At 62.6% G+C, this 55579-nt stretch carries 57 protein-coding genes (1 of these 57 only partly in view); 29 read left to right on the forward strand and 28 right to left on the reverse strand.

All coding sequences use genetic code 11. From position 1 onward, the window contains the following. Positions 1–73: 73 nt before the first annotated feature. Genes rplT through thrS form a run of 4 tightly spaced genes read right to left on the reverse strand, consistent with a single transcriptional unit; the run spans position 74 to position 3186 of the window. Positions 74–430, reverse strand: a complete 357-nt coding sequence (rplT, locus tag M5C71_RS23045; RefSeq protein ID WP_100940175.1) for a 50S ribosomal protein L20 — start codon at positions 428–430, stop codon at positions 74–76. 27 nt (positions 431–457) lie between these two features. Continuing rightward, on the reverse strand, positions 458–652 hold the full coding sequence (gene rpmI / locus M5C71_RS23050; protein ID WP_002553160.1) for a 50S ribosomal protein L35: 195 nt from the start codon (positions 650–652) through the stop codon (positions 458–460). Positions 653–712: 60 nt separating this feature from the next. Then, on the reverse strand, positions 713–1264 hold the full coding sequence (gene infC / locus M5C71_RS23055; RefSeq protein ID WP_177103717.1) for a translation initiation factor IF-3: 552 nt from the start codon (positions 1262–1264) through the stop codon (positions 713–715). Then, a complete protein-coding gene (gene thrS, locus M5C71_RS23060) occupies positions 1264–3186 on the reverse strand; it encodes a threonine--tRNA ligase (protein WP_103496465.1) in 1923 nt (640 codons plus the stop codon). The genes infC and thrS overlap by 1 nt, the downstream gene beginning before the upstream one ends. Before the next feature lie 375 nt (positions 3187–3561). On the opposite strand from thrS, the gene M5C71_RS23065 reads away from it, so the two are divergent. Next, positions 3562–3861, forward strand: a complete 300-nt coding sequence (locus M5C71_RS23065; protein ID WP_152739923.1) for a hypothetical protein — start codon at positions 3562–3564, stop codon at positions 3859–3861. 293 nt (positions 3862–4154) lie between these two features. After that, positions 4155–4367, forward strand: a complete 213-nt coding sequence (locus M5C71_RS23070) for a cold-shock protein (RefSeq protein ID WP_003179963.1) — start codon at positions 4155–4157, stop codon at positions 4365–4367. Between the two features lie 71 nt (positions 4368–4438). Here the strand turns inward: M5C71_RS23070 and M5C71_RS23075 are convergent, their stop codons facing one another. The 9 genes from M5C71_RS23075 to M5C71_RS23115 form a co-directional block, all read right to left on the reverse strand. After that, positions 4439–4765 carry an I78 family peptidase inhibitor gene (locus M5C71_RS23075; RefSeq protein ID WP_103496463.1) on the reverse strand — a complete coding sequence of 109 codons (327 nt, stop codon included), beginning with the start codon at positions 4763–4765 and terminating at the stop codon, positions 4439–4441. 171 nt (positions 4766–4936) lie between these two features. Further along, positions 4937–5242 carry a hypothetical protein gene (locus M5C71_RS23080; protein ID WP_103496462.1) on the reverse strand — a complete coding sequence of 102 codons (306 nt, stop codon included), beginning with the start codon at positions 5240–5242 and terminating at the stop codon, positions 4937–4939. Between the two features lie 4 nt (positions 5243–5246). Continuing rightward, on the reverse strand, positions 5247–6275 hold the full coding sequence (locus M5C71_RS23085) for a nucleoside hydrolase (RefSeq protein WP_103496461.1): 1029 nt from the start codon (positions 6273–6275) through the stop codon (positions 5247–5249). Positions 6276–6303: 28 nt separating this feature from the next. Then, the gene (gene rbsD / locus M5C71_RS23090; protein WP_103496460.1) at positions 6304–6708 is read right to left on the reverse strand and encodes a D-ribose pyranase; all 405 of its coding nucleotides are present in this window, start codon (positions 6706–6708) and stop codon (positions 6304–6306) included. Further along, the gene (rbsK, locus tag M5C71_RS23095) at positions 6705–7625 is read right to left on the reverse strand and encodes a ribokinase (RefSeq protein ID WP_248768799.1); all 921 of its coding nucleotides are present in this window, start codon (positions 7623–7625) and stop codon (positions 6705–6707) included. Before rbsK ends, rbsD begins: the two co-directional genes overlap by 4 nt. 23 nt (positions 7626–7648) lie before the next feature. Continuing rightward, complete coding sequence (locus tag M5C71_RS23100; RefSeq protein WP_248768800.1) at positions 7649–8668, reverse strand: LacI family DNA-binding transcriptional regulator; 1020 nt, start codon at positions 8666–8668, stop codon at positions 7649–7651. Positions 8669–8671: 3 nt separating this feature from the next. Further along, on the reverse strand, positions 8672–9649 hold the full coding sequence (locus M5C71_RS23105; protein WP_177103639.1) for an ABC transporter permease: 978 nt from the start codon (positions 9647–9649) through the stop codon (positions 8672–8674). Next, positions 9646–11199: a sugar ABC transporter ATP-binding protein gene (locus M5C71_RS23110; protein WP_248768801.1), complete on the reverse strand. Its 1554-nt coding sequence runs from the start codon at positions 11197–11199 to the stop codon at positions 9646–9648. Before M5C71_RS23110 ends, M5C71_RS23105 begins: the two co-directional genes overlap by 4 nt. Before the next feature lie 55 nt (positions 11200–11254). Beyond that, positions 11255–12214, reverse strand: a complete 960-nt coding sequence (locus M5C71_RS23115) for a sugar ABC transporter substrate-binding protein (RefSeq protein WP_103496455.1) — start codon at positions 12212–12214, stop codon at positions 11255–11257. Between the two features lie 358 nt (positions 12215–12572). Here M5C71_RS23115 and M5C71_RS23120 point away from each other — a divergent pair, with 358 nt between their 5' ends. Next, positions 12573–12851 (forward strand): DUF1654 domain-containing protein, encoded by a 279-nt coding sequence (locus tag M5C71_RS23120; protein WP_100940163.1) that lies wholly within the window; start codon positions 12573–12575, stop codon positions 12849–12851. Between the two features lie 4 nt (positions 12852–12855). After that, positions 12856–13545 carry an endonuclease I family protein gene (locus tag M5C71_RS23125; protein WP_103496454.1) on the forward strand — a complete coding sequence of 230 codons (690 nt, stop codon included), beginning with the start codon at positions 12856–12858 and terminating at the stop codon, positions 13543–13545. A 3-nt stretch (positions 13546–13548) separates the two neighbouring features. On the opposite strand, the gene M5C71_RS23130 is transcribed toward M5C71_RS23125, so the two are convergent. Next, entirely contained in the window at positions 13549–13932 is a 384-nt protein-coding gene (locus M5C71_RS23130; protein ID WP_247263383.1) for a hypothetical protein, read from the reverse strand. Positions 13933–14182: 250 nt separating this feature from the next. Between M5C71_RS23130 and csrA the strand changes: the two genes are divergently transcribed. Continuing rightward, the gene (csrA, locus tag M5C71_RS23135; protein WP_100940160.1) at positions 14183–14374 is read left to right on the forward strand and encodes a carbon storage regulator CsrA; all 192 of its coding nucleotides are present in this window, start codon (positions 14183–14185) and stop codon (positions 14372–14374) included. A gap of 90 nt (positions 14375–14464) precedes the next feature. On the opposite strand, the gene bkdR is transcribed toward csrA, so the two are convergent. After that, positions 14465–14953 carry a Bkd operon transcriptional regulator BkdR gene (bkdR, locus tag M5C71_RS23140; RefSeq protein ID WP_103496452.1) on the reverse strand — a complete coding sequence of 163 codons (489 nt, stop codon included), beginning with the start codon at positions 14951–14953 and terminating at the stop codon, positions 14465–14467. Positions 14954–15148: 195 nt separating this feature from the next. On the opposite strand from bkdR, the gene M5C71_RS23145 reads away from it, so the two are divergent. From M5C71_RS23145 to lpdA, 4 genes are read left to right on the forward strand one after another with little or no spacing between them, the layout of a single operon-like run. After that, the gene (locus M5C71_RS23145) at positions 15149–16384 is read left to right on the forward strand and encodes a 3-methyl-2-oxobutanoate dehydrogenase (2-methylpropanoyl-transferring) subunit alpha (RefSeq protein ID WP_103496451.1); all 1236 of its coding nucleotides are present in this window, start codon (positions 15149–15151) and stop codon (positions 16382–16384) included. Positions 16385–16387: 3 nt separating this feature from the next. Continuing rightward, the gene (locus M5C71_RS23150) at positions 16388–17443 is read left to right on the forward strand and encodes an alpha-ketoacid dehydrogenase subunit beta (RefSeq protein WP_100940157.1); all 1056 of its coding nucleotides are present in this window, start codon (positions 16388–16390) and stop codon (positions 17441–17443) included. Next, positions 17444–18724 carry a dihydrolipoamide acetyltransferase family protein gene (locus M5C71_RS23155; protein ID WP_248768802.1) on the forward strand — a complete coding sequence of 427 codons (1281 nt, stop codon included), beginning with the start codon at positions 17444–17446 and terminating at the stop codon, positions 18722–18724. It begins immediately after the preceding gene. Between the two features lie 2 nt (positions 18725–18726). Then, positions 18727–20115, forward strand: a complete 1389-nt coding sequence (gene lpdA, locus M5C71_RS23160) for a dihydrolipoyl dehydrogenase (protein ID WP_248768803.1) — start codon at positions 18727–18729, stop codon at positions 20113–20115. 219 nt (positions 20116–20334) lie between these two features. On the opposite strand, the gene M5C71_RS23165 is transcribed toward lpdA, so the two are convergent. Then, positions 20335–21120, reverse strand: a complete 786-nt coding sequence (locus tag M5C71_RS23165) for a class II aldolase/adducin family protein (protein ID WP_248768804.1) — start codon at positions 21118–21120, stop codon at positions 20335–20337. 72 nt (positions 21121–21192) lie between these two features. Then, positions 21193–22236 (reverse strand): ABC transporter substrate-binding protein, encoded by a 1044-nt coding sequence (locus M5C71_RS23170; RefSeq protein WP_248768805.1) that lies wholly within the window; start codon positions 22234–22236, stop codon positions 21193–21195. A gap of 208 nt (positions 22237–22444) precedes the next feature. Here M5C71_RS23170 and M5C71_RS23175 point away from each other — a divergent pair, with 208 nt between their 5' ends. The 5 genes from M5C71_RS23175 (at position 22445) to M5C71_RS23195 (ending at position 29189) form a co-directional block, all read left to right on the forward strand. Continuing rightward, on the forward strand, positions 22445–24406 hold the full coding sequence (locus M5C71_RS23175) for an FAD-dependent oxidoreductase (protein WP_248768806.1): 1962 nt from the start codon (positions 22445–22447) through the stop codon (positions 24404–24406). Between the two features lie 65 nt (positions 24407–24471). Next, the gene (locus M5C71_RS23180; protein WP_177103647.1) at positions 24472–25068 is read left to right on the forward strand and encodes a cupin domain-containing protein; all 597 of its coding nucleotides are present in this window, start codon (positions 24472–24474) and stop codon (positions 25066–25068) included. A 17-nt stretch (positions 25069–25085) separates the two neighbouring features. Further along, positions 25086–26186, forward strand: a complete 1101-nt coding sequence (locus M5C71_RS23185; RefSeq protein ID WP_248768807.1) for a DNA alkylation repair protein — start codon at positions 25086–25088, stop codon at positions 26184–26186. A 71-nt stretch (positions 26187–26257) separates the two neighbouring features. Further along, the gene (locus M5C71_RS23190) at positions 26258–27634 is read left to right on the forward strand and encodes a uracil-xanthine permease family protein (protein ID WP_248768808.1); all 1377 of its coding nucleotides are present in this window, start codon (positions 26258–26260) and stop codon (positions 27632–27634) included. A 202-nt stretch (positions 27635–27836) separates the two neighbouring features. Next, entirely contained in the window at positions 27837–29189 is a 1353-nt protein-coding gene (locus M5C71_RS23195; RefSeq protein ID WP_248768809.1) for an OprD family outer membrane porin, read from the forward strand. A gap of 142 nt (positions 29190–29331) precedes the next feature. Here the strand turns inward: M5C71_RS23195 and M5C71_RS23200 are convergent, their stop codons facing one another. Further along, on the reverse strand, positions 29332–29547 hold the full coding sequence (locus tag M5C71_RS23200; RefSeq protein WP_248768810.1) for a DUF2790 domain-containing protein: 216 nt from the start codon (positions 29545–29547) through the stop codon (positions 29332–29334). 643 nt (positions 29548–30190) lie between these two features. On the opposite strand from M5C71_RS23200, the gene M5C71_RS23205 reads away from it, so the two are divergent. The 14 genes from M5C71_RS23205 (at position 30191) to M5C71_RS23270 (ending at position 44244) form a co-directional block, all read left to right on the forward strand. Next, a complete protein-coding gene (locus tag M5C71_RS23205; RefSeq protein WP_248768811.1) occupies positions 30191–31471 on the forward strand; it encodes a hypothetical protein in 1281 nt (426 codons plus the stop codon). Between the two features lie 131 nt (positions 31472–31602). Continuing rightward, a complete protein-coding gene (gene gspE, locus M5C71_RS23210; RefSeq protein WP_248768860.1) occupies positions 31603–33294 on the forward strand; it encodes a type II secretion system ATPase GspE in 1692 nt (563 codons plus the stop codon). Positions 33295–33296: 2 nt separating this feature from the next. Next, positions 33297–34505, forward strand: coding sequence for a type II secretion system inner membrane protein GspF (gene gspF, locus M5C71_RS23215; RefSeq protein ID WP_248768812.1), 1209 nt, complete (start codon positions 33297–33299; stop codon positions 34503–34505). Positions 34506–34517: 12 nt separating this feature from the next. Then, positions 34518–34940, forward strand: a complete 423-nt coding sequence (gene gspG, locus M5C71_RS23220) for a type II secretion system major pseudopilin GspG (RefSeq protein ID WP_248768813.1) — start codon at positions 34518–34520, stop codon at positions 34938–34940. Between the two features lie 2 nt (positions 34941–34942). Beyond that, positions 34943–35398, forward strand: a complete 456-nt coding sequence (locus M5C71_RS23225) for a GspH/FimT family pseudopilin (RefSeq protein WP_248768814.1) — start codon at positions 34943–34945, stop codon at positions 35396–35398. After that, positions 35395–35793, forward strand: a complete 399-nt coding sequence (locus M5C71_RS23230) for a type II secretion system protein (RefSeq protein WP_248768815.1) — start codon at positions 35395–35397, stop codon at positions 35791–35793. Before M5C71_RS23225 ends, M5C71_RS23230 begins: the two co-directional genes overlap by 4 nt. Next, entirely contained in the window at positions 35790–36419 is a 630-nt protein-coding gene (locus tag M5C71_RS23235; protein ID WP_248768816.1) for a prepilin-type N-terminal cleavage/methylation domain-containing protein, read from the forward strand. The genes M5C71_RS23230 and M5C71_RS23235 overlap by 4 nt, the downstream gene beginning before the upstream one ends. Then, positions 36416–37126 carry a general secretion pathway protein GspK gene (locus tag M5C71_RS23240; RefSeq protein ID WP_248768817.1) on the forward strand — a complete coding sequence of 237 codons (711 nt, stop codon included), beginning with the start codon at positions 36416–36418 and terminating at the stop codon, positions 37124–37126. The genes M5C71_RS23235 and M5C71_RS23240 overlap by 4 nt, the downstream gene beginning before the upstream one ends. Further along, entirely contained in the window at positions 37123–38220 is a 1098-nt protein-coding gene (locus tag M5C71_RS23245) for a PilN domain-containing protein (protein ID WP_248768818.1), read from the forward strand. The genes M5C71_RS23240 and M5C71_RS23245 overlap by 4 nt, the downstream gene beginning before the upstream one ends. Beyond that, on the forward strand, positions 38195–38818 hold the full coding sequence (gene gspM, locus M5C71_RS23250) for a type II secretion system protein GspM (RefSeq protein WP_248768819.1): 624 nt from the start codon (positions 38195–38197) through the stop codon (positions 38816–38818). Before M5C71_RS23245 ends, gspM begins: the two co-directional genes overlap by 26 nt. Then, positions 38815–39306 (forward strand): general secretion pathway protein GspN, encoded by a 492-nt coding sequence (locus M5C71_RS23255; protein ID WP_248768820.1) that lies wholly within the window; start codon positions 38815–38817, stop codon positions 39304–39306. The genes gspM and M5C71_RS23255 overlap by 4 nt, the downstream gene beginning before the upstream one ends. A gap of 58 nt (positions 39307–39364) precedes the next feature. Beyond that, positions 39365–41647, forward strand: a complete 2283-nt coding sequence (gene gspD, locus M5C71_RS23260; RefSeq protein ID WP_248768821.1) for a type II secretion system secretin GspD — start codon at positions 39365–39367, stop codon at positions 41645–41647. A gap of 88 nt (positions 41648–41735) precedes the next feature. Next, positions 41736–43595, forward strand: coding sequence for a DAHL domain-containing protein (locus M5C71_RS23265; protein ID WP_103495572.1), 1860 nt, complete (start codon positions 41736–41738; stop codon positions 43593–43595). A 70-nt stretch (positions 43596–43665) separates the two neighbouring features. Beyond that, on the forward strand, positions 43666–44244 hold the full coding sequence (locus M5C71_RS23270; RefSeq protein WP_248768822.1) for a DUF4337 domain-containing protein: 579 nt from the start codon (positions 43666–43668) through the stop codon (positions 44242–44244). Positions 44245–44313: 69 nt separating this feature from the next. On the opposite strand, the gene M5C71_RS23275 is transcribed toward M5C71_RS23270, so the two are convergent. The 8 genes from M5C71_RS23275 to M5C71_RS23310 all read right to left on the reverse strand — a co-directional run bounded on the left by M5C71_RS23275 (position 44314) and on the right by M5C71_RS23310 (position 52849). Next, a complete protein-coding gene (locus tag M5C71_RS23275; protein ID WP_248768823.1) occupies positions 44314–44634 on the reverse strand; it encodes a hypothetical protein in 321 nt (106 codons plus the stop codon). A 334-nt stretch (positions 44635–44968) separates the two neighbouring features. Further along, the gene (locus M5C71_RS23280; RefSeq protein ID WP_248768824.1) at positions 44969–46291 is read right to left on the reverse strand and encodes a nitrate/sulfonate/bicarbonate ABC transporter ATP-binding protein; all 1323 of its coding nucleotides are present in this window, start codon (positions 46289–46291) and stop codon (positions 44969–44971) included. Between the two features lie 14 nt (positions 46292–46305). Next, complete coding sequence (locus M5C71_RS23285) at positions 46306–48048, reverse strand: ABC transporter permease subunit (RefSeq protein WP_248768825.1); 1743 nt, start codon at positions 48046–48048, stop codon at positions 46306–46308. 352 nt (positions 48049–48400) lie between these two features. Beyond that, positions 48401–49165: an ABC transporter permease gene (locus M5C71_RS23290; protein WP_100940315.1), complete on the reverse strand. Its 765-nt coding sequence runs from the start codon at positions 49163–49165 to the stop codon at positions 48401–48403. Next, complete coding sequence (locus M5C71_RS23295) at positions 49165–50364, reverse strand: ABC transporter substrate-binding protein (protein WP_177103661.1); 1200 nt, start codon at positions 50362–50364, stop codon at positions 49165–49167. Before M5C71_RS23295 ends, M5C71_RS23290 begins: the two co-directional genes overlap by 1 nt. Further along, positions 50351–51172: an ABC transporter ATP-binding protein gene (locus tag M5C71_RS23300; protein WP_248768826.1), complete on the reverse strand. Its 822-nt coding sequence runs from the start codon at positions 51170–51172 to the stop codon at positions 50351–50353. The genes M5C71_RS23295 and M5C71_RS23300 overlap by 14 nt, the downstream gene beginning before the upstream one ends. Continuing rightward, entirely contained in the window at positions 51169–52239 is a 1071-nt protein-coding gene (locus M5C71_RS23305; RefSeq protein ID WP_248768827.1) for an acyl-CoA dehydrogenase family protein, read from the reverse strand. The genes M5C71_RS23300 and M5C71_RS23305 overlap by 4 nt, the downstream gene beginning before the upstream one ends. Before the next feature lie 49 nt (positions 52240–52288). Then, complete coding sequence (locus tag M5C71_RS23310; RefSeq protein WP_248768828.1) at positions 52289–52849, reverse strand: carboxymuconolactone decarboxylase family protein; 561 nt, start codon at positions 52847–52849, stop codon at positions 52289–52291. A gap of 105 nt (positions 52850–52954) precedes the next feature. On the opposite strand from M5C71_RS23310, the gene M5C71_RS23315 reads away from it, so the two are divergent. Then, positions 52955–53866: an AraC family transcriptional regulator gene (locus M5C71_RS23315; protein WP_248768829.1), complete on the forward strand. Its 912-nt coding sequence runs from the start codon at positions 52955–52957 to the stop codon at positions 53864–53866. A 209-nt stretch (positions 53867–54075) separates the two neighbouring features. Here M5C71_RS23315 and M5C71_RS23320 read toward each other — a convergent pair whose 3' ends face one another. Continuing rightward, a complete protein-coding gene (locus tag M5C71_RS23320; protein ID WP_248768830.1) occupies positions 54076–54423 on the reverse strand; it encodes a hypothetical protein in 348 nt (115 codons plus the stop codon). 217 nt (positions 54424–54640) lie between these two features. Next, on the reverse strand, positions 54641–55579 hold the 3' portion of the coding sequence (locus M5C71_RS23325; RefSeq protein ID WP_248768831.1) for a hypothetical protein. It continues 549 nt past the right edge of the window; the window shows 939 of its 1488 coding nt (coding positions 550–1488); the start codon falls outside the window, past its right edge; the stop codon is at positions 54641–54643.

Below are 55579 nucleotides of genomic sequence, written 5' to 3' on the forward strand. Positions count from 1 at the left end.
AGGCTCTTCCCCTATTTATGACGTTTGACACCGAACCCCGCAAAAGCGAAGCCCGGTGATTGTCGGGGGGTACTTAAGCCAAGGTGGCTTTAGCTTTCTCGACAATCGCAGCAAACACCGCTTTTTCGTTCACAGCCAGATCAGCCAGAACCTTACGGTCGATTTCGATCGACGCTTTTTTCAGGCCAGCGATGAAACGGCTGTAGGACAGACCGTTGATACGCGCACCAGCGTTGATACGAGCGATCCACAGAGCGCGGAACTGACGTTTTTTCTGACGACGGTCGCGGTAGGCGTATTGGCCTGCCTTGATGACCGCTTGCTTGGCAACACGGAATACGCGCGAGCGAGCGCCGTAGTAGCCTTTTGCAAGTTTCAGAATCTTTTTGTGACGCTTACGGGCAATGACGCCACGCTTTACACGAGCCATGAGTTACTTCCTCTATTCAACCAAAAATTAACGAAGGCGCAGCATGCGCTCGACTTTTGCCACGTCAGACGGATGCAGCAAGCTGCTACCGCGCAGTTGACGCTTACGCTTGGTCGACATTTTGGTCAGGATGTGGCTCTTGAAAGCGTGCTTGTGCTTGATGCCGTTAGCAGTTTTCAGAAACCGCTTGGCAGCACCACTTTTAGTTTTCATCTTTGGCATGTTCGGATACTCCGCATTCAGTTGATAAACATAACCGCAAGGCCTGCCGTGCCCTGGTGGTTACTTCTTCTTTTTCGGGGCGATGACCATAATAAGCTGGCGTCCTTCCATCTTAGGATGCTGTTCGACCGAACCGTACTCGAGCAGGTCACCTTCAACCCGCTTGAGGAGTTCCATCCCCAGCTCCTGGTGGGCCATCTCACGACCGCGGAATCTCAAGGAAACCTTGGCCCTGTCCCCATCACTCAGGAAACGTACCAGGTTGCGCAGTTTTACCTGGTAATCCCCTTCCTCCGTCCCTGGACGAAACTTGATTTCTTTAACCTGCACTTGCTTCTGGTTTTTCTTCGCAGCAGCAATTTGCTTTTTCTTTTCGAAAATCGACTTGCCGTAGTCCATCACCCGGCAGACGGGTGGCACTGCATCGGCGGAAATCTCCACCAGATCCAGTTTGGCTTCTTCGGCAATCCGAAGCGCTTCATCAATCGAGACGATGCCAATCTGCTCGCCATCAGCGCCAATTAACCGAACCTCGCGTGCCGAGATATTCTCGTTGATCGGGGCCTTCGGTGCAGCTCGTTTATCTTGTCTCATTTCACGCTTAATAGTAATTACTCCGAATCTGGGCGACCACGCCGGGAAACCGCTTGCGCGAGGAACTCGGCGAACTGGGCGACGGGCATCGAGCCCAGGTCAGCACCTTCACGAGTACGCACAGCGACAGTCTGCATCTCGACTTCCCGATCTCCGATAACCAAAAGATAGGGAACCTTGAGCAAAGTATGCTCGCGGATTTTAAAGCCGATCTTTTCATTTCTCAAGTCGGACTTGGCACGAAATCCGCTTTCGGCCAGAGTTTTTTCGACTTCGAGGGCAAAATCAGCCTGCTTGTCCGTGATATTCATGATCACGGCCTGGGTTGGCGCCAGCCAAGCAGGGAACGCACCCTCGTAGTGTTCGATCAGAATCCCGACGAAACGCTCGAAGGAGCCGAGGATCGCCCGGTGCAGCATGACCGGGTGCTTACGGCTGTTGTCTTCGGACACGTATTCGGCGCCCAAACGGATCGGCAGGTTGAAATCGAGCTGCAGGGTACCACACTGCCACACACGACCGAGACAGTCCTTGAGCGAAAATTCGATTTTCGGACCGTAGAAGGCGCCTTCGCCCGGCTGCAGGTCGTACGGCAGGCCGGCGCTGTCGAGCGCGGCAGCCAGTGCGCTTTCGGCGCGATCCCACAATTCGTCGGAACCCACGCGCTTTTCAGGGCGGGTGGAGAGCTTCATTTCGATGTCTTTGAAGCCGAAGTCGGCGTAGACATCCATGGTCAGCTTGATAAACGCCGCGGATTCAGCCTGCATCTGCTCTTCGGTGCAGAAGATGTGGGCGTCGTCCTGGGTGAAAGCCCGCACGCGCATGATGCCGTGCAGCGCACCCGATGGCTCGTTGCGGTGGCAGGCACCGAACTCGGCCAGGCGCATCGGCAGCTCGCGGTAGCTCTTCAGGCCCTGGTTGAACACCTGCACGTGGCACGGGCAGTTCATCGGCTTGATGGCGTAGTCGCGGCTTTCCGACTGGGTGGTGAACATGTTTTCGGCGTAGTTGGCCCAGTGCCCGGATTTCTCCCACAGGGAGCGATCGACCACTTGCGGGGTCTTGATCTCCAGGTAGCCGTTGTCACGCTGCACCTTGCGCATGTACTGCTCGAGCACCTGGTACAGGGTCCAGCCGTTCGGGTGCCAGAACACCATGCCCGGCGCTTCTTCCTGGGTATGGAACAGGCCCAGGCGCTTGCCGATCTTGCGATGGTCGCGTTTTTCCGCTTCTTCGATGCGCAGGACGTAAGCAGCCAGTTGCTTCTTGTCGGCCCAGGCCGTGCCGTAGACGCGCTGCAGCTGCTCGTTCTTGGCATCACCGCGCCAGTAGGCGCCGGACAACTTGGTCAGCTTGAAGGATTTCAGGAAGCGGGTGTTCGGCACGTGCGGACCACGGCACATGTCGACGTATTCTTCGTGATAGTACAGACCCATGGCCTGTTCATTCGGCATGTCTTCGACCAGGCGCAGCTTGTAGTCTTCGCCGCGCTGGGTGAACACGTCGATGACTTCGGCGCGCGGCGTGACCTTCTTGATCACGTCGTAGTCTTTTTCGATCAGCAACTGCATGCGCTGCTCGATCGCGGCCAGGTCGTCCGGGGTGAACGGACGCTCGTAGGCGATATCGTAGTAAAAACCTTCATCGATGACCGGACCGATGACCATTTTCGCCGTCGGGTACAGCTGCTTGACCGCATGGCCAACCAGGTGCGCGCAAGAGTGGCGAATGATCTCCAGCCCCTCTTCGTCCTTGGGCGTGATGATTTGCAGGGTTGCGTCGCTGTCGATCAGGTCGCAGGCGTCGACCAGCTTGCCGTTGACCTTGCCGGCCACGGTGGCCTTGGCCAGGCCGGCGCCAATGGAAGCGGCGACCTCGGCTACGGAAACCGGATGATCGAACGAACGTTGACTGCCGTCGGGAAGAGTAATAGTGGGCATGGCGCCTCCTCTCCTAGTGGTGACCCCTACCAAAGGTCACGTGGGTTGGGATGAGCAGCCAGTACGCGATTCGTCCAGCCGTTTAATGAAAAACGCCTGCCGCACAGTGGCAGGAGCCGTAAGGCCAACCGGAAGCGAACCAGAGTGACTGGAGTTCAAAAAAAGGGTTGATGGCTCGGTATCGAGCGCGAGACACGACTGCAATACCAAAAATAACCAAGTCTGGGATGCTAGCACAGATGAACGGTCATCGCCTCGTTCACAAACTGCTAAAGTCGCGGGGTTTTGTGTCAGGGCTGAACTTGCTCCACGCTCTCACCCTCAAATACCTAGAATGCAGCACCGTATCCACCCGTCTCCAAGGAGTACCCGAACATGCGTCTGATCCACCTTTTCGCCTTTGCCGCCCCGCTCGCCCTGCTGTTGCCACTGAGCGCGCAGGCCGCCTGGCCGGCCGGCGCCAAAGCCAGCTACATGAAAGACTGTGTTGGCGCGGCCAGCCAGAGCGTCAACCCGACCGTGGCCAAGCAGCACTGCACCTGCGGCGCCGATGTCATCGAGAAAAAATTCACCTCCGAGGAAATCACTCAGTTGATGAACGCCAAGACCATGCCGCCGGAGGAGCTGCGCAACCGCGCCCTGAAAGAAATCGCCGTCTGCAAGGTGCAGAAGTAACCCGCAGCCACGGGGCTTTTGGGCCTCAAACCGGGTGAAAAACAGCGGAAAAAGTGATTTTCATCAATATTTACGCAGCTTTTATGGGTTTTTTTAGGGGCTGTCGTTTTCAGTGAAAGCCTTTAAAACCGGGGCCTCCAGCCAATAAAACGGCCAAACAAAGGGCAACGGATGGGCAATCCGTTGCTGGGGGGGGCTCCCAAGTCGAACATTTCGACTATGATAGCCCAGTGTGCCCAGTTGGCCTGAGCAGCACAGTACTACTGAAAATATATGTTTCTTGGAGATACACCATGTCTAATCGCCAAACCGGCACCGTAAAATGGTTCAACGATGAAAAAGGCTTCGGCTTCATCACTCCTCAAGGTGGCGGTGACGACCTGTTCGTACACTTCAAAGCTATCGAAAGCGACGGTTTCAAAAGCCTGAAAGAAGGCCAGACCGTTTCCTTCGTGGCTGAGAAAGGCCAAAAGGGTATGCAAGCTGCACAGGTTCGTCCGGAGTAAGTTTCCGCGAACTGAAAAAACCCCGTCCATGCGACGGGGTTTTTTATGGGCACTAGAAAAGCCCGGCAGCCTTAACCGCAGTTGGCGCGAATGATTTTGCCGCTGCTGTCGGTGTTGAGATTCAGACGGTCCGAACGGTACTCCAGGGTCACCATGTCGTTAGGGCCGAGGACCCGTGCGCTCTGCGCGCCGCTACGGGTACGAGCCTGTTGCAGCAGCGCGGCCGTGGCCGTCTGGCCGATGGTGAAATCGGCGCCTTTGGCTTCACAACGATCGTAAGTGATCTGGGCGCCCGAGTCCTTGGCAGACTCTTTAGCCGCGGATGACTCGGAGGTGGAGCAACCCGCCAGTACCGACAGGGCGAACAGCGTCCCCAGGGATGCAAGCTTCCAAGGCATGAAGCCTCCTTCAAATAAAATAAGTAGAGTGCGTGCGACCGCGATTTGCACCATTGGTTGCACGCAAGGTGTCAGATCATCCGATTCCGACAGCCGCCGCTGACAAGTCTGCCTGAGCTGTCGGACGACTTCTGTGGGGAATCGTGACTGAATATGAACGAGCGCTGCCGCTCAGTAGATATCGATGTAATCGAAGGGCGGGTTGGGCCAGTTCTGCTTCAAGGCATTGTACACCTGCATGACCCAGACCTCGTCGGCGGCCGCGACCTTGCCGACGTAGCCGGAGCCCGCCGCCCAGGTTTCCAGGCGGAACAGCAGGTCGTCGATCTGCGCACCGCCGACAACCCCCGAGGAGATATAGGCCATACCCGAGCGCGTTACGCGCAGCTGGGTATGCACCTCGTCACTGGCCGCCGCGAGCATCTGGCGCACGGCGTCCTGGGTCAGGTTGTCAGGGTTGTTCAGATCGATTTGCATGTAGTCACTTAAGGCGTGCCAGACGCTCTGTCAGCAAGTTGAAGAAGCCTTGGGCATCGCCATTCTCGACCCAGAACACGTTCTTGGGCTGTTTCAGGCCGTCGTACCAGTCGACGATGGTCTGGCCGAAGGTGGGGCCTTCACGGCTATCGATCACCAGGTTGACCTGACGTCCGCTGAACAGCTCGGGCTTGAGCAGATAGGCGATAACGGTGGCGTCGTGTACCGGGCCGCCAGGAATACCGTAGTGTTCCATGTCGCCCTTGACGTATTCGTTGAGGATATCACTGACCACCTTGCTGGCGTTGTTGTTCAGTGCCGCGATCTGCTTCAGGCGCTCGTCGCTGGTGAGGATCTTGTGGGTCACGTCCAGCGGCAGGTAGGTCAGCTTGACGCCACTCTTGAGCACCACTTCGGCGGCCTGGGGATCGGCGAACATATTGAATTCGGCGACCGGGGTGATATTGCCACCGTTGAAGTGCGCACCGCCCATGACCACCACTTCCTTGATGCCCTGGGTGATCTCAGGGTCCTGGATCAAGGCCAGGGCCAGGTTGGTTTCTGGCCCGAGCATGGCCAGGGTGATGCTGTGTGGCTTGGCCGCGCGCAGGGTCTCGATCAGGTAGTTGACCGCGTTGCCCTTGGCCAGGGGCGCCTTGGGCTCATGCACGGCAACTCCGGAGATGCCCTCCTTGCCGTGGATATTCTCGGCATAGATCGGCGTGCGCATCAGCGGCTTGGGCGCACCGGCGTAGACCGGCACGTCTTCGCGCCCCGCCCACTCGCGGGCCAGGCGGGCATTACGCGAGGTCTTGTCCAGGCGCACATTACCGGCCACGGTGGTCAGCGCACGGATATGCAGCTCTTCCGGCGAGGCCAGGGCGAACAGCAGTGCCACCACATCATCGGCCCCCGGGTCGGTGTCGATGATCAGGTCGATCTTTTCCGCCGCCTGGGCGCCTGTAGCCGTGAGAAAGGACAAAATCAGCAGACTCCGAAACCAGCGTTGCAAGATCTGAGCATAGCGTTGCATAGCGCACTCCTTGTGCGAGAAAGAACAGTTAGAACGTAACGCCGGCCACCAGCACGACATTGCAGTAAGGCTGGCATTCACCGGTGCGGATCACAGCCCTGGCCTTGCGGTTGAGCACTTTGAATTCTTCATGGCTGAGCAACCGGCGCTGCCCCATGGCGCCCTCGGCGTTCAGCGCGTCGAGGTGTTCCAGCGCCGGTGGGCGCTTGAGCAGGATTTCCTCGGCCAGCACATGGCTCTCCACCTGCATTTCGCTGAGTATCGTGCGCAGGGTGCTGACGAAATCGGGGATGCCGTGGGTCAGGGCCAGGTCGATCAGTTCCACACCCGGCGGGACCGGCAGGCCGGCGTCACCGATCACCACCATGTCGCCGTGGCCAAGGGAAGCGATCAGGCGCGACAGGGCAATATTGAGCAAAGGTGTTTTTTTCATGGCGATTTGAAACCTTGTACGTCGGACAAGTGGGGAATGGACGGCTGGGCGCCGGCACGGGTGACCGAGAGCGCCGCCGCGACCTGGCCGAAGCGAATGGCCTCGGCCTCGCTTTGCCCTTGGGCCAGTGCCGCCGCAAAGCCGCCGACAAAGGTGTCGCCGGCCGCCGTGGTATCGAGGGCCTTGACCTTCGGCGCCGGGAAATGCGCAAAGCCCTGGCCGTCGGCGAACAGCGAACCCTGGGCACCGAGGGTGACGATCACCTTCCCTGCCCCGGCGGCCATCAGTTGGGTCGCGGCCGCCTGGGCACTCGCCAGGGAATCCACCGGCAGGCCGCTCAGGGCCGAAGCCTCGCTTTCATTGGGAATCAGGTAGTCGATGGACGCGTACCAGTCGGCCGGCAGCGGCGCGCTGGCCGGCGCCGGATTGAGGATCACGATCTTGCCCAGTTCGCGCCCACGCTTGAGCGTGTAGCCGACGGTTTCCATCGGCACTTCCAGTTGGCAGATGATCACATCCGCCTCCTGCAACACCGCGTCAAAGCCCTTGAGCACCTCGTGGGAGAGACAACCGTTGCCCCCGGCGACAATCACAATAGCGTTCTGGCTGTTGTCATCGACCACGATCAGCGCGACGCCACTGGACACACCCGGCGCCACCGTAACGGCCTGGCAATCGATGCCCTCCGCCAACAACGCATCGCGCAGTTGCGGACCATAGGCATCGTCGCCCACACAGCCGATCATCGACACCGTGGCCCCCAGGCGCGCGGCCGCCACGGCCTGGTTCGCGCCCTTGCCGCCGGACACCGTGGCGAACGACTGGCCCACCAGGGTCTCCCCTGCCCGCGGCAAGCGCTCGGCACGGGTGACCAGGTCCATATTGAGGCTGCCCACCACCACTACTTTTGCTTGCATACATCAGTACCCATCAATTCGATTCAGCGGTATTGCGCAAACACGCCCGGCACCGCGGCCGTCGATTCGCGCAGGACAATACTTGGCTTGACAATCCGCCGGTCAACCGCCAGCAGCGGCGTGGCGATCCGGTTCAAGAGCATTTCGGCCGCCGTTTCCCCCAGTTGGAGAATCGACTGGCCGACCGTGGTCAGTGCCGGGTAGACATAACGGCTCATCTGGATATCGTCGAAACCGATCACCGACAGCTCGCTGGGCACGCGGATATTGCGTTCCGCCGCCGCGCGCAGCACGCCGATGCCGAGCATGTCGTTGCCGGCGAAGATCGCGCTGGGCCGGTCCTGCTCCAGCAGCACGGCCGCCGCCCGATAACCGCCGGTGCTGGTGAAATCGCTTTCCACCACCCAACGCTCGGGCACTGGCACGGACGCCTGTTCGAGGGCGCGCCGATAACCGGCCAGACGCATCTGCGCCACGCTGGTATCGGCCGGGCCACCGATAAAGGCAATCGCCCGATGACCCAGTTCCAGCAGGTGCCGGGTGGCGAGGTAGGCGCCCTCTTCGTGGTCGATGCGCACCAGATCGGCTTCGACCCCGGCAATGCCCCGGTCGACAATGACCATGGGCGTACGCACCGCCGCCAAGCCGCCGGCAAAGCTGTCATCGCCGCCGGTGGAGGTGACGATCAAACCGTCGACCCGCTTCTCCAGCAGCACCCGCAGGTAGCTGCGCTGCTTGTCCGGGTCGTCATCGGAGTTGCAGAGGATCACGCAGTAGTTGTTGCGCTCGCAGTAATCCTCGATGCCCCGCGCCAGCTCGGCGAAGTACGGGTTGAGACTGTTGGGCACCAGCAGGCCGATGGTCGCGGTGGTCTTGGCTTTCAACGAGCGCGCCACGGCGCTGGGCACATAGTCGAGCTGGGCAATCGCCGCTTCGACCTTGAGCCGCACCTGCTCGCTGACCGGCCGCGTCTTGTTCAGCACATGGGACACCGTGGTGTAGGAGATCCCGGCCAACGCGGCCACATCCTTGATGGTAGCCATGCCTCAGGTCCGCCGACGGGCGCGTTGGCTGCGGTAGGTATCGAGTACCACCGCGATCACGATCACCGCACCGGTGATGATGCGTTTGGTCGGCTCGGTGGCACCGATCTGCGCCAGCCCCGCCGCCAGCACCGAGATGATCAGCACGCCGAAGAAGGTGCTGATCACCGAACCACGGCCGCCCATCAGGCTGGTGCCGCCGATCACCACGGCGGCGATCACTTGCAGCTCCAGGCCGGAACCGGCATTCGGGTCCGCCGCTTCCAGGCGCGAGATCTGGAACAGCGCGGCGACACCGGCGAGCAGGCCCATCAGGCTGAACACCAGGATCTTGTAGGGCTTGGGATTGATCCCCGCCAGGCGCACGGCTTCCTCGTTGGTGCCGATGCCGATCAGGTAGCGGCCGAACACGGTCCGCGTCAGCACCAGTTGGGCAACGACAATCACCAGCAAGGCAATGATGAACGACGGCGAAATACCAAAGGCCACCGGATTCGACAGCCAGGCGAACGAGTCGCCGATATAGGCGGTGCGCGAGCCGGTCATCTGGTAAGCCAAACCACGGGCCATTTCCAGCACGCCGAGGGACACGATAAACGACGGAATGCGCCAGGCCACGGTGATCGAACCGGTCACGGTGCCGGCCAGCGCCGCGCACCCCATGCCCAGCACGGAAGCTGGCAACACGCCCCAGCCCCAACCGAGGATCGCCACGCTGACCGCCGAAGCCGCCAGGGCCAGGACCGAGCCCACCGACAGGTCGATGCCGCCGATGATCAGCACGAAGGTCATGCCCACCGCCAGCACCATCAGGTCGGGAATCTGGTTGGCCAGGGTACTGAAGGTGTCATAGGAGAGGAAATGACTGCTCAGGCTGGAAAACAGGATGATCATGGCGAGCAATGCGCCCGCCAGGCCCAGGTAGGTGCCCAGGCCATAGAAGTGACGCGAGGTCTTGCCGGCAGAAGGTGCATTTTTCATAGGGTATTCCTGGGCGCCGCTTCATTGAGCAACGCATCACGTTTTTGGTAGCCGGCGAACGCGGCGGCAAGCAACTCATCCTGGGTCCAGCGGTCACGCTCGAAGGTCTCGATCAGGCGTCCGGCCGAGAGCACGCCGATGCGGTCGCAAATCAGCATCAGCTCGCGCAGGTCGCTGGACACCACCACCAGGGCCTTGCCCTGGCGGGTCAGTTCGCCCAACAAGGCGTAGATATCGAACTTGGCACCGACGTCGATCCCGCGGGTCGGTTCATCGAACAGCAGCACCGCGCAGTCGCGCTCCAGCCAACGGCCGATCACCACCTTCTGCTGGTTGCCGCCGGACAGCTCGGACACCAGTTGGTCCGGGCTGGAACTGCGAATGCGCATGGCATCGATCTGACGCCGTGCCAGGGCCGTCTCGTCACGGCCGTTGACCACGCCACCGCTGGAAATCGCCGGCATATTGCCCAGGGCGATATTGGCGCTGATGGATTGCGTCAGCAGCAGCCCCTCGCCCTTGCGGTCTTCAGTGATCAAAGCGATGCCATGACGCACCGCGTCGACCGGCGAACGAATGTCCGCGACCTGCGCCGAGGCGCCCAGGCCCACCGTGCCGCTGTCGGCGATATCCGCGCCGTAGATCAGCCGCAGCAGCTCGGTACGACCGGCACCGATCAGGCCGGAAATCCCGAAGATCTCACCGGCGCGCACTTCGAAGGAAACGTCGATCACCTTGTCCGCACGGCTCAGGCCCTTGACGGTCAGGGCCGGCGCGCCAATCTTGCGCACGCCCATGTCCATATGTTCGCCCAGCTCGCGACCGACCATCAGGTTGACCAGTTGCTCGCTGTTGTAGTTGGCCATCGGCTCGACACAGACCAGGTTGCCGTCGCGCAAGACCGCAATGCGCTGGGCGACCCGGGCCAGTTCTTCGAGCCGGTGGGAGATATAGATGATCGCCACGCCACGGGCTTGCAGGCGGGTGATCTGGTCGAACAGCATCTCGACTTCGCGGGCCGTGAGCATCGCGGTCGGCTCGTCGAGAATCAGCACATGGCAATCGCCGATCAGGTTGCGGGCAATTTCCACCATCTGCTGGTGACCGATGCCCAACTCGCCCACCAGGGTGTCCGGGTCGATGGCATCCAGGCCGACCTGGGCCATGGCTTCAATGGCGGCGCTGCGCAACTGCTTGCGACTGATCCAGCCACCGTGGCTGGGCAGGTTGTCGAGAAACAGGTTTTCCGCCACGGACAACGTCGGCAGAAGATTGAGTTCCTGCATGACCATACGGATACCCAGCTCTTCAGCCTGGGTTCGGCTGCCTGGCGTATAGGCGCGACCGTTGAACAGCATCTGCCCGGTGGTCGGCGTGACCAGCCCGCCGATGATCTTCGACAGCGTGCTTTTGCCGGCACCGTTTTCACCGGTCAGCGCCAACACTTCGCCGCGCAGCAACGTCAGGTCGATATTGCTGAGGACAGGTTGCGCATAGGTCTTGCCGATACCGCTGACCGACAGGACAGCGTTCGGAGCGGAAGATGACATAGGGAGTCTCCATGCGCCCGCTCAGGACGAGCGGGCACGTTGAACGGCGAGAGGTTTACTTCTTCAGTACCAGCTCGACCGGGGTTTCGATCACGCCGTCCTTGCTGTCGACTTTTTCGCCCTTGATGATTTTCAGTGCGGTTTCGATGCCGAACACCGCCTGGCGGGCAGCGAACTGGTCGGCGGTGGCGAGCACACGACCGTCCTGGAGCATCGGTTTGATGGCGTTGATATTGTCATAACCCACCACTTGCACCTTGCCGGCCTTGCCCGCCGAACGGACGGCGGAGACCGCGCCCAGGGCCATGCTGTCGTTGCCGGCCAGCAGCGCCTTGAGGTTCGGGTATTCGTTGAGCATCGCCGAGGCCACTGCGTTGCCCTTATCGATTTCCCAATCGCCGGACTGCACGGAGACGATCTTCATATCCCCGGCTTTCATCGCATCGGTGAAACCGGCAGTGCGCATCTGGGCGTTGGTGGTGGTGGACACCCCTTCGATGATGCCGACTTCGTCACCGGCTTTCAGTTGCTTGGCCAGGTACTCGCCGACCAGGCGCGCGCCCTTGCGGTTGTCAGGCCCTACGAACGGCACTTCGATGCCCTTGCTTTTCAGCACGCCGGCGTCGAGCTGGTTGTCGATATTGATGACGACGATCCCGGCATCCTTGGCTTTCTTGATCACCGAGACCATGGCCTTGGAGTCGGCCGGAGCGATCACGATGGCGTTGACCTTGGAGACGATCATCTGGTTGACGATATCGATCTGCGCGGTGGTGTCGGTTTCGTTCTTGATGCCGTTGGAGATCAGGTCGAAATCGGCGGTGTGGGCTTTCTGGTAATCCTTGGCGCCGTCTTCCATGGTGCGGAAGAACTCGTTGGCGAGGGATTTCATCACCAGGCCGACCTTGGGTTTGGCGGCGGCGTCGGCAGCGAAGGCCTGGGACAGCGGCAGGGTAGCGGAGGCGGCAGCCAGTACGGCGACAGCAAGAAGGCGTCCAGCGAATGGCAACTTCATGGGTTTACTCCGGATCTTATGATTGTTGTGAGCAACGCCAGGAGCGTGACGGGAAATGCGTGTGCACAGCCCTGGAAACGGTTCGCGCAAACGTTTGCGTAATCCAACTATGGGAATATTGCGAGGATTTGTCAACGGTCTGTCACAGCATAGTCACCCGTCTTACAAACAACGCATCCTCGACGGGGTCGGGCGAGGATTTCCCTGGCGGCGGCCCCCAGCCCTCGCCGTCATACTGCGCATCCCACTGTAAAACCTAATAATTTCTTGATTGGCGTGCACCAAATCGCAAAAAGCGTTGTCAGAAGCACCTCATCATTCCCTGACAGTTGCGAAATGGCTTACAGTTAAATACTGTATGCACGTACAGCTAATTAAGGATTGTTCCGTGGCCAACTCAACTTCCGCCTCCGCAACCCCCAGCACCTACGAACGCATGGGCCTGCGCGTCCAGAAAATCATCAACTCGCCGAACGCGCAAAAAGCCAAGGCCGCCCTGCTCTTTCGGCTGCCGGACGAACCGGTGGACGAGTGGGAGCAACTGCTCGAGGAAATTGCCGAGAACGACAACGTCACGCTGGCCTACCGCGACGACGGTGGCGTGCAGATTTTCTGGGTTGTGCCGAAGGAAGACTGAACCAATGATTGTCCGCTTTATCGCTTTGCTGTGTTTTTTCTGTGTTTTACCGGCCCAGGCCGAGGCGCCCCGCACCTTTGCCGAAGCCAAGAAAGTCGCCTGGAAGCTCTACGCGCGGCAGTCCACCGAGTTTTATTGTGGCTGCAAGTACAATGGCAACCGGGTCGATCTCGCGGCCTGCGGGTATGTGCCGCGCAAGAATGCCAAGCGGGCTGAACGCATCGAGTGGGAGCATATTGTCCCGGCCTGGCAGATCGGCCATCAGCGCCAGTGCTGGCAACAGGGCGGACGCAAGAACTGCAGCCAGAACGACGCGACCTACAAGAAGGCCGAGGCCGACCTGCACAACCTGGTGCCGAGCATCGGCGAGGTCAACGGCGACCGCAGCAACTTCAGCTTCGGCTGGTTGCCGGTGCAGAAGGGCCAGTACGGTTCCTGCCTGACCCAGGTCGACTTCAAGGCCAAGAAGGTCATGCCACGCCCGTCGATTCGCGGGATGATCGCGCGGACCTATTTCTACATGAGCAAGCAGTACGGCCTGCGCCTGTCGAGGCAGGACCGTCAGCTGTACGAAGCCTGGAACAAGACCTATCCGGTCCAGGCCTGGGAACGCCAGCGCAACCAGAGCGTGGCCTGCGTCATGGGCCATGGCAACGGCTTTGTCGGGCCGGTGAACCTCAAGGCCTGTGGCTAAGGCTCAGTAGCCCGGCGCCGGCGCAGCGGTATTGGGTGCTGAGCTGTCGGCGGGCGCCTTGTGCTCCACCACCTCGGAATCCATGTTCTGCTTGTCGGCCAGTTGCGCCTTTTTCTGCTCGGCAATTTCCTTGCTCGCGAACGGCCCGGCAATGACCTTGCCGTCATCAAGGATCTTGAACGGATAACCATGCTCGATCAGCCAGGCCGTCCAGTCAGTGAGGGCCTTGGTCTTGTCATCCTTGATCAACAGATCCCAACCGCCGACCACCGGCGGCGCCGCCACGACCACCGGCGAAGCCACTTTCGTCGGCTCGACCTTGTTTCCCGAGCCATCACCACAACCGCCCAGCACCACGAGTGCCATCATCACTGCTATTCTGCGCACAAAGCGTCTCCCGTAATGATCAGTTAATGTGATTTTATCACCTTGCAGCCTGTCTTAACCTCGTTCCACTGGCTGTGGCGGTCTTATCAGGCTGAATTACCGACGATTTTCCGACTCTGGGGAATTAAATAGAATGAAATGACGTCTGTAATGAGCCACCCGTTCGAATGCACTTAGCGGTATTCTGTGTGTAAGACCTAAGCCAGGAATGCCTGAGAAAGGCACCTTAGTAACATTCAAGGAGAAAGACATGCTGATACTCACCCGCAAAGTCGGTGAAAGCATCAACATCGGTGACAACATCACGATCACGATTCTGGGCGTTAGCGGCCAGCAAGTCCGGGTGGGCATCAACGCTCCCAAAGACGTTGCCGTGCACCGTGAAGAGATTTACCAGCGCATCCAGGCCGGCCTGTCTGCCGGAGACAAAGAACCAAAGTAACAAGCCCGCTCCCTCGTCAGCCCTGCCATTGGCCGCGGCTGACGAAAGCTCCCCCCTCTCCTCGCTACTGGCTCAACCTCCCCCGTTTTCTCAACTGCCCAGGATCAGACCGCCCGCCGGCAACGGCAGCGCCGTCTTGTAGCGCACCTGCTTGAGGGCAAAACTGGAGCGGATGTTCGCCACCCCCGGCACCTTGGTCAGAAAATCCATCATAAAGCGCTCCAGCGCCTGGATCGTCGGCACCAGCACGCGGATCAGATAGTCCGGGTCCCCGGCCATCAGGTAGCACTCCATCACTTCCGGCCGATCGGCAATCGCCGCCTCGAAATGCTGCAACGCCTCTTCCACCTGTTTTTCCAGGCTGACATGGATAAACACGTTGACGTGCAGGCCGAGCAATTCCGGATCGAGCAAGGTCACCTGCTCGCGAATCAGCCCCAGTTCCTCCATGGCCTTGACCCGGTTGAAGCAAGGCGTGGGCGACAGGTTGACCGAACGGGCGAGGTCAGCGTTGGTGATGCGGGCATTCTCCTGAAGGCTGTTGAGAATCCCGATATCGGTGCGATCCAGTTTGCGCATGAGATAAAAACACCTGCTTTTTATGGTTATGCAGATTTTTTATCTGCAAATCGTCTTGAGCGCAACGAAACAGAGAGAAATATTCTCCCACGACCGGCCTATGATTGTTGTAGGACAAGATTTCCCTTACCCAGGGGATGACTGCCAGCTCGCGCGCCCACTACAAGAAATTCACAAGATAGAGCGTAGAAAGCCATGAACCCAGCGTACGCACCGCTGCGCCTGCACGTTCCTGAACCCTCAGGCCGTCCGGGTTGCAAGACCGACTTCAGTTACCTGCGCCTGACCGATGCCGGCCAGGTCCGCAAACCCCCTATCGACGTCGAACCTGCCGACACCGCCGATTTGGCCAAAGGCCTGATCCGCGTGCTCGACGACCAGGGCCAGGCCCTTGGCCCCTGGGCCGAAGGCGTGCCGGTGGCGATCCTGCGCCAGGGCATGCGCGCCATGCTCAAGACCCGGATCTTCGACACGCGCATGGTGGTTGCCCAGCGCCAGAAAAAAATGTCGTTCTACATGCAGAGCCTCGGCGAGGAAGCCATCGGCAGCGCCCAGGCCTTGGCTTTGAACCTCGACGACATGTGCTTCCCCACCTACCGCCAGCAGAGCATCCTGATGGCCCGGGACGTACCGCTGGTGGACATGATCTGCCAGCTGCTGTCCAACGAGCGCGATCCGCTCAAGGGCCGGCAACTGCCGATCATGTACTCGGTGCGTGACCATGGTTTCTTCACCATTTCCGGCAACCTGGCCACCCAGTTCGTCCAGGCCGTCGGCTGGGGCATGGCGTCGGCGATCAAGGGCGATACCAAGATTGCTTCCGCCTGGATCGGCGACGGCGCCACCGCCGAGTCGGACTTCCACACCGCCCTGACCTTCGCCCACGTCTACCGCGCCCCGGTAATCCTCAACGTGGTCAACAACCAGTGGGCGATCTCCACCTTCCAGGCCATCGCCGGCGGTGAGGCCACCACCTTCGCCGGGCGTGGCGTGGGCTGCGGCATCGCTTCGCTGCGGGTCGACGGCAACGACTTCATCGCCGTCTACGCCGCTTCCGTCTGGGCCGCCGAACGGGCCCGGCGCAACCTCGGGCCGACCTTGATCGAGTGGGTCACCTACCGCGCCGGCCCACACTCCACCTCCGACGATCCGTCCAAGTACCGTCCCGCCGACGACTGGAGCCACTTCCCCCTGGGCGACCCGATCCTGCGCCTCAAGCAGCATCTGATCGCCATCGGCCAATGGTCCGAGGAAGAACACGCCGCCGTCAGCGCCGAACTGGAAGCCGAGATCATTGCCGCGCAGAAGGAGGCCGAACGCTTCGGCACCCTGGCCGGCGGGCAGATGCCCAGCGCCGCGACCATCTTCGAGGACGTCTACAAGGACATGCCCGAGCACTTGCGCCGGCAGCGTCAGGAATTGGGGTTATAAGCCATGAACGATCACAGCAAACTGCAAACGGAGAACGCCGTGGCCACCAGCACCATGACCATGATCCAGGCCCTGCGCTCGGCCATGGATGTGATGCTCGAGCGCGACGACAACGTGGTGGTGTTCGGCCAGGACGTAGGCTACTTCGGCGGTGTGTTCCGCTGCACCGAAGGCCTGCAGGGCAAGTACGGCACCTCGCGGGTGTTTGACGCCCCGATCTCGGAAAGCGGCATTGTCGGCGTCGCCGTCGGCATGGGCGCCTATGGCCTGCGCCCGGTGGCGGAAATCCAGTTCGCCGACTATTTCTATCCGGCCTCCGACCAGATCGTCTCGGAAGCGGCGCGGATACGCTATCGCTCCGCCGGCGAGTTCACCGTGCCGATGACCTTGCGCATGCCCTGCGGCGGCGGCATCTATGGCGGCCAGACCCACAGCCAGAGCCCGGAAGCGATGTTCACCCAGGTCTGCGGCCTGCGCACGGTGATGCCGTCCAACCCCTATGACGCCAAGGGCCTGCTGATCGCCGCCATCGAGAACGATGACCCGGTGATCTTTCTTGAGCCCAAGCGCCTGTACAACGGTCCGTTCGACGGCCACCACGAGCGTCCGGTAACGCCGTGGTCCAAACACCCGGCCAGCGCCGTGCCCGAGGGTTACTACACCGTGCCGCTGGACTGCGCGGCGATTGTCCGTCCGGGCAGTGAAGTGACCATCCTCACCTACGGCACCACCGTTTATGTGGCCCAGGCCGCCGCCGAGGAAACCGGGGTCGACGCCGAAGTCATCGACCTGCGCAGCCTCTGGCCGCTGGACCTGGAAACCATCGTCAATTCCGTGAAGAAAACCCGTCGTTGTGTCGTCGTCCACGAAGCCACCCGCACCTGCGGCTTCGGTGCCGAGCTGATCGCCCTGGTCCAGGAGCATTGCTTCCATTACCTGGAAGCGCCGATCGAGCGCGTCACCGGCTGGGACACGCCTTACCCCCACGCACAGGAATGGGCTTATTTCCCTGGTCCGGTGCGGGTCGGTGCGGCCTTGAAACGGGTCATGGAGGTCTGAATGGGTACTCATATCATCAAGATGCCGGACATTGGCGAAGGCATCGCAGAAGTCGAACTGTCCCAGTGGCACGTGCAGGTCGGGGACCTGGTGGTCGAAGACCAGGTGCTGGCGGACGTCATGACCGACAAGGCCATGGTCGATATTCCCTCGCCGGTCCACGGCAAGGTGATTGCCCTGGGCGGCGTGCCCGGTGAAGTCATGGCGGTCGGCAGCGTGCTGATCAGCATTGAAGTGGAAGGCGCCGGCAATCTGCGCGAAGGCACTGAAACGCCGGCACCGAAAGCGGCGCCTGCCGCCGTCGTGGAAAAGCCGGTTGCCGAAGCTGAAGCACCGAGCAAGCCCCTCGCCAAACCAGCGTCGACCATTGCCGCAGCGCCTCGCCCTGCCCCGGTGGCCCGTGCCGCCGATGAACGTCCGCTGGCCTCCCCCGCCGTGCGCAAGCGCGCCTGGGATGCCGGTATCGAGCTGCGTTTCGTCCAGGGCAGCGGCCCGGCCGGGCGCATCCTGCACGACGACCTCGACGCTTACCTGGCCCAGAGCGAGCAACCGGCCCCGGCCGTCGCCAGCTATGCCAAGCGCACCGACGAACAGCAGATCCCGGTGATCGGCCTGCGCCGCAAGATCGCCCAGCGCATGCAGGACGCCAAGCGTCGCGCCGCTCACTTCAGCTATGTCGAGGAAGTGGATGTCACCGCCCTCGAAGAGCTGCGGGTGCACCTGAATCACAAGCACGGAGACAGCCGCGGCAAGCTGACCCTGCTGCCCTTCCTGGTGCGGGCGATGGTCGTGGCCCTGCGGGACTTTCCGCAGATCAATGTGCGTTATGACGACGAAGCCCAGGTCATCACCCGCCATGGCGCGGTGCATGTCGGGGTCGCGGCGCAGACTGACGGTGGCCTGATGGTGCCGGTGGTGCGCCACGCCGAGAGCCTCAACCTGTGGGGCACCTCGGACGAGATCAACCGCCTGGCCCAGGCCGCCCGTAGCGGCAAGGCCAGTCGTGATGAAATGTCCGGTTCCACGATCACCCTGACCAGCCTCGGGGCGTTGGGCGGGATTGTCAGCACGCCGGTGCTGAACCTGCCGGAAGTGGCCATTGTCGGGGTCAACCGCATTGTCGAGCGGCCCGTGGTCATCAAGGGCCAGATCGTCATCCGCAAGATGATGAACCTGTCCAGTTCCTTCGATCATCGGGTGGTCGACGGCATGGACGCGGCCCAATTCATCCAGGCCATTCGCGGCTTGCTCGAACAACCCGCCAGCCTGTTTGTGGAGTGATCATGCAACAGACCCAAAACACCACCCTGTTGATCATCGGCGGCGGCCCTGGCGGTTATGTCGCGGCGATTCGTGCCGGCCAACTGGGCATTCCCACCGTGCTGGTGGAAGGCCACGCGCTGGGCGGCACCTGCCTGAACGTCGGCTGCATTCCGTCCAAGGCGCTGATCCATGTGGCCGAGCAGTTTCATACCACCCAAAGCTACAGCGGTAGTACCTCGCCGCTGGGGATCAAGGTGTTGGCACCGACCCTGGATATCGGCAAGAGCGTCGAGTGGAAGGATGGGATTGTCGACCGCCTGACCAGCGGCGTCGCGGCATTGCTGAAGAAGAATGGCGTCAAGGTGATCCATGGCTGGGCCAAGGTGATCGACGGCAAGCATGTCGAAGTCGATGGCCTGCGTATCCAGTGTGAGCACCTGCTGCTGGCCAGTGGTTCGCAGACGGTGAACCTGCCGATGCTGCCGATTGGTGGGGCGATTATTTCGTCCACCGAAGCCTTGGCTCCGACTTCGATTCCCAAGCGCCTGACCGTGGTCGGCGCCGGCTATATCGGCCTGGAACTGGGGATTGCCTACCGCAAGCTGGGGGCCGAGGTGACGGTCGTGGAAGCTCGCGACCGCATCCTGCCGACCTATGACCGTGAACTGACCCAGCCGGTGGCCGAGTCGATCAAGGCCCTGGGTATTACCGTGCATCTGGGGCATAGCGTCGAAGGTTTCGATGCGACGTCAAACACCCTGTCGGTGCGCGATCCCCAAGGGGAAACCCTGCAACTGGTGACCGACCAGGTGCTGGTAGCCGTGGGACGCAAACCGCGTACCCAGGGCTGGAATCTTGAAGCCCTGGCACTGGAGATGAACGGCGCGGCGATCAAGATCGACAACCGTTGCCAGACCAGCATGCGCAATGTCTGGGCCATCGGCGACCTGACCGGCGAACCGATGCTCGCGCACCGGGCCATGGCCCAGGGCGAGATGGTTGCCGAGCTGGTAGCCGGCCAGCATCGCGAGTTCAATCCGACGGCGATTGCGGCGGTGTGCTTTACCGATCCGGAGTTGGTGGTGGTCGGTAAAACGCCGGATGAAGCCAAGGCCGCCGGGCTGGATTGTCTGGTGTCGAGCTTCCCGTTTGCGGCTAACGGACGGGCCATGACCCTGGAATCGAAAAGCGGTTTTGTACGGGTGGTGGCGCGGCGTGACAATCATCTGATTGTCGGCTGGCAGGCGGTGGGTGCCGGGGTTTCGGAACTGGCGGCGGCGTTCGGGCAATCCCTGGAAATGGGCGCTTGCCTGGAAGATATCGCCGGGACCATCCATGCCCATCCGACCTTGGGTGAAGCGGTGCAGGAAGCGGCGCTGCGGGCGTTGGGGCATGCGTTGCATCTTTAAGGGCACAACAGACTTGTGAGCTCCTGCCAACGATGAGGCCCTTAAGCCCCGCGTCGTCAGGACTGACGCCTTCGCGGGCAAGCCCTGCTCCTACAGTATTGTGTCGTTCGCCAATTTTGTGTACGACATAGGACTGTAGGAGCAGGGCTTGTCGGATCGCCGCACCGCCGCGAAAGGGACCTTGAGGACACCATCGCCAGCAAGCCGAAGCTCACAGGGTCAGTCCCGATAATCCGGCGCTACCCGATCCAGCAACCGCAACATCGCCGCCCACGCCAACCCCATGGCATCCGGGTCGCTCAACTGCCCCTCCTCCAGCGGCCGGCCCGGGTCATTGAACTGTCGCTCGGTATGGGCGCACACCGCGTCCGACGGCAACACCAACTCCCCACACGCCTGGGCCGCAATCTGGATCTCGCAGGCCTTCTCCAGGTAATACATGCGGAAAAACGCCTGGGCCACACTCTCGCCCACCGTCAGCAAACCATGGTTGCGCAGCAGCATCACCGACTTGTCACCCAGGTCCTGCACCAGCCGCGCCTGCTCGTCCAGATCCAGCGCCACGCCTTCATAGTCGTGGTAAGCCGTGCGCCCGAAGAACTCCATGGAAATCTGGTTCACCGGCAATAACCCGCACTTGAGCGCCGCAACCGCGCAACCCGCGCGGGTATGAGTGTGCAACACGCACTGCGCATCTTCCCGGGCACCATGAATCGCACTGTGAATCACAAACCCGGCCGGGTTCACCGGATACGGCGAGTCCTCCACCGCCCGCCCATCCAGACCAATCTTCACCAGGCTCGACGCAGTGATTTCCTCGAACATCAGCCCATAGGGGTTGATCAGGAAATGATGGTCAGGCCCCGGCAAGCGCAGGGAGATATGGGTGAAGATCAGGTCGGTCATGCGAAAGTGTGCGATCAACCGGTAACAGGCCGCCAGTTGCTCGCGCAATTGACTCTCGATGGCCGCCGGCGCGGCGGCGGTGTGCAGAAGGTCGTTCAAGCGGATCACTCCCTCAGGCAGAATGGATCGAATCAGGCAGCCGGCACGCTCAAAGGCGCCCGGCTGCCTACTTTACTTGCTTGCCCAGGCATTGAAACGTTCTTCAAGCTCCTCGCCGTGATCGTTCCAGAATGCCACGTTCATCGACAACGCGCCCTTGAGGTTCTGCGGTGCCGTCGGCACCCACTTCGCCAGGCTCGGATCCAGCCGCGCGGCGGCCTCGGTATTGGTCGGGCCGTAGGGAATCTGCCGCACATAGTTGACCTGGGCATCGGCCTGGTTGGCAAAAGCAATAAAACGCTTGGCCTGGTCGACGTGTTTCGAGCCCTTGATGATCGCCCAGTAATCCATGCCATACAGGCTCTGCGGCCAGACCAGCGCCAGATGGCTGCCCTGCTGCGCGGCGGCGGCCACGCGACCGCTGTAGGTCGAAGTCATGACCACATCGCCGGCCATCAGCCACTGCGCCGGCTGGGCGCCCGCCTCCCACCACTGGATATAAGGCTTGAGCTGGTCGAGCTTGGCAAAGGCCCGGTCGACCCCTTTGGGCGTGCTCAACACCGTATACACGTCCTCGGCCTTCACCCCATCCGCCATCAGCGCGAATTCCAGGTTGTACACCGCGCGCTTACGCAACCCGCGCTTGCCGGGAAAGGTCTTCACATCCCAGAAGTCGGCCCAGGACACCGGCGGCCGTGCCACCTTGTCGGTGTCGTAGGCGATGGCGACGCTCCACACCAACGCCGCCGAGCCGCACTCCTGGGCGGCGTCGGGGATCAGTTGGTCGGCATGGCCGATCTGCTTCCAATCGAGGCGTTCATACATGCCCTCGTCACACCCGCGCATCAAATCCGGTCCTTCGATCTGCACCACATCCCAGTCCACGCTGCCGGTGTCGACCATGACCTTGATCTTGGCCATTTCACCGTTGTATTCGCTCTGGATCAGCTTGCTGCCGTCCTTGGTGCTGAAAGGCTGGAAGAACGCCGTGTCCTGGGCTTTCTGCCCGGCGCCACCATAGCCGACCACCACCATGTCCTGGCCGGCCTGGGCACTGCCCATGGCCAGCGTCAGGAGCAAGGGATAAAAACCGTACTTACGGGTGTTCGATTTCATCGATGAGTCCTCGTGCGGTATCGCCCGGGTCCGAAGCACCTGGCGATCCATTTTTTTGTTGTATGAGGTACGCCCGGTCAGCAGGCGTGATTTGAAGCTAACCCAAGGCAAAGTAAAAAAACAAGTTGATTTTTTACTACAGGTAAATTTTCATGGAACAATAATAACAACCGCCCGCGTTCGATCCCGGGCCGCCTGGAGCCTTGCCATGTCGACGTCGCCGCACGCCTTTAATCATTTGTTCGAACCCTTGCAGCTGCGTGGCAAGCGCCTGAAGAACCGCATCATGTCCAGCGGACACGACACCTCCATGCCCACCGACAACCTGGTCAACGAACAGTTGATCGCCTATCACCGGGCCCGCGCCGAGGGCGGTGTCGGCCTGATCGTGTTGCAGGTGGCGGGGGTTCACGACAGTGCGCGTTATACCTCCCATGTGCTGATGGCCACCGACGATGCCTGCATCGACGGCTATCGGCGGCTGGCCGAGACCTGTCATGCCCACGGCACCCTGGTGCTGTCGCAGATCTTCCATCCGGGCCGGGAAATCATGGAGTCCAGCGACGGCCTGCTGGCGGTCGCCTACTCGGCGTCCTGCGTGCCCAACGAGCGCTTCCGGGTCATGCCGCGGGCACTGGACCAGGCGATGATCGACGAGATCGTCGCGGGCTATGGAGCGGCGGCGCGGCGCTTGCACCAGGCCGGGATCGACGGCGTGGAAGTGGTCGCCAGTCACGGTTACCTGCCGGCGCAGTTCATCAACCCACGGGTCAATCGACGCGCCGACGGCTACAACGGTGAGCTGGAACAGCGCCTGCGTTTCCTTCGGGAAGTGATCGCCGCCGTGCGCGCGGCCACTGACGAGCAGTTCATCATCGGCCTGCGGATTTCCGCCGACGAGCGCGATGCCGAAGGCCTGACCGAGGACGAGTCCCTGGCCGCCGTGGTGCAACTGCAAGGCGAACTGGACTATGTGCATATCGTCGCCGGGACCTCGGCATCCCTCGGTGGCGCGATCCATATCGTCCCGCCGATGGCCATCGAAGCCGCCTATCTGGCGAAGGAAGCCGGCACCTTCAAGGCCAGTCTGTCGATTCCGCTGTTCGTCACCGGGCGGATCAACCAGCCCCAGGAAGCCGAGTTGATCCTGTCCCGTGGCCAGGCCGATGTCTGCGGCATGACCCGGGCGCTGATCTGCGACCCACAGATGCCGAACAAGACCGATAGCGGCCATAGCGAAGATATTCGCGCCTGTATTGCCTGCAACCAGGCCTGTATCGGACATTTCCACAAGGGCCTGCCGATCAGCTGTATCCAGCACCCGGAAACCGGGCGCGAATTGCAGTACGGGCAGTTGATTGCTACGGCCAAGCGCAAGCGCGTGATGATTGCCGGTGGCGGCCCAGCCGGGATGAAAGCCGCGGCCGTGGCGGCGCAGCGTGGACATGAGGTGACGCTGTACGAGGCCGGTTCGCAGCTGGGCGGCCAGGTGTTGCTGGCGCAATTGCTGCCACGGCGCAGCGAGTTCGGCGGCGCCAGCACCAACCTGCAACGGGAAATGGAACTGGCTGGGGTGCGGGTGGTGCGCAATACCCGGGTCGACCGGGCGCTGGTGGAACGCGAGCAGCCGGATCTGGTGATTGTCGCCACCGGTGCCGAACCTTACTGGCCGGCCTTTGAGCGCGGAGGTGAATTGCAGGTGGTGGATGCCTGGCAGGTGCTACGTGACGAAGTGAAGATCGGCCGTTCGGTGGTGGTGGTCGACTGGCGTTGCGACTGGATCGGGCCGGGGATTGCCGAGCGTCTGGTGCGGGCCGGGCATCAGGTGCGACTGGCGGTCAACGGCACCCATTGCGGCGAGAGCCTGCCGCTGTATGTACGCGATCAACTGGCCGGCGAGCTGCATCGCCTGGGCATTCCCATCACGCCGTATGCCCGGCTCTATGGCTGCGACGACAGCACTGTGTACCTGCAACATACCGCCAGCGGCGAGCCGATGTTGTTCGAAGAGGTCGACACCCTGGTGCTGTGCCAGGGGCATCAACCGGTCGATACCCTGGGTGATGAATTGCAGGGCTTGGTGGAGTTCCGCCGGATCGGCGACTGCCTGGCGCCGCGCACGGTGGAGGAAGCGATCTATGAAGGGCTGAAGGTCGCCTGGGAGATCTGACAGTCACATCCTCAGCACTCGCCAAGTGCCTTATACTGCGGCCCTTTCAAGGATTGGAGCAGGCCATGAGCAACGCCCCAACGCCCGCCGGTGACAGCGCCGCCGCGGGCCCGCAGTTTCTCGGCACGCGCATTCGCGGCCTGCGCAAACGGCGTGGCATGACCCTGACCGAACTGGCGACCCAGGCCGAACTCACCGCCGGTTATATCAGCCAGCTGGAGCGCAACCTCGCCTACCCGTCGATCCCGGCCCTGTTCAATATCGCCCGCAGCCTGGGCGTGACCATCCAGTGGTTCTTCGCCAGCGAAGCCATCACCGCCCCCGAAGACAACGGCTACGTGGTGCGCAAGAACAGCCGCCTGAGCGTGCACTATGAAGACGGCATCGTCGACCAACTGCTGACCCCACAACCCAACCGCCAGCTGGAAATGCTCCATTCGCGCTTCCCCCCGGGCACCTACAGCCAGCAAAGCTACAGCCACGAGGGCGAAGAAGCCGGCTACCTGCTGTCCGGGATTTTCGAGCTGTGGGTCGGTGAGCGTCATTTCCAGCTGGTCGAGGGTGACAGCTTCAGCTTCTCCAGCCAGGAACCGCACCGCTACGGCAACCCCGGCGAGGTCGACGCCGTGGTCATCTGGGTCATCACCCCGCCGACGTTCTAACCCGACAAGGTCCCGCCATGAGCACCGAACAAGCCGCCCCGGCGCTGAAGGAAATCTTCAACAGTGAACGCCTGCTGCATATCGCCCACGAAATGCGCGCGGTGTACCCCGACTTCGACAGCGCCGGCTTTATCAGCCGCACTCATGAGGGCCTGGACGAGCTGTCGATCATGCAGCGTCTGGCGCGGGTCAGCGAAAGCCTGCACGCGGTGCTGCCCCTGAGCTACAAGCAATCCCTCAAGCTGCTGCGCCAGCTCGCCCCGCGCCTGAACAGCGGCTTTGTCAGCATGTGCCTGCCGCACTATGTGGCGAGCTACGGGGCCAAGGATTTCGAACTGTCGATGGACGCGCTAAAGTACTTCACCGCCTTCGGCTCCTCGGAGTTCGCCATACGGCATTTTCTGCTCAACGATTTCGAACGCACCCTGGCGGTGATGAAAACCTGGTCCCGGGACCCCAACGAACATGTTCGCCGTCTTGCCAGCGAAGGCTCGCGACCGCGCCTGCCATGGTCCTTCCGGCTGGCCCGGATCCAGGCCGACCCAAGCCTCGCCGCCGACATACTCGACACGCTCAAAGCCGACGACAGCCTCTACGTGCGCAAATCGGTGGCCAACCACCTCAACGACATCACCAAGGAGCATCCCGACTGGGTGCTCGAATTGATCGAAGGCTGGTCGCTGGACGACCCGCGCACCGCCTGGATTGCCCGTCATGCCCTGCGCAGCCTGATCAAACAGGGCAACCCGCGCGCCCTTACGCTGATGGGCGCAGGTGCCAAGGCCCAGGTCGAGGTGCTGGACTTGAAGGTCGAACCGGCGGTGATCCGCCTCGGCGACAGCGTCACCCTCTCCTTCACCCTGGCCTCTAGCGCAACCGCCAGCCAGAAGCTGGTGATCGACTACGCTATCGACTACGTGAAGGCCTCGGGCGCCACCTCAAGCAAGGTTTTCAAGCTCAAGACCCTGCACCTGGCCGCCGGTGCCAGTGAAACCCTGAGCCGCCGCCAGCACATCCGCGAACTGACTACCCGCAAGCACTACAGTGGCCACCACGCCGTGCACTTGCTGGTCAATGGCGAGCGCCTGGGCAGCAGCGGTTTCGATATTCTCGAATAAGCCCCACCGAAGCTGGGCGCCCCGCGCCAAGCCCAGTAGAATCGCGACCTCATTTTTTCCAGGGCCCCGCCATGACCGCTCACCAGACTCCGCCCGCCGCCGAGCCCCAGGCCAGCGAACTGATCCTCGGCCTCGAGGACCGCCCCCGCCTGCTGATCGGCCTTCTGGCAGCGCTGCAACATTTGTTGGCGATCATCGTGCCCATCGTCACCCCCGGCCTGCTGATCTGCCAGGCCCTGGGCGTGTCGGCGCGGGACACCAACCTGATCGTCTCGATGTCCCTGGTGATCTCCGGCATCGCCACCTTCGTCCAGTGCCGCCGCTTCGGCCCCTTCGGCGCCGGGCTGCTGATCGTCCAGGGCACCAGCTTCAACTTCGTCGGCCCGCTGATTGCCGGCGGCGCGCTGATGGTCAAGCAAGGCACGCCGGTGGAAGCGGTGATGGCGGCGATCTTCGGCGTGGTCATCGCCGGTTCCTTTGTCGAGATGGGCATCTCGCGGATCCTGCCCTTCGTCAAACGCATGATCACCCCGCTGGTGACCGGCATCGTCGTGCTGATGATCGGCCTGACCCTGATCAAGGTCGGCCTGATCAGCATGGGCGGCGGTTTCAGCGCCATGGCCAACGGCACCTTCGCCAACGGCGAGAACCTGCTGCTGTCCGGCGTGGTGCTGGCGATCATCGTGGTCCTCAACCGTATCCCGCTGGTGTGGATGCGCAGCTGCGCCATCGTTATCGCCCTGGCGGTCGGCTATGCCCTGGCCGGCTACCTGGGTCGGCTGAACTTCACCGGCATGCACGAGGCCGCGCTGTTCCAGATCCCCACGCCGCTGCATTTCGGCCTGGATTTCTCCTGGGCGCTGTTCATTCCGATGCTGGTGATCTACCTGGTGACCTCCCTGGAAGCCATCGGTGACGTCACCGCCACCAGCAAGGTGTCGCGCCAGCCGGTGGAAGGCCCGCTGTGGATGCAACGGATCAAGGGCGGCGTGCTGGTCAACGGCGCCAACTCCTTGCTCGCAGGGCTGTTCAACACCTTTCCCAGCTCGATCTTCGCCCAGAACAACGGGGTGATTCAGCTGACCGGCATCGCCAGCCGGCATATCGGCAAATGGATCGCGCTGATGCTGGTGCTGCTCGGCCTGTTCCCCTCGGTGGCCGGGGCGATCCAGGCGGTGCCCGAGCCGGTGCTCGGTGGCGCGGCCATGGTGATGTTCGGCGCGGTGGCGGCCTCGGGCATCAATATCCTCGCCAGCATCCACCTGGACCGCCGCGCGCTGCTGATCATCGCCGTGTCCCTGGCCCTGGGCCTTGGCGTCTCCCAGGTACCGGAATTCCTCGCCCATATGCCGGCGGCGCTGCGTAACGTGCTGGAGTCCGGGGTGGCCACCGGTGGCATCTGTGCGCTGCTGCTGAACTGGTTCCTGCCAGAAGCACAAAAAGCCTGATCAGCGAAACCGGCGGCGGTCTTGAAAGCCGCCGTCTTGAGCCTTCCAGCCAGAAAAAAACCTGACCGAAATCAGGCTCTTATTAAACTAAAGTTCATGTCCTGCAAGGGGCTTTTGACTCGGAACTGTCACATACCGACCCTTTAATTGTTTCAAGAGTTTGCTGCTCTTATTTCAATTCTGTGACTAGGATCCGAACCCAATGAACAAGCTGTTGAGCCCCTTAGTGGGCGCCGCCCTGGCGAGTGTCACGATCTACGCCCATGCGGATTTCATCGATGACAGTCACGCCGACGTGACCCTCCTTAACCGTTACCTGAACCAGGATGGTCAAGGCGTCAGTGGCAGCACGGCCAAGGCCAAGAGCTATCACGATTGGGGTCAGGGCTTCCAGTTCGACTTCAAGTCCGGCTACACCGACGGCACCATCGGCCTGGGCCTGGACCTGCAGGCGTTCTACGGCCTGAAGCTCGACTCCGGCGGCGACCTGGACGACAAGACCCACCAGGGCCGCTACCCCGGCAGTATGTTCCCGCTGGACAACGGCAAGTCCGTCGACCAGTTCGGCGTGATCAGCCCGACGTTCAAGGCACGTTTCCTCAAGGATGAACTGCGCATCGGTACCCTGTACCAGAACAACCCGATGCTGGCCAACACCGACGGCCGTCTGTACCACCAGACCAACACCGGTGCGCAACTGGTGTCCAAGGACCTGGACAACTTCACTTTCACCGTCGGCGATATCACCCAGACCAAGATCCGCAACGAAACCGGCGACACCGGCATGATCACCGCCGGCGGCACCAAGAAAAGCGATCGCTTCCTCTACGGCGGTGCCGACTACGCCGGTATCCCGGGCACCACCCTGAGCGCCTGGTACTCGAACCTGTCGGACTACTACCAACAGGCCTTCGTCGGTGCCAAGCGTCATGACGCCTTGCCCGTCGGCGCCATCGACAGCGACTTCCGCGCCTATCGCAGCCTGGGCACCGGCGGCAACGCCGATGGCGACAGCCAGTACTCGGCCGCCGGCTACTACGGCAACGGCCTGACCAAGGGCCGGATCAACCAGTCGACCGTCAGCCTGATGGAAAGCTACAGCCTGTCCGGCCACACCGTCGGCCTGGGTGTGCAGAAGAACAGCGGCAACAGCGACTTCCCGTACCTGGACTCCGGCCTGAACAGCGGTGCCGAACTCCAGGGCCCGGGTTCGGGCGCCGACAGTCCGGCCCTGACCAATATGCAATTGAACAAATTCCAGCACGCGGGTGAGCGCAGCTGGCTGGCGCAGTACAAATATGACTTCGCCCAGTTGGGTGTGAATGGCCTGGTGTTCGCCACCACCTACGTCCATGGCGACCAGATCCGTACACCGGCCGATCCGAATGCCAAGGAATGGGAACGCGATATCTCCCTGGCCTACAACGTCCCTACCGGCCAGCTGAAAGGCCTCGGCGTGCGCTGGCAGAATGCCCATGCCAGCCCGGACATCACCGGCCAGACGATCCAGGACGAGAACCGCTTCTACGTGAGTTATGTGATCCCCATCTGGTAAGAAACCGATCCTTGTAGGAGCAGAGCTTGCTCGCGAAGAGGCCCTTGAGGCCGCCAAAAGCTTCGCAGGCAAGCTCCGCTCCCACAGTTAGGTGATGTGGTGTTTTCAATAATCCAGGCTGCTTATCAACACACTCGCTCACTCAATCCCCGGAACAACCGCTGCCCCAGGTCTTGTACTTGTACTCCTTGATCTCCCCGGTCGGGGTCTTGTAGGTCATCTTCGCGTCGACGATGCCGCAGGCATAAGGATCGGATTCCACGCTGATAACTTGCGCTATGTCTTTTCTATCCAGGGCAAAGGTTTGGGCACTGAAAAGCACGACCGCAACGGTCAAGCACTTGGTATAGATATTCATGATCACTGACTCGATATGAGAAATAGGGAATAACCCGCCGCGCTGGGCAGACTGCACCTGCGCAGGCTCTCAATCGACCATTATCTATGGATTAAGGAAATGGCAGCGCTTATTAACTAATAGTTTATAAACGCCCTGACACTTAGCCAATTGAATTCTATCCAGCGTTCGTCATCGCTTCCGCCCACGGGAAAGATGACGAAATATTCATGAAACATGATATGCCCTGACGAGCGGCGCCGATCTCACCTTTCAACGGTGGGCCGTACCGCACTTTTTTCAGCACCACCCAATTTTATGCTTGATCTTATCGACTGAATTATTTGGAGAGTCTTCATCGATAACAAACTGATTTATAAACGGCTCTTCACCCCACGCCTCACTAAATGCTGACGCTAAGTCACGTAGGGGCTGAGAGTGTGCCTGAGAAGTAAACCCTCCGACAAAACAGATCGCAACCATCAGCAAAAATGACATCAACGCCTTTCGCCCACATAAAGTTCGCTCTTCATCTGACAGCCCCATTCCAAAACGACGAACGGTAATGCGAACTGTCATTTCTGACAGTAGGCGCCCTGCTTATTAAGGCTCAGTCTTTTTCCCATAGCTATGGAGCCTGACGAGACATCATGAGGATACGTTCATGAAACCGAATAAACCGTCCATCACCGGTGCCTTCAATATCGTCATTTTCTGTCTGGCCCTCACCGGGCTCAGCGCTGCGGCCCAGGCGGCCCTGGTGGATGAAGGCAGCGCCGGCGGCAACAATTGCAGGCCCGCCTCGATCAGTGATGCCGGCGTGGAAGTCGGTTCCTGCACGGACAGCAGCACCAACACCCGCCTCGCCTATATCGCCGCGACCTCGGGCAGCGAAGTGGACCTGGCGCCTCTGGTCACCGGCTATGCCTGCATGGCCGGGGCCATCAATCATACGGCCCTGGCCAGCGCCACTGTCGTCGGCCGCTGCCGGAACGCCAACGGTGTCTGGAACGCCGTCACCTGGCAGGCCAACAACCCAAGCACCACCCCGCTGCTGCTTGCACCCCGGACCGGTTTGCTCGGCCTGGGCGGGGACGTGCGCACCAGCGCCAGCGGCGTCAACCTGGCCGGTATCGTCGTCGGCGACAGCATCAGCGGCAACGGCACCCATACACCGGTCTACTGGGCGGCCGGCAGTACCAGCGCCGTGGAACTGGCCGGTGTGCGGGTCCTGCTGGGCCTGCTCTCAACCGATCCGATCAATTGCGCCGTCAGCGATATCAGCGACGCCACCCCGGCCGTCGTCCTGGCCAACTGCCCGTCTGGCGCCACGGGTATGGGCAAACCCATCTCCCTGATCTGGACCTCCCTGGGCAGCAACGCGGTCACCGTCGCCCTGCCCGCCGGGGCCAAATATTGCGAGGTCGGCCAGGTCAATGTCCTCGGCAATATCGTCGGCGCTTGCACCTTTGCCACCAGCACCCACCAAACGACCTTCTGGTCGAGTGTCAGCGCCACGCCGGTCGTCATGAGTTCCGTGGCGGTCGGCGGTGTGTCCCAAGTCAGTACCCACAACCGCGCCGTCGACATGAACGCCACCGGGCATATCGCCGGCAACTTCAGAAACACCAGCGGCGAAACCGAGGCCTTCTTCTGGAATCCGAGCACCACCACCGGTGTCGCCCTGGCTTCGATCAGCGGCGCTCTACGCGATGCCGCAGTGGCCATCGGCAACAACGACACGGTGCTGGTCAACAGCGAAACCGCCAGCGGCAACCTGCACCAGAGCCATGTCCTGGCCGGCGGCACGGCGGTCACCGACGACGGCACGTTGAGCGGCGGGTTCAACAGCGCCGGCACCGCCTTGTCGCCGGATGGGCACACCGCCACGGGCGTCAGCGAAACCACCGGCGAAGTTGCCGATGCCGATAGGCAGGCCCTGTAGCTCAACAATGCCGGCTCCGACCCGACCAACGGTCGTCAGAACTGTCATTTCTGACAGTAGCCGCCCAGGCGCTTCGGGTTCAGGCTGTTCCGACAGGCATGGAGCCTGGAGAGAGCACCATGAACGCCCTGATGTCCCATGACCTGGGCAGGCTCGCCGTCGACTGGCTGGTCGACGCCGGCCGCCTGAAGCCCGCCGATCTCGACCGGGCCCAGCAGCTGCAGGATGGCGGTGCACGACAGGATTCGACCGAGTTGCTGACGCGCCTGGGCCTGGTTTCGGAACAGGACCTCGCCCAAGCCTGGTCGACCCTGCTCGGCGCGCCCCTGCTGGCGCTGGCGAGTGCGCCCGATCTGCTGGAAAACCCGCCCGAGCTGGCACCACGCTTTCTCAAACAGCATTGCCTGGTGCCGCTGTCGGCCCCCGACAGCGAGTTGCACGTGCTGATCGCCAACCCGAACCAACCCCACGCCCTGCACGCGCTGGAGTACGCCTGCCAATGCCCGGTGCGCCTGTCCATCGGCCTGCGCAGCGATATCGAGCAACTGATCGAGCGCTACTACGGCCAGGGCCGCACGGCGATGGGCACGCTGATCGAGAACCTGGAAGACGACAACGGCAACCAGAAGACCGATATCGAACACCTCAAGGACCTCGCTTCGGAAGCGCCGGTGATTCGCCTGGTCAACCTGCTGCTGCAACGGGCGGTGGAGCAGCGCGCGTCGGATATTCATATCGAACCCTTCGAGAACCAGCTCAATGTCCGTTACCGGGTCGATGGCGTGCTGCACCTGGCCGAAGCCCCACCCGTGAGCTCCTCGGCGGCGGTGATCTCGCGGATCAAGATCATGGCGCGCCTGGATATCGCCGAACGCCGCCTGCCCCAGGACGGCCGGATCATGCTGCGGGTGCAGGGCAAGGAACTCGACCTGCGGGTCTCCACCGTGCCCACCAGCTTTGGCGAGTCGGTGGTCATGCGCCTGCTCGACCGCCAGACCCTGTCCTTCGACTTCCCCAGCCTGGGCTTCGACGGCGCCCGCCTCGAAGCCTTTCTCGACGTGCTCGAACGCCCCCACGGCATCCTGCTGGTCACCGGCCCGACCGGCTCGGGCAAGACCACCACGCTGTACACCGCCCTCGCCCGGCTGAACACCGCCGAACGCAAGATCATCACCGTCGAGGACCCGGTGGAATACCAGTTGGAGGGGATCAACCAGATCCAGGTCAAGCCGGCCATCGGCCTGGACTTCGCCGAGGTGCTGCGCTCCATCGTGCGCCAGGACCCGGACGTGATCATGATCGGTGAGATGCGCGACCTGGAAACCTGCCGGATCGCCATCCAGTCCTCGCTGACCGGTCACCTGGTGCTCTCGACCCTGCACACCAACAGCGCCGCCGCGAGCATCACCCGCCTGCTGGACATGGGGGTCGAGAGCTACCTGATCGCCTCGACGGTCAACGGCATTCTCGCCCAGCGCCTGGTGCGCCGGCTGGCCCCGGAATGGCGGGAAAGCTTCGAGGCGCCGGCGGAACTGGTGACCGAGCACCAACTGCAGCGGTTTACCGACGAACGCCCGATCCGCCTCTACCGCCCACGGCCGAATGCCCCCGGCAACGGTTATCGCGGACGCAGCGCCCTCAGCGAGCTGCTGGTGATGAACGAGACCCTGCGCTCGCTGCTGATGCGCCATGCCGACGCCGCGACACTGGAGCAGGCCGCCCGGGCCAACGGCCTGCGTACCCTCTACGAAGACGGCTTGCGCCAGGCCCTGGCCGGGATCACCAGCCTGGAAGAGGTGCTGCGCGTCACGCGCGGCGATTGAGCATGGAACATTATCGTTATCGCGCCCTGGACCCCACCGGCAGTACCGTCAGCGGCGCCCTCGACGCCGAGGGCGAGGACGGCGCCGCCAGCCAGTTGCAGGAACGCGGCCTGCTGGTGTTGCAGATCGAACCGGCAGCGGCCGGCAGCACACCGGGCGGCAGTTGGTTCAATCGCCCGCCGCTGAATGCCGATGAATTGGAGCGCTTCACCCAGCAACTCGCCACCTTGCTCGACGCCGGCCAACCGTTGGAGCGGGCCTTGAACACCCTGGTCCGTCAGCCGGGCAAACCCCAGGCCAAACGCCTGCTCGAACGCATCCGCGACCGGGTCAAGGGTGGCCAACCGTTGTCGGCGGCGATGGCCCTGGAAGGCCCGCCGTTCACGCCGTTGTACCTCAGCCTGGTGCGCGCCGGGGAAGCCGGCGGCGCCCTGGGCGAAACCCTCGGGCAACTGGCGGCCTACCTGGAACGGGCGCAGAAAGTCCGTGGCGAAGTGGTCAATGCACTGATCTACCCGGCTTTCCTGCTGGTCGGCGTGCTCGGCTCGCTGGTCCTGCTGCTGGCCTATGTGGTGCCGCAATTCGTGCCGATCTTCAGCGGCCTCGGCGTGCCCGTGCCGCTGATCACCGAAGCGATCCTTGCCCTCGGCCAGTTCCTCGGCAACTACATCCTCTACCTGCTTGCGGCCATGGCCGTGCTGGTCGGCTGGCTGGCCCGGCGCCTGCGCACGCCGCAAGGCCGTCGGCAATGGGATCGCCTGATGTTGCGCGCCCGGGTGATCGGGCCATTGCTGCTGCGCCTGGAAACCGCCCGCCTGGCCCATACCCTCGGCACCCTGCTGAGCCAGGGCGTGGCGCTGATCAGCGCCTTCGATATCGCCCGCCAGGTCTGCCGCAACCAGGTGGTCCGCGACGCGGTGGACCAGACCATCGTCCGGGTCAAGGACGGCAGCCGGCTGTCGGCGGCCATGGAAACCACCGCGACCTTTCCGGAACTGGCATTGCAGATGATCCAGGTCGGCGAGGAGTCCGGGCAACTCGACCGCCTGCTGCTCAAGGTCGCGAGCATTTTCGACGCCGAGGCCAGGCGCCATATCGACCGCCTGCTCGCCGCCCTGGTGCCCTCCCTGACCCTGGTGATGGCCGCCCTGGTCGGACTGATCATGCTGGCCATCATGCTGCCGCTGATGAGCCTGACCAATAACCTCTGAAAGGAAGCCGCCATGACCGCCAGTCGCTCACCGCGTTACCGCCACCAAGGTTTCACCCTGCTGGAAATGCTCGCGGTGATCGTCCTTCTCGGCGTGATCGCGACCATTGTGGTGCGCCAGATCGGGGCCAATGTCGACAAGGGCAAGTACGGCGCCGGCAAGGCGCAACTGGCCAGCCTGTCGATGAAGATCGAGGGTTATGCCCTGGAGGTCGGGACCCCGCCCAGGGACCTGGTCGACCTGACCACCGCCCCCGCCAATGTGCACAACTGGAACGGCCCCTACGCCAAACCCAGCGACCTGCTGGACCCTTACGGCCACCCCTTCGGCTATCGCTATCCCGGCGCCCACGGGTCCTTCGACCTGATCTTCTACGGCAAGGACGGGCAACCCGGCGGCGACGGCTACAACACCGATGTGGGCAACTGGGAATAGCCATGGCCAAGCCACACGCTGCCCGGGCGTTCACCTTGCTGGAAATGCTGGTGGTGATCCTGATCATCTCCGTTGGCGCCAGCCTGCTCGCCCATAGCGTCGCCGGCGGCCTGGAAAACGCCCGTGACCGCCAAGCCAAGCGCGAGCTGAGCCTGGCGTTGCGTAATGTGCGCAGCCAGGCGGTGCTGACCAGCCAGCCGACCGCCCTGCACTTCGACCTGATCCGCAACAGCTATCGGGTCGCGGGCCAGGCCGAGCATCTCCTGCCCGCCGGCATGCACCTGCGCCTGACCACCGCCGCCGAGCTGTCATCGGCCCGCGAGGGGGTGATCGAGTTCTATCCCGACGGCGGTTCCAGTGGCGGCAATGTCTATCTGGAACACGGCCCGAGCCATTGGCGGGTGGATGTCGCCTGGCTGACCGGCAAGGTCAGTTGGCAGGACGGTGCCGGCCCATGAAAACACCGAACCAAGGCGGCTTCACCCTTCTGGAAATGCTCGCGGCGGTGGTCCTGCTGAGTATCGGTTTCGCCGTCTACCTGAATGCCATGGCCAGCACGACCCAGGCCCTGCTGCGCGACGAACAGAGCACGCGCATGGCGCTGCTGGCCAAGACCCTGTTCGACGATCAGAGCCGCAAGCTGCTCAAGCCAGGACACTGGCAGGGCAACCTGGCCCAGGTGCAATGGCAACTGACCGCCAGCGCGCAGCCTGCCACCCCGCAACCGGGCACCCCACAGGTGGACCGCTACCGACTGGAACTGGTGCTGGAACAGGGCAGCCGCCAGGAACGCTTCGTCACCTGGCGCGCCCAGGGCGCCACGCCAGGAATCATGCCGGGAGCCACGCCATGAAATCGCGGCTGCGGGGGTTCACCTTGCTCGAAGTGCTGGTTGCCCTGAGCCTGCTCGGGCTGTTGATGGTGCTGATCGCCTCGGCCCTGACCGCCAGCAACCGCACCCAGGAACTCGGCGAACGCTATTCCAACCGCCTGGACGAAGTCCGCTCGGCCCAGGACTTCCTCAGGAGCGCCGCGCAACAGGCCTATCCGGCGGTGTTTCGACGGGACGCGAACAACAACGCCGAGGTGTTCGACGGCGAAACACAACAGATGCGCTTCGTCGCCCCGCTGCCCGCGCGACTTGCTGGCGGCCTGCAACTGCACGTGTTCTCCCTGGTGGACAACCGCCGCGGTTCCAAGGACCTGCAAGTGGCGTTCTTCCAGTTCGACTCCCAGGGCCTGCATGCCTGGGGCGAACCGCAGATCCTGCTGCCCGACCTGGACAACTGGCAATTGAGCTACCGTGGCCTGGACCCACGTTCTCAGCCCACCGACTGGCTGCCCCGCTGGCCCTGGCCGGAGCGCCTGCCACTGGCGATACGCGTCCAGTTGCAGGCCCACGGCCCCATTCCCTGGCCGCCGCTGGTGGTCGTCATCCGCTTGAGCCTGGGCCTCGATGAAGCCCAGGTCTCGCGATGAACGGCCAACGCGGGGCCGCCCTGGTCCTGGCGCTCTGGGCCTTGGCGCTGTTGAGCCTGATAATGGCCGTGGTGGTCGGCACGGTGCGCCTGGAAAACCGCCAGAGCGCCTATGCACTGCAACACGCCCGCGCCCTGCTCGCCGCCGAGTCCGGCCTGGCGCTGGTGGTGCAGAGCCTGGTGGCCAAAGTGCCGGGGATGATCGCCGACGGCCGCACCTACCACCTGACCCTCGAAGACGCGCAACTGACCGTCGAACTGCGCAGCGAACGCGGCAAGCTCGACCTCAATCAGGTCACCCCCGAAGCGTTCGACCAGGTACTGGGTTACCTGGGCGCCAGCCCCGCCCAGGGCCGCAAACTGACCCAGGAGCTGCTGGCTCGCCGCAGCGGCAACGACCCGCTACGAACCATCGAGCAACTGCAGGGGTTCTCTGCCATGGACCGGGCGCTCTATGGGCAACTGGCGCCGAACCTGACGCTCTGGACCGGCCTGCCCCAGCCGGACCCGACCTATGCCACCGCTCCCTTGCAGGCCGCGCTCAAGCTGCCGGCGCCCGTGGCCGAAAGCCCGGCCGGCCCGATCTACAGCGCCCAGATACAGGCCATGCTGGTGGCGCCTTTTACCGCCAACCTGAACGTGACTTTCCTCCTCAACCCACAGGCCGAGGGCACGCAACTCTATCGCGTGCTGCGGTGGCAGGAATGAAGACACTCCAAAGGCCCTGGCTTGGCCCACTGCAAACCACCACCACACGGCTGGCGCAGCGTTGGCAAGCCTCCCGACTGCCGGTGTTCCTGCGCTGGTGGCGCCGGGAGCTGATTGCCTGCCTGCCCCGGCGCTGGCGCGAGCGCCTGGAATCGTCGAATCAGGAGCACCTGCTGCACTGGCACGAAGGCGCCCTGCATCACGCCGCCGAATACGCCGACTCGGCTGCGACGGCACCGGCCCAACGCCAGGTCTTGCTGCTACCTAGCGAACAGGTCCTGCTCAGCCGCGTGCAACTACCCCTCGCCGCCGCCGCCCAGGCCCATGCGGCGCTGGCCTTCGAGATGGACAAGTACACGCCGTTCAAGGCCGCCCAGGTCTATTTCGATACCCTTCGCGACCCGCGCGAAGACCGCACCCGGCCGGTGTTCGAACTGACCCTGGTGGTCGCCCTGCGCGAACGGATCGACGCGATCCTCGATGAGGCGGCGCGCAACGGCCTGCGCATCGATGCCATCGACGCGCTGGATCGCAACGGCGCACGCCTGCACGTCAACCTGCTGCCCGCCCGGCGCCGTCCCCAGGAGCGGCATCCGGCCCGACGACTGCGGCTCAGGCTGATATGGCTCGGTGCAGGCCTGCTGCTGCTCGCCATGCTGATGTGGGTGCATAACCGCCAGCAAGCCCTGGACGCCATGAACGCCGAGGTCGCCGCGCTACGCAACGACACCCGGCAGATCCAGGGGCTGCGCCAGCAGCTCAACGACCTGCTCGACACCGGGCGCTACGTGCAAACGCAAAAGACCCTGGCACTGTCCAGGACTGCGCTGCTGCAGGAACTGACCGCCTGCATTCCTGGCGACACCTGGCTGGAACAGTTGGATCTCGATGCCCAGGGCACCCTGACCCTCAGCGCGCAAAGCAGCCAGGCCAGTGACCTGATCGGCAAAATGAAGACCTGCACGGACCTGCGCAACCTGCAGTTCCAGGGGGTGATCCAAGCCGACGCCGGCACCGGCCAGGACCGACTCAACCTGACTGCCCACCTGGGTTCCCGGGAGGAGCGCCATGCCCTTGCGCCTGACACGCCGTGACCAACGCGGGGCGGCCCTGCTATTGGCCGCGCTGGGGCTGATTGCGGCCTACTTTATCGGTATCCATTGGTGGTTCACCGCGCCCTTGCAGTCCATCAGCGAGGACATGGACACCCTTCGTGCCCAGCGCCAACGTTACCAGGCCCTGGAGCTCCAGCGTCCCATCCTCGAAGCGCAACTGGCACAAGCCCGCAACGCGCCGAGCAGCAACGACAGCCTGCTGCCGGACGCCGATACCGGCGCGGCCACCGCCCAGCTGATGCAACGGGTGGCGACACAACTCCAGGCCCTGGCCCCCGAGGGCGGGGACTGCAGCATGACCAATCGCATGCCGATCCCGGTCGTCGACAGCGCGCCGTACCGCCAGGTCAAGGTCAGCATCAACCTCGACTGTGCCATCGAACCCCTGGCGAATCTGCTCTATGAGCTGGAACACCAGCCGGTGGCGCTGTTTGTCGAAGCCCTGAGTATTCGTCGCAACCCGGTGCCGGCCCCCGATGCCAATCACCGCCTGGCGGTGCAGCTGCAAATCGGCGCCTACCTGAACAACCCGCCGGAGAAGGATCCCCCGGTCAGTAAAGGGGAGCCAAAAACATGAAAAACCCGGGCAGGCCGACGTTTTGGCTGAGCGCCTGCGTGGTATCGCTGGCGGTCCTCTGTCTCGCCCTGTTCGAGGGCCTGGGCGCGGGCATCGAGTGGTACCCCGACCAGGTTCATAGCCTGCCAACCTCGTCTGTCACACCGACCACGGTGCAAGCCCCCCCGGCGCTGGCGGCCTATGCCGAGATCTGGGAGCGCTCGCTGTTCAACCGTGACCGCAAGCCCGACCCGGTGAGCAGAAACGAACACGACACGCAATCGCTCGCCGGATTTTCCCTGAATGGCATTGCCGTTTCCCCGGCGTTGCGCAAGGCGCTGTTCAAGACCCGGGAGGGCAAGAACCTGAGCGTCGCGGAAGGCGAAACCCTGCCCAATGGCTGGCGGATCGAACGGATCACCGCGCAAACCGTGTCCCTGAGCTTCAAGTCCACCCAGCAGGAACTGAGCCTTCCCGTTTTGAAACTGCCGGCCAGCGCCGTGCATTAAGACCACCTCGGTGCCCCGCACCGCAGGTGCCGTAAGGGCCGCACAAGGATGAACCACTGTGATCGAACGTGCCGTCTACCCCTGCCTCATCAGTTTCATCCTGCTCTCGGGCTGCATCGCGCCGGCGAACAATGATGAAGTGCATGACGACCAACTGCTGCGCGACGGCCTGTCCGGCACCGGGCCGGATCGCCCGCCCCTGGCGCCGACCGTGCCCCGCGCTGGCGTTGCGGCCACGCCACTGGCGGCAACGACCTCGGGGTCACAGATCATCCGCGGCAGCCAGAGCCTGGTGGCACGTGGCGGCACACCGCTGAAGCCGCCGACGACGTCCCAGGGCAATGACGGCACGATATTCAATTTTGCCGGCGTGCCGATCCAGGCGGTGATCAATACCATCCTCGGCGATGTACTCAAGGAGAACTACAGCATCGGCCAGGGCGTGACCGGCGAGGTGACCTTCTCGACCTCCAAGCCGGTGGACAAGGCCCAGGCGTTTGCCATTCTCGAAACCCTGCTGTCCTGGACCAACAACGCGATCATCCGCCAGGGCGAGCGCTACCTGATTCTCCCGGCCAACCAGGCGGTCGCCGGCCAGCTCACGCCCCGGCAGTCGATTCCGGAACCGGGCAGCGGCCTGACCGCGCGCTTTTTTGTGCTGGAGTACATTTCGCCGCTGGAAATGCAGAAACTGCTCAAGCCCTTTGCCCGGGAGAGTGCCTTCCTCGCTGTCGACACCTCGCGCAACGTGCTGGTGATGGCCGGCACGCCGGATGAACTGAACAACTACCAGCAGACCATCAACACCTTCGACGTCAACTGGCTCAAGGGCATGTCCATCGGGGTGTTCGGCCTCAAGCGCGCCAATGTCAGCCAATTGATGCCGGAGCTTGAGCGACTGTTCGGTGCCCAGAGCGGTACGCCGCTGGCCGGCATGCTGCGTTTTCTGCCCATCGAGCGGACCAATGCGATTGTCGCCATCTCGCCGCAGCCGGAGTACCTGAATGATGTACGCCGCTGGATCGACACCATCGACCAGGGCGGCGGCGACGAACCGCAGATGTATGTGTATGACGTGCGCAACATGAAGGCCACCGACCTGGCCCGTTACCTGCGCCAGATCTACAGCGACGAAGCGGTCACCGAAGAAGGCGCGGCCCAGGTCGCGCCGGGGCTGCGTACCGTGACCCTGAACAGCAACGGTTTCGGCAGTGGTTTGGGCAACGGCCTGGGCAGCACCGCCGGCAGCAGCGCGGGGTTGTCCGGCGGCACCGGCAACGGCCAGGGCCTGCCACCGCCCGTCAGCAGCACGGCGGGCACCTCGCCGGAAAAGACCAACGACTTGCAACTCGCCCCGCCCGGCCAGGCGAATGCCGCGCACGCGCCGATCAATGCCAACAACCCGACCAACTCGGTGCGCATCACCGCGCAGAAAAGCAGCAACCAACTGCTGGTGCGCAGCCGGCCGACCCAATGGGCCGAGATCCAGTCGGCGATCCAACGGCTCGACAACCCGCCCCTGCAGGTGCAGATCGAAACCCGGATTCTCGAAGTCGGCCTGACCGGCTCGCTGAATCTCGGCGTGCAGTGGTACCTGGGGCGCCTGGCCGGCAACTCGACGACCGCCGGCATCGCCAACGCCTCCGGCAGCCAGGGCGCCCTGGGCCAGGGTGGCGCGGGCCTCGGCGCCACGGATTCGTTGTTCTACTCGTTTGTCAGCAACAACCTGCAAGTGGCCCTGCATGCCCTGGAAACCAACGGCAATACCCGGGTGCTGTCGGCGCCCTCGCTGGTGGTGATGAACAACGAACAGGCGCAGATCCAGGTCGGCGACAACATTCCGATCAACCAGACCACCATCAACACCAGTACCACCACCATCAGCACCAGCTCGGTGCAGTACATCCAGACCGGGGTGATCCTCGATGTCATCCCGCGGATCAATCCCGGCGGCCTGGTGTACATGGAGATCCAGCAACAGGTCAGCGATGCCAGCACCACCGTCGATGCCAACGGCAACCCGACCATCTCGACCCGCGCGGTCTCGACCCAGGTGGCGGTGCAAAGCGGGCAGACCATCCTGCTCGGCGGCCTGATCAAGCAGAACCAAAGCGCCACCGACAACAGCGTCCCTTATCTCGGTAAGATCCCCGGCCTGCAATGGCTGTTCGGCAATACCCAGCGCCAGCACGGCCGCTCGGAACTGATCGTGCTGATCACCCCGCGGGTGATCACCGGCAACAGCGAGGCCCGGCAGGTCACCGACGAGTACCGCCAACAGTTGCAGTTGATGAAACCCCTGGAGACTCGCCCCGGGAACGCCGCCCATGCAAAGAAATGACACTTTTCCAGCACTTGCAGACCCAGCGGCACTACACTTTGCGAAAAGAGCCGAAGCCGCCACGTCAACCGGACACAGGAAGTACGCAATGATGCGATGGAGCCGATATAGAAGTGCGGCGCTGGTGACCCTGTTTGCCATTCTGGTCAGCCTCCTGGCGTTCCTGCTGATCAAGGCCTTTTCCCGGGAAACCTCCACCTATTTCGAGTCCCGCGACCTGCTCCGGCAGCTCAAGCAGCTGGATGCCAGGCTCGACGCGAAGATTCTCAAGACCCGCATCAGCGACGAATACAATTACAATCTGCTGGCCATCCCCATCGCCGATTCCAGCCGACGCTGGGACCAGTTGGTCGCGCAGAACAGCTCCCTGGACAACTCCAGCATCTGGCAGGCGCGCAAGAAGGCCTACCTCGACGCCACGGCGGAAAAGAACAAGCTGATCGAGCAGTTCCAGGCCCACAACACCGCCTTGCGCGATGACCTGGAAACCCTGTCGGCGATCGAAGACACCGTCCAGACCGACCTGGAACCCTTCAGCGCCGAACACCCGGTGGAAACCCTGAGCGTGCTCTACAGCGCCTCGAAGCTGACCTTGAGCGCCCTGGAATATGCGCAGCACGTGTCCAATGGCAAAGCCGACAAGATCGAACGGCAGATCCAGCACCTGGCGGCACAAAAGACCAGCCTGCCAGCGGCCCTGGGCCCGTCCATCGACAAGCTGATCGCCCAGGCCAATGTGGTGGTCAGCGAACAACCCCAGGTCAATGACCTGCTGGACCGCATCGGCTTTATCCCGGTGGCCGCCAGCCTCGACGGCATCAACGAACTGTTGAATGAAATCCAGCGCCGCGCCGAGCTCCAGGACCGCCAGTACCTGATCTATCTCAGCGTGTGCGCGGCGCTGATGGCCGTGCTGGTGTTCTACCTGATCATTCGCCAGTTGCGCAGCTATGCGCTGATCAATCAGATGAACAGCGCCTTGCAGCTGTCCAACGACCGCCTCGAACAGCGTGTCGAAGAACGCACCCGCGAACTCAAGGAAGCCCAGAGCGAGCTGATGGACGCCGCGCGCACGGCCGGCATGGCGGAAATCGCGACCAACGTCCTGCATAACGTCGGCAACGTGCTCAACAGCGTGAACATCTCCGCCGATCTGGTGACCCGCAAGATCCGCTCCAGCAAGGCCCAGGGGCTGACCAAGGCGGTACAGTTGATGAACGAGCACGCCGACGACCTGGGGGACTTTGTCAGCCGTGACGAAAAAGGCAAGCTGCTGCCGGCCTACCTCAACCAGCTGGCCGCGGCCGTCGCCACCGAGCAGACCGAGATCATCCAGGAACTGGCGCAACTGAGTAAAAGCGTCGACCACATCAAGGAAATCGTCGCCACCCAGCAATCCTATGCCGGCGCGGCCAAGCTGCTGGAAGCGGTGAACATCACCGACCTGTTCGAAGATGCCCTGCGCATGAACTCGGGGGCCCTGAACCGGCACAAGGTCACGGTGCTCAAGGACTACCACCCGGTCCCGACCTTTCTCGGCGACAAGCACCGGCTGCTGCTGATCCTGATCAACCTGATCAGCAACGCCAAGTACGCGGTGTCGGACCTGACCAACCGCGACCGGGACATCACCCTGGGCGTGCGGGTGGTCGACGGCAAGACCCTGCGCATCAGCGTCAAGGATGAAGGCGAAGGCATTGCGCCGGAAAACCTCGCGCGGATCTTCACCCATGGTTTCACCACCCGCAAGGACGGTCACGGCTTCGGCCTGCACAGCTGCGCCCTGGCGGCGCTCGAGATGGACGGCCGCCTCTACGTGCACAGTGACGGTCCGGGCAGGGGCGCCCTGTTCACTCTGGATATCCCCCTGCAAACCATCCATATGCAAGACGAGCATCCTGCGGCGAACGCCTCCCCCGCCTCGGTATATTCGAATATTCATCAATGAGAGAGAGCCATCCGCCAGCACTCGCTTTACACTTTGTCCCCGCCCTTCTTCACCCAAAGATCCGTCCCTGATGACCGAAAACTTCGAAGTCCCAAGCCCTCACGAAAAACACGTCGAACACACCACCGAACACGCCCATGCCCGTGGAGACGGCTTTGCCAGCCGGATCGCGGTGATGACCGCGATCATGGCCACGATTGGCGCCATGCTCAGCTACCAGGCGGGCTCCACGGAAAGCGAAGCGGCGATGGACAAGAACAACGCCGCGATCCTCAAGACCGAAGCCGCCAACCAGTGGAACTACTACCAGGCCAAGTCCAGCCGGCAGAACCTCTCGGAGATGGCCAGCCATATCCCGGGCCTGGACGCCGCGCATTACACCGCCGAGGTCGAGCGCTACAAGAAGGAAAAGGAAGTCGTGCGGCAGAATGCCGAAGGCCTGGAAGCCAAGAGTCGCGAGTGGGATGACAAATCCGAGCAGGTCCTGCACCAGCACCATCGCTGGGCCCAGGCGATGACGGCGATCCAGATTGCCATTTCGCTGGCGGCGATCACCTTGCTGACCCGCAAGGAATGGCTCAAGCGCCTGGCCTACACCGCGGCGGGTATCAGCGTGGTGCTCGGCGGCCTGGCCGCGTTGCATATCTGAAACGATAACGCCCGACCTCAGTCAACCCGGTACCGGCCGGGCTGACTGATGGAACCCTGTGACCGCGGCTTACGCCTTGGTGCTGATGGTTTCGCCGATCGGCTGACCGCTGCCGTTGGAAACGGCTTTCGGTGCCGCAGTGGCCGTGGTGGTGTGATGCTGGTGCTGGTGCTTTTGCACCAACTTCTGCGCTACGCGGTCACCATGGCTGGCTTCCTGGGCGGTTTGTGCTGCGGTTTCGGTCGCTTCCTTCAAGGCATCGGCGACGACGCTGGCGGTGGTGGTGGTGGCAGTAGTGGAAGTTTTCTGTGCAGGTGTCGGGGTCGCCTGGGACTGACCGGCAATACGCACAGAGACTGGATTTGCAGCTGGAATTGCGCCGATGGACATCGGACTCTCCTTAAGTTGGGATCAGTAGACGTGCCCGGCCATGACTTGGACTGGAGCACGGTTCACTACTTACTGTCTCGACCCTTCAAACTGGCCCGCCTGCGAAACAACCGGAGGCAAGGGAGAGATTGATCCTCGGCATGTACCCGATCCGTTACGGTCAGGTGAAAACTTCGGATATCCCGGATCTGCGAGGGGTTCGCAGTCAGGTACAAACAGGCCTGCACACCGCGGAACCTCTGGGAGCCGGCTTGCCGGCGATGGCGTCCGAATGGACAGCGCAAGGCTCAAGGGCCTCATCGCTGGCAAGCCAGCTCCTACAGGGGTTGCGTTATCAGATCTCGCCTTCCACGTCTTCCAGGCTGAAGGTTTCGGTGGTGTCGTTGTAGGAGAAGATCTCGGCGTAGCGGCCCCAGCTGATCACGCTTTCCAGGGTCTGCTCGACGAAGTCTTCGCTGAGGGAGTCTTCCAGTTCCTGTTCGAAACGCACCCGCGGCGCCCAGTGCCCGTTACGCTCCTGCAACACCTGGCGAATCCGCGCCGCCAGGGGCACGGTGCGCAGCAGGTGCTCGGCAAACATCACCTTGCGTTCCTGGGTGCCGTCTTCGGCAAAGCGCTTGCCCGAGTCGGTCAGCTTGATATCGGCCCCGCGCAGTTCGGCAAAACCCAGGTGCTCGAGCATCTCGGCCACCGGAAACAGGTCATCGACTTCCAGCAGCAAGCGCTCGGCGACGTTCGGCAAACCGGCATGGCCATGGTACGGCTCGGCCGCCAGGGCTTCGATCAGACCGGCCATCAGGTTGGTCGGCACTTCCGGCAGGCGGCTGCCCAGTTGCAGCTCAGCCTTGCCGGTGCGTTCGTCGGCACTGCGACGGTTGGTCATCAGCGCGTAGATATCGTCGACCATCTTGCGGAAGATCGGATCCAGACGGTTGCGCGGGTGGGCGAACGGCACCTTGATCTGCGCCACGACGCGCCCCGGGTTGGACGACAGCACCAGGATGCGGTCGCACATCAGCACCGCTTCCTCGATGTTGTGGGTCACGATCAGGATCGACTTGATCGGCAACTGCCCGCCGCTCCACAACTCCAGCAGGTCGGTCCGCAGGTTTTCCGCGGTGAGCACGTCGAGGGCGGAAAACGGCTCGTCCATCAGCAGCAGGGTCGGGTTGACCACCAGGCCGCGGGCAAAACCCACGCGCTGGCGCATGCCACCGGACAGCTCACGCGGATAGGCGTTCTCGAAACCGTCGAGACCGATCAGGTCGATGGCCGCCAGTGCGCGCTTGCGCGCTTCCTTGGGCTCGACCTGCAAGGCCTGCAAGCCGGCTTCAACGTTTTCCAGCACGGTCAGCCAGGGAAACAGGGCGAAGGTCTGGAACACCATCGCCACGCCCTTGGCCGGACCGTCCAGGGCTTCGCCGTTGTACAGCACTTCGCCGGAAGTCGGCTGGATCAGGCCGGCAATGATCCGCAGCAAGGTCGACTTGCCGGAGCCCGAGCGCCCCAGCAGCCCGACAACTTCGCCTTCGTGCAGGTGCAGGTCGACTTCGCTGAGTACCTGACGCTCATCCTTGCCGTTGCCAAAGCCCTTGCTCACATTGGTGAGCGAGTAGATTTCGCGGGCGCTGCTGGTGTATTCGATATGACTGTTCATAAGAGCGGCTCGGATTAATTCAGACGAAGTTTGTTTTCGGCGATGGCGTACATCGGCCGCCAGAGCAGACGGTTGAAGGCCACCACAAAGACCGACATGACCACGACGCCCAGGGTGATTTTCGGAAAGTCGCCAGCGGCCGTGGTCTGGGCGATATAAGCCCCCAGGCCATGGGCCACGACCTTGTCCTGGCCCCAGGAAACGAACTCGGAAACGATACTGGCGTTCCACGCGCCACCGGAAGCGGTGATCGCACCGGTCACGTAATACGGGAAGATCCCCGGCAACATGACCTTGCGCCACCACTGCCAGCCACGGATATGGAAGTTCGCCGCGGCTTCACGGAAGTCATTGGGGAAGGCACTGGCGCCGGCAATCACGTTGAACAGGATGTACCACTGGGTCCCGAGCACGATCAGCGGGCTCAGCCAGATATCCGGGTTCAGGTTGTAGTGCAGGATCACAATGACGAACACCGGGAACAGCAGGTTCGCCGGGAACGCCGCGAGGAACTGCGCCAAGGGTTGGATCTTCTCGGCCAGGTGCGGACGCAGGCCGATCATCACCCCCAGCGGCACCCAGATCACCGAAGCCACGGCGATCAGCAAGGTCACCCGGACCAGGGTGATTGCCCCCAGGCCAATGACTTCGCCGACATCGGCGAGGGTCACTTCACTGCTGACATACATAGCAATGTGGTACAGCGCATAGGCCGCGAGCAAGGTGATGAACACACCCCAGACCCAATCAACCACCCGCGACGTCGAGGGGTTGGGTGCGCTGGCCCGGGACTTGACCCGGGGCAGGCTCAGGCGCAGATGGCCGATCCGGGTAAAGAAGCGTGAAATCGGCCGGATCAGACGCTGGATGACCCGGGTCCGCTGGATCAGGTTGAGCACCCAGGATTCCGGCGCGCCGCCCTGGGCCGCGGTGTCTTCCATGCGGAACTTGTCCGCCCAGGCCACCAGCGGACGGAACAGAAACTGGTCGTAGACCAGGATCACCACCACCATCGCCAGGATCACATAACCCACGGCGGTGAGGTCACGCTGTTCGATGGCGGTGGCCAGGTAGGAACCGATGCCCGGCAGGGTGATGGTCTTGTCGCCGACGGTAATCGCCTCCGACGCCACCACGAAGAACCAGCCGCCGGACATGCTCATCATCATGTTCCAGATCAGCCCGGGCATGGCGAACGGCACGTCGAGCTTCCAGAACTTCTGCCAGCCGGACAGCTGCAGGCTCTCGGAGACTTCCGTCAGGTCCCGCGGCAGCATGCGCAGCGACTGATAGAAGCTGAACGTCATGTTCCAGGCCTGGCTGGTGAAGATCGCAAAGATCGCCGCGCACTCGGCGCCCAGCACCCGTCCCGGAAACAGCAGGAGAAAGAAGGTCACGGTGAACGAGATATAACCCAGCACCGGCACCGACTGGAGGATATCCAGCACCGGCACCAGCAGTTTCTCGGCGCGTTTGCTCTTGGCCGCCAGGGTCCCGTAGAGAAAGGTGAAGATCAACGCCGCGACCATCGCCGCGAGCATGCGCAGGGTGGTGCGTATGGCATATTCCGGCAAGTTGCCCGGATCAAGGGAAATCACCTGGGTCTGCAAGGTCGAGATCGGTGCCCAGGTTTCCCGCGCGCCGATCGAGAAAAACAGCAGGAAACCCACCACCAGCGGCAGCGCTATCAGGTCCCAGCGGTTAGGCAACAGGCGCCGCGTGCTGGCCGGGATGTAGTGGCGTAATACTTTATTCATCGTCAATGATTCCAGCAGCGTTCTGAAATACAGGCCCACGAACTTCAGGGTATGAACGCACGAAGCGCTACGGCGCCGGCAGTCTAAGCACAGCACATTCTGAAGAAGTGGTTGGAAAATCGTCGAGGCAAGGCCACGTACTGAACGCTACAGACTGGATACCGGGGCGACGGCTGCGCACCGGCGGTATCCCTTTGTAAATCCCGCTACGTGGCCTACCGAGAATGGGCAGGGTCCAAGTTCGAATCTCCTGGGGGTGGCGGTTGAAACGTGGGGGGTATGGCTCAGGGCGGAAGTATACATTTCAAAATGTTACAGATATGTATATTCCGCATAATTTGTCAGGTTAGCGTCAGGAATGCGCCCAACGCCGATGCAGGCCGCGCGCCAGGGCATCAAGCATAAAACCCAGCACGCCGATCAACAGCACCATGGCCATCAGCTCCGAATAGGCCAGGCGGTCACGGGTGTCGAGGATAAAGTAGCCGAGCCCGGCGCTGACCCCGAGCATTTCGCAGGGCACCAGCACGATCCAGAGAATCCCGATGGACAGCCGCACGCCGGTCAGCACATGGCCGAGCACACCAGGCAGGATGACCTGGCGCAGGGTTTCCCAGCGGGTCGCGCTGAGGCTGCGGCTCAGTTGCAGCCAGCGCGGGTCGAGCTGGCGCACCCCGGCCACGGTATTGAGCAGGATCGGCCAGACAGCGGCAAAGGCCAGCAGGAAATAGATCGGCTGGTCACCGACCCCCATCAGCATCACCACCACCGGCATCCAGGACAACGGCGAGATCATCCGCAGAAACTGGAACGCCGGGGTGGTCGCCGCCTCCAGGTGCCGATAGCTGCCAATCAGCAGCCCCAGCGGCACGCCGACCAACAGGGCCAGCAACAGCCCGATCAGAATGCGCTTGAGGCTGACCAGCACGTTTTCATAGAGCTCGGCACGGCCGAGCAGCTCCACCAGGCTGGTCAGTGTTGCTTCGGGCGAGAAGCGCGCCGACAGCCCGTCAGGGCTGCCGAACAGGTGCACGCCCAGCCACCAGAGCAGCAGCAGGCAGAACAACCCCGCCAGGCCCAGCCCCCAATGCAGGAGCGATGAGGAAGGCTTGCCGATCAAATGCCGAACTCCTCGCTGCGTTCAAAGCTGTCCGGCAAACCGAAGGCCTTGAGCCCGCCCACCGCCGCCAGGCTGTTGCGTACGAAGCGGTCGTCCACCAGATCACGGGCGGTCTGCTGCGGATCGAGGCCGGCGAGGAAACCCTTGTCGCCCTCGATCAGGGTGTTCTTCAGGCGCTTGACCAGTTCCTCGGTATAGCTGGGGAACGGGTACGGCTGGAAATCGATGCGCTGCTCGTCCCAGTTGCCGTGCTGGATCGCCCCGCTGGCCAGGTAGGCGTCACGATCGGCGGCATTGGGTACCAACACCCGATTGAGCACCTGCGGGGTGTGGGGGGTGTAGCGATTGGCGCCGTCCTTGGACAGCAACTTGGCCGCCTCGGCGCGGTTGTCACGTGTCCAGAGCTGAGCCTTGACGATGGCGTTGACCACCTTCTGCGACCACTCGGGCCGGTTGTTCAGGTCCTGCTCGTGCATGAACACCACGCAGCAGGCGTGATTGCGCCAGAGATCGCCGGTGAAGCGCTGTACCCGGCCGACCTTCAGTTCCTCGGCCAGGGCATTGAACGGTTCGGCGACGATATAGCCGGCGATGCGCTTGCTGGCCAGGGCCGGCGGCATGTCCGAGGGCGGCAGCACCACCAGGTTGACCTCGTTGGCGGCCAGCACGCTGCTGGCGGGCTTGCTCACCGGTTGCAGGCCGTTGTCGCGCAGCAGTTGCTGGACCACCACGTTGTGGATCGAGTACCAGAACGGAATCGCCACCGACTGCCCGCCCAGTTGTTTGACCTCGGTAATACCCGGCCCCACGGTCAGGCCCGAACCGCCGACATGGTTCCAGGCCACCACCTTGGCCGGCACCTTGCTGCCGTAGCGCGCCCAGACGGTCATCGGCGACAACAGGTGGATCACGTTGACCTGCCCGGAAATAAACGCCTCGATCACCTGGGCCCAACTGCGCAGCAGCACCGGGCGCTCGGCCTGGATGCCTTCGGCCTCGAACAGGCCGTTGTTATGGGCCACCAGCAACGGCGTGGCATCGGTGATCGGCAGGTAGCCGATGCGCACCGGCGCATTCGGCTCCGACGCGGCACGGGCCTGCAGGCTGTTGAGCAGCGGCAAGGCGCCGCCGGCGGTCAGCAAGGCGCTGAGTTTGAGGAAGTCACGACGTGTATGGGTGAAGTCATCCAGGCACATGAGCCATCTCCGACGTTTCGAGCAAAGAATGAGGGGGTGAGGGGCGGCTGGCCCGCCGAAGGGTCTTGAGAATCTCGATACGCAGGGCGCCCAGTTCCTCCACCAGCTCGGCACGCGGCTGAGGCAGGTCGATACGCCACTCGCCGAGGGTCCGCGCCGGGCTGTGGCCCAGTAGCAGGATCCGCTCGGAGAGCAGCAGGGCTTCATCAATGTCGTGGGTGATCAACACCGCCGCCGTGTTGTGCTCGGCGATCACCTTGAGCAGCAGTTGTTGCATATCGGCGCGGGTCACCTCATCCAGGGCGCCGAAAGGCTCGTCGAGAAACAAGACCTGCGGCTGGCGGGCCAGACAGCGGGCCAACGCCGTGCGCTGGGCCATGCCGCCGGACAACTGCGCCGGGTACTGGCCCCGGGCGTGTTGCAGGCCGACGGCGGCAATCGCGTGGTCGATCCGCGCCTTGCGCTCCTGGGCATCCAGGTGCGGCTGGCGGGCGAAGTCGAGGCCGAAGGCGACATTCTTTTCCAGGCTCAACCAGGGCAGCAGGCTGGGGTCCTGAAAGGCCACCGCCACCCGCGGGTGCGGGCCGTCCAGGGGGTCGCCGAGGAAATGCACGCGGCCTGCGTGAGCCGTCTGCAAACCGGCCAGGACCCGCAACAGGCTGGATTTACCGACGCCGCTGGGGCCGAGGATCGACACCACCTCGCCGGCTTGCAGTTGCAGGTCGAAACCTTCCAGCACCGTTTGCCAGCCCTGTTCGCGGGGATAACCGAGGCTGATCTGCCGGGCCTCCAGCAACGGCCCGCTCATGCCGCGGTATCCCGGGCCTGGCGTTGCAGCTCGGCGCGCAATTGCACCAGGCTCGGGGTGACGATCGGCACGAACGCCGACTCGCGCCAACGCCGGGCGAAGCCACTGCCGTATTCATTCAGATAGGCCTTGCCGCCGCTGGCCTGCAACTCCAGTTGCACCGCCTGGGCGACCGACTCGGCCAGGCCGATGCGGATCTGGAACAAGGCGCTCGGCTGGGCCAGGAAGCGCCCGTCGTGCAGACCGTTCTTGAGTTCCTCCACCGTTTGCTCAAGAGCGTGGCGCTGTTCCAGCAAGGGTTCGCGCAGAATCGAGCGGGTGTCTTGCAGATGGCCGTCCACTTCCTTCAGCGCCTGGCGCGCCAGGCCGATGGCCATGCCGCATTGCAGGCCGAGGAAAGCCGGGCGCACCGCCGGCAGAAAGACCCGGGCATCGTCGTGGAGCAACCAGTCGCGGCTGACTTCCACCCGCTTGAAGTCCAGGGCGGCGGTATTGCTCGACTGCAGGCCCATCAGTTGCAAGTCGTCCGAGCGTTGCAGACCACTCAGGGCATCCGGAATCGCCAGCACAAAGGGCGTACCGCCCTCCTCCCGCTCAATGGCAGCCGCCACCACAAAACCGCTTTTGCGCAGATTGGTCACCCAGTGCAGACGGCCATCCAGGCACCAGCCATCGCCTTGATCGCGGGCCCGCAGTTGCAGCGACTCGATGCCCGAGAGGAACTTCATGGCATTCGACAGTCCGGTGGCGCCGGCCAGTTCACCGCTGAGCAACGACGGCAGCAGATGCGCGCGCAATGCCGTGTTGGGACTGTGCAGCAGGTACTCGATAAAAGCCCGTTGGCCCCAGAACACAAAGGCCGCCGACAGGGAATGGCTGGCCACCTGGGCGATGCTTTCCACCGCATCGGCCACCGTGCCGCCGCTGCCGCCCTGGGCCTCTGGAACACCGATGCGCAGCACCTTGGCCGTCGCCAATCGGGAAATCACATCCTGTGGGTCGCACTGCCCCAGATCCAGAGCCTGGGCTTGTACGTCGAGCCATTGACTCAGTGCCGGATTGAGCATGTCGTTTTCTCCTTGAAGACAACGTCGAATAATAGCCGACGCCGATGAATCATTGATCTGTCGACTGCCAACGATATTTCGCCAGCTCAGGATTGAGCGGCGTGCGGGCAAAGACATTGGCGAAATTGCACAGTGTGGCCAGGCTTACCCCGAGGATCACTTCCAGGGCGTTGCCCTGGGTGTAGCCGGCGGCGAGGAACTCACTGAACACCGCGTCGCTGACATTGCCGCGGGTGGCGATCACTTCCCGGGCAAAAGCGGCGAGGACTTCGAGCTTTTCCTGGGGCAGTTCGTCCTGTCCGCGCAAGGCGTCGACCACTTCGGCCGGCAACTTGGCCTTGTTCAAGGCCACCGCCGTGTGCCCGGCAACGCAGAAGTCGCAACCGTGGGTGGTGGCGGCCACCAGTTGCACCACTTCGCGCTCGGCCAGGCTCAGCTCGGCCTTGCCATTGAATGCCGATACCGTAACGTAGGTTTCCAGCGCCGCCGGGGCATTGGCGAGGACGGCGAGCAGGTTGGGGATAAACCCGGAATTCTTCTGGGCGTTTTCCAGGAAAGGCTTGGCCGCTTCGGGAGCGCTTTGCAGTGTATGGAGAGTGACGCGCGACATGGAGTGGACTCCTGTTGTAGGGTGAGTCCGACAAGTCTGTTGGTTATAAGAATTCCTATCCATATTCAAAAGTAGCGATTCCTTGCTTCTGAGTGTTTCCATTAGATGATTTCGTCGAGTCCACTGGTTGATTGGTTATTAGAAAGCCTGGAACTGGATGCGAGCCTGTTCCATGTGGGCCGTTATTGCGGCGGCTGGCACGCCAGCACCCATGGCTTGGCGCGGGCGAGCTTCCACCTGATCGTGCAGGGTCACTGCTGGCTGCATATTGATGGGCAGCAAGAAAGCCTGCGGCTGGAGGCCGGGGATGCGGTGTTTTTGCTGCGGGATCTGGATTATCGCTTGTCGAGTGCTCAAAACAGCGTAGAGGCGCAACGCTTGCCGCGCCAGGCGATGACCGGGCTAGACAGCGCTGCGCAGGATGGCGTGGGGCTGGTGTGCGGGTTCTTTCATTTCAAGTCCGGGCTGTCGTCATTGATTATCGACGGGTTGCCGGACTGGATTGTGCTGCGGGCGGGCGATCCGTCGTTGAGCGCGGCGCGGGCCTTGTTCGAGTTGATCCTGGCCGAGTGCGAACGGCCACCGGTGCCCTCCTCGGCGCTGCTGGAACGCTTGAGTCATTTGTTGTTTCTGTATGTGCTGCGCCAGCAGGTGGCGGAGAACCGGAGCCTGGGTGGATTAGTGGCACTGGCCCGGCATCCGGGGTTTGCACCATTGCTGGAGCAGTTGATCGAACGGCCTGGGGAGAGTTGGTCGCTGGAGAGCATGGCGGCTTGTACCGGGATGTCGCGTTCGGCGTTTTTCAAGCGCTTCAACGAACTGGCCGGGCAGTCACCGGGGCAGGTGCTGCTGGCGTTGCGGATGCGCCATGCCAGTCAGTTGCTGCGGGCCAATAACACCGTGGAACAGGTGTGCGCGGCGGTGGGGTATCAGTCGATTGCGGCGTTTACCCGGGCGTTTGCCAAAGCGCTCGGGGTGCAGCCGGGGGCTTATCGGCGGCAGCATGAGGGGCGATAAGTCGCCATATCCGAGCGCGATATTGTGGCGAGCGGGCTTGCCCGCGCTCGGCTGCGAAGCAGTCGTAAAACCTGCCGTCGCGATTTGCCTGATACACCGCGATTACCGGTTTTTAGGGCCGCTTCGCGCCCCAGCGCGGGCAAGCCCGCTCGCCACAAATCTGCGCCAGATCTGAGATCGCTTTGGACAGCACCTGCCCTTGTCTGCGATCAGCGCGCGCCGCTGGTGAACTCATCCTCCAACACCGAATCCACCCGCCCCTGCGCCAGCTCGATCAGACGCACCACGCCCATCGCCACCTTGCGCTCAGGGCCAGTGAGATTATCGGCATGTTCGTAGGCGGTGGCCGCCGCTGACTCCAGAATCGAACTGGCGTCGACCAGGATTTCTTCACGACTTTCAGGTTCGGCGCTGATTTTGCGGGTTGAATTGGCGCCGCGTCGCTTCGAACTCGCGCCTGGCGGCAAATTGTAATGCGCCAACGCACGGTCGACGATGTGCGGATCGATGCTTTCGATGCTGGATGAAATCGGAGAGTTGGGCGTGATCTTGAGCATGTCTGAAACTCCTGGCGAACTATAAAAACACCCAGACAGAGGGCGCTGTACGTCCTAACAGAATTCCAGACTTGCACGTCTGCACCACCGATTTTGCGGTGACGGGGTGCAGGTTAGTCACCTATTCGGGCAGGGGCAACCGGGTAGATATTTCCAGGGATGTCCAATCAATGGAAAGCGAGCCGTCTTGCAAGATAGGCACAAGACAACCCAACCCTCACTGCAAACCATAGGAATAAACCCCAGCATCATTGCTGTTGTACCAGTTGCCCTTGGCCCAGATCACCCGGTCCTGCGCCCCTTGAAAACCGAGGATCCCCAGGTAACCGTCAACCGCCAGCCGTTGCCAGGAGTGCCCCCAGTCCTTGGAGTAGAACACCCCGTTCGCGGAGATTTGCGCATCCGACCACCAATAGAGCCAGCGTGGCGGCCGGTGTTCGCTTGAGGTGTTGATCAGCAGGCTGTTCTGCCCCACCCAGAAATTCTTCTCGCGCAACTGGCTGTCCGACGCCAACGGCGCGAACACACTCGGTAGCTCACCCATCGGCTTCCAGCTCAGCTTGGCGGTATCCAGCTCGGCCACCACATCTTGCCCATGCTCGCCCTGGTCGATCAGGCCCATCACCCGCGCGCTGCCATTCTCCACCAGTGCGTCGATAAACAGCCCCTCCTCGCGCTGCACAGCCCCGACCTGCCACTTCCCTGCTTTGCGCTGCAGTGGTGCCCGGGTCGTGACGTTGATCGCCAGGCTGCCGCTTTCACCGTCGGGATTGCTCCCCCAGAAACGCTGGGATACCCAGATAAACGCCCGTTGCGCATCCAACTGAGTGACATAGGTCTGGATTTCCCCATAAGCACCGGAGTCGCGCCATTCAGTAATGTCAGGCCGCTTGCCCTGGGCATACTCGGTAGACACCAGCAGCGACTCGGCCGCAAATATCGGGGTGCTGCTCGCGCCGCGATCAGCGGAGTAGAACACCCCGGTGGAGATGGCACCCGGCTTGTCTTCGCCGCTCTCGTTGTCGGTTCCGCTCGGGGTGCCCCAGGCCCAGACTTCATCCGGGCCATGAAAATAGGGCTTGAGGTTCCAGGCCAACTGCTCGGCCTTGGGGAACAGGCCTTTGCTCAACCAGGTCCAGCGCTTGCCTTGATCGTC

It is taken from the genome of Pseudomonas sp. MWU12-2345 (genome assembly GCF_023242385.1).
Lineage (GTDB): Bacteria > Pseudomonadota > Gammaproteobacteria > Pseudomonadales > Pseudomonadaceae > Aquipseudomonas > Aquipseudomonas gingeri_D.

Excerpts from the sequence above, each read along its gene's own strand:
- rpmI (WP_002553160.1), bottom strand. The coding sequence starts at position 652 with ATGCCAAAGATGAAAACTAAAAGTGGTGCTGCCAAGCGGTTTCTGAAA.
- M5C71_RS23185 (WP_248768807.1), top strand. The coding sequence starts at position 25,086 with ATGAGCACCGAACAAGCCGCCCCGGCGCTGAAGGAAATCTTCAACAGT.
- gspF (WP_248768812.1), top strand. The coding sequence starts at position 33,297 with ATGGAACATTATCGTTATCGCGCCCTGGACCCCACCGGCAGTACCGTC.
- gspM (WP_248768819.1), top strand. The coding sequence starts at position 38,195 with ATGCCCTTGCGCCTGACACGCCGTGACCAACGCGGGGCGGCCCTGCTA.
- M5C71_RS23075 (WP_103496463.1), bottom strand. The coding sequence starts at position 4,765 with ATGCCTTGGAAGCTTGCATCCCTGGGGACGCTGTTCGCCCTGTCGGTA.
- M5C71_RS23295 (WP_177103661.1), bottom strand. The coding sequence starts at position 50,364 with ATGTGCCTGGATGACTTCACCCATACACGTCGTGACTTCCTCAAACTC.
- M5C71_RS23305 (WP_248768827.1), bottom strand. The coding sequence starts at position 52,239 with ATGCTCAATCCGGCACTGAGTCAATGGCTCGACGTACAAGCCCAGGCT.
- M5C71_RS23070 (WP_003179963.1), top strand. The coding sequence starts at position 4,155 with ATGTCTAATCGCCAAACCGGCACCGTAAAATGGTTCAACGATGAAAAA.
- M5C71_RS23225 (WP_248768814.1), top strand. The coding sequence starts at position 34,943 with ATGGCCAAGCCACACGCTGCCCGGGCGTTCACCTTGCTGGAAATGCTG.
- M5C71_RS23240 (WP_248768817.1), top strand. The coding sequence starts at position 36,416 with ATGAACGGCCAACGCGGGGCCGCCCTGGTCCTGGCGCTCTGGGCCTTG.
- M5C71_RS23065 (WP_152739923.1), top strand. The coding sequence starts at position 3,562 with ATGCGTCTGATCCACCTTTTCGCCTTTGCCGCCCCGCTCGCCCTGCTG.
- M5C71_RS23310 (WP_248768828.1), bottom strand. The coding sequence starts at position 52,849 with ATGTCGCGCGTCACTCTCCATACACTGCAAAGCGCTCCCGAAGCGGCC.
- M5C71_RS23320 (WP_248768830.1), bottom strand. The coding sequence starts at position 54,423 with ATGCTCAAGATCACGCCCAACTCTCCGATTTCATCCAGCATCGAAAGC.
- rbsD (WP_103496460.1), bottom strand. The coding sequence starts at position 6,708 with ATGAAAAAAACACCTTTGCTCAATATTGCCCTGTCGCGCCTGATCGCT.
- M5C71_RS23300 (WP_248768826.1), bottom strand. The coding sequence starts at position 51,172 with ATGAGCGGGCCGTTGCTGGAGGCCCGGCAGATCAGCCTCGGTTATCCC.
- gspE (WP_248768860.1), top strand. The coding sequence starts at position 31,603 with ATGTCCCATGACCTGGGCAGGCTCGCCGTCGACTGGCTGGTCGACGCC.
- bkdR (WP_103496452.1), bottom strand. The coding sequence starts at position 14,953 with ATGCGCAAACTGGATCGCACCGATATCGGGATTCTCAACAGCCTTCAG.
- M5C71_RS23270 (WP_248768822.1), top strand. The coding sequence starts at position 43,666 with ATGACCGAAAACTTCGAAGTCCCAAGCCCTCACGAAAAACACGTCGAA.
- M5C71_RS23315 (WP_248768829.1), top strand. The coding sequence starts at position 52,955 with ATGATTTCGTCGAGTCCACTGGTTGATTGGTTATTAGAAAGCCTGGAA.
- M5C71_RS23115 (WP_103496455.1), bottom strand. The coding sequence starts at position 12,214 with ATGAAGTTGCCATTCGCTGGACGCCTTCTTGCTGTCGCCGTACTGGCT.
- M5C71_RS23235 (WP_248768816.1), top strand. The coding sequence starts at position 35,790 with ATGAAATCGCGGCTGCGGGGGTTCACCTTGCTCGAAGTGCTGGTTGCC.
- M5C71_RS23255 (WP_248768820.1), top strand. The coding sequence starts at position 38,815 with ATGAAAAACCCGGGCAGGCCGACGTTTTGGCTGAGCGCCTGCGTGGTA.
- lpdA (WP_248768803.1), top strand. The coding sequence starts at position 18,727 with ATGCAACAGACCCAAAACACCACCCTGTTGATCATCGGCGGCGGCCCT.
- M5C71_RS23110 (WP_248768801.1), bottom strand. The coding sequence starts at position 11,199 with ATGTCATCTTCCGCTCCGAACGCTGTCCTGTCGGTCAGCGGTATCGGC.
- M5C71_RS23275 (WP_248768823.1), bottom strand. The coding sequence starts at position 44,634 with ATGTCCATCGGCGCAATTCCAGCTGCAAATCCAGTCTCTGTGCGTATT.
- M5C71_RS23080 (WP_103496462.1), bottom strand. The coding sequence starts at position 5,242 with ATGCAAATCGATCTGAACAACCCTGACAACCTGACCCAGGACGCCGTG.
- M5C71_RS23170 (WP_248768805.1), bottom strand. The coding sequence starts at position 22,236 with ATGAAATCGAACACCCGTAAGTACGGTTTTTATCCCTTGCTCCTGACG.
- M5C71_RS23175 (WP_248768806.1), top strand. The coding sequence starts at position 22,445 with ATGTCGACGTCGCCGCACGCCTTTAATCATTTGTTCGAACCCTTGCAG.
- M5C71_RS23180 (WP_177103647.1), top strand. The coding sequence starts at position 24,472 with ATGAGCAACGCCCCAACGCCCGCCGGTGACAGCGCCGCCGCGGGCCCG.
- M5C71_RS23145 (WP_103496451.1), top strand. The coding sequence starts at position 15,149 with ATGAACCCAGCGTACGCACCGCTGCGCCTGCACGTTCCTGAACCCTCA.
- gspG (WP_248768813.1), top strand. The coding sequence starts at position 34,518 with ATGACCGCCAGTCGCTCACCGCGTTACCGCCACCAAGGTTTCACCCTG.
- M5C71_RS23190 (WP_248768808.1), top strand. The coding sequence starts at position 26,258 with ATGACCGCTCACCAGACTCCGCCCGCCGCCGAGCCCCAGGCCAGCGAA.
- M5C71_RS23150 (WP_100940157.1), top strand. The coding sequence starts at position 16,388 with ATGAACGATCACAGCAAACTGCAAACGGAGAACGCCGTGGCCACCAGC.
- M5C71_RS23120 (WP_100940163.1), top strand. The coding sequence starts at position 12,573 with ATGCACGTACAGCTAATTAAGGATTGTTCCGTGGCCAACTCAACTTCC.
- thrS (WP_103496465.1), bottom strand. The coding sequence starts at position 3,186 with ATGCCCACTATTACTCTTCCCGACGGCAGTCAACGTTCGTTCGATCAT.
- M5C71_RS23285 (WP_248768825.1), bottom strand. The coding sequence starts at position 48,048 with ATGAATAAAGTATTACGCCACTACATCCCGGCCAGCACGCGGCGCCTG.
- M5C71_RS23105 (WP_177103639.1), bottom strand. The coding sequence starts at position 9,649 with ATGAAAAATGCACCTTCTGCCGGCAAGACCTCGCGTCACTTCTATGGC.
- M5C71_RS23230 (WP_248768815.1), top strand. The coding sequence starts at position 35,395 with ATGAAAACACCGAACCAAGGCGGCTTCACCCTTCTGGAAATGCTCGCG.
- M5C71_RS23280 (WP_248768824.1), bottom strand. The coding sequence starts at position 46,291 with ATGAACAGTCATATCGAATACACCAGCAGCGCCCGCGAAATCTACTCG.
- M5C71_RS23265 (WP_103495572.1), top strand. The coding sequence starts at position 41,736 with ATGATGCGATGGAGCCGATATAGAAGTGCGGCGCTGGTGACCCTGTTT.
- M5C71_RS23125 (WP_103496454.1), top strand. The coding sequence starts at position 12,856 with ATGATTGTCCGCTTTATCGCTTTGCTGTGTTTTTTCTGTGTTTTACCG.
- rbsK (WP_248768799.1), bottom strand. The coding sequence starts at position 7,625 with ATGCAAGCAAAAGTAGTGGTGGTGGGCAGCCTCAATATGGACCTGGTC.
- M5C71_RS23200 (WP_248768810.1), bottom strand. The coding sequence starts at position 29,547 with ATGAATATCTATACCAAGTGCTTGACCGTTGCGGTCGTGCTTTTCAGT.
- M5C71_RS23085 (WP_103496461.1), bottom strand. The coding sequence starts at position 6,275 with ATGCAACGCTATGCTCAGATCTTGCAACGCTGGTTTCGGAGTCTGCTG.
- csrA (WP_100940160.1), top strand. The coding sequence starts at position 14,183 with ATGCTGATACTCACCCGCAAAGTCGGTGAAAGCATCAACATCGGTGAC.
- M5C71_RS23245 (WP_248768818.1), top strand. The coding sequence starts at position 37,123 with ATGAAGACACTCCAAAGGCCCTGGCTTGGCCCACTGCAAACCACCACC.
- M5C71_RS23195 (WP_248768809.1), top strand. The coding sequence starts at position 27,837 with ATGAACAAGCTGTTGAGCCCCTTAGTGGGCGCCGCCCTGGCGAGTGTC.
- M5C71_RS23205 (WP_248768811.1), top strand. The coding sequence starts at position 30,191 with ATGAAACCGAATAAACCGTCCATCACCGGTGCCTTCAATATCGTCATT.
- rplT (WP_100940175.1), bottom strand. The coding sequence starts at position 430 with ATGGCTCGTGTAAAGCGTGGCGTCATTGCCCGTAAGCGTCACAAAAAG.
- M5C71_RS23100 (WP_248768800.1), bottom strand. The coding sequence starts at position 8,668 with ATGGCTACCATCAAGGATGTGGCCGCGTTGGCCGGGATCTCCTACACC.
- M5C71_RS23155 (WP_248768802.1), top strand. The coding sequence starts at position 17,444 with ATGGGTACTCATATCATCAAGATGCCGGACATTGGCGAAGGCATCGCA.